The organism is Streptomyces sp. NPDC093064 (assembly GCF_044754605.1).
Lineage (GTDB): Bacteria > Actinomycetota > Actinomycetes > Streptomycetales > Streptomycetaceae > Streptomyces.
This window is the reverse complement of record NZ_JBIVPK010000024.1, coordinates 40,854-93,077: the sequence shown is the minus strand read 5'-3', so window position 1 is coordinate 93,077 and position 52,224 is coordinate 40,854. Positions and strand designations below refer to the sequence as shown.

The window sequence follows — 52,224 nt, the reverse complement described above, 5'->3', positions numbered from 1 at the left end:
GGGGGGCCCGCGCGGGGCCGCCGCGGGCGCGTGTTTTATTTTTCGCCGGGGTGGCGGGGGGGGGGGGGGGGGGGGCGGGGGGGGGGGGGCGGGCCCCCCCCCCCCCCCCGCCCCCCCCCCCCCCCCACGACCTGCCGCCCTCGCGAGGCGGGTACGCGTGTTCGCCCGTGGGGCTGCGGGACGGTCAGACGGTGAAGTGGTGTGTACCGGAGCCGACCTGATAGACCGTGCAGCCGTCCTGCCGGCGCAGGAACGTCCCGTGCGTGTGGGCGACCGCCTCCGGAGTGGATGCGGGGATCCACACCTCGGCAGCCGTGTTGGGCGGCACCGTGCAGGTCAGATTGAAGCGGCCGCCCTGCTGCCGCCATTGTGTGGAGACGGGCCCGTAGACCGAGGTGAACGTGGCGCGGGAGGAGGTGACGGCTCCGCCCGGACGGGGGCGGATGACGATCTCGCGATAGCCGGGCCGGCCCGCCGAGATGCCGGCGATGTTCGCGTACATCCACTCTCCCACCGAGCCGTAGGCGTAGTGGTTGAAGGAGTTCATGCCCGGGTCCTGGAAACTGCCGTCGGGCCGTATGGAGTCCCAGCGTTCCCACATCGTCGTGGAGCCCTTGTCGATCTGGTAGCCCCAACTGGGGAAGGAGCGCTGCTGCAGCAGGCGATAGGCGACGTCGGTGTGCCCCGTGTCGGTCAGGACGGGCAGCAGCCGGGGCGTGCCGAGGAAACCTGTCGAGAGGTGCCAGTCCCTGGCCTCGATCAGGGCGACGAGCCGGTCGGCCGCGGCCTTCCGCAATCCGTCCGGCATCAGGTCCATCGACAGTGCGAGGACATAAGCCGTCTGTGTATCACCCTTGACCCTGCCGTCGGAGGTGACATAAGCGTTCCGGAACGCCTCTCGTACTCGTTCGAAGAGATCGAGGGAGGAGGCAGGATCCTTGCCGAGTTCTGCGGCCATCCGGGCCGCGAGGTCGGCGCTGTGCGCGAAGTACGCGGTGGCGATGACGTCCTTGGGGGTCTCGTCGGCGACGTTCAGCCAGTCGCCGTATCCCTGAGCCGGGCGCAGCAGTCGGTTGCTGTTCTTTTCCAGGTACGTCAGCCAGGCCTGGACGGACGGCCAGGCGTCCGCCAGGACCTGGCGGTCGCCGTATGCCTGGTAGAGCGACCAGGGGACGGTGACGCCCGCGTCGCCCCAGCCGGCGGTGCCGCTGCCGAGTCCGCCGACCGCCGGCGCCACGTCCGTGAACGCGCCCTGCGCGGTCTGGGAGTCCCGGAGGTCGACGAGCCACTTGGACAGGAAGCGAGCCGACTCCATCGTGTAAGCGGCCGTGGGCGCGAAGACGTTGATGTCTCCGGTCCACCCCAGGCGCTCGTCGCGCGCGGGCGTGTCCGTCGGAACGGAGAGGAAGTTCCCGCGCTGCCCCCATGTGATGTTGCGGTGCAGTTGGTTGAGCATCGGTACGTCGGTCTCGAAGTCGAGCGTGAACGGCGCTGACGTATTCATGACACGTCCGGTGACGGCTCTCACCGAGGGAGTGCCGGGGAATCCGGTCACCTCGACATAGCGGAAACCGTGGACGGTGAAGCGGGGCTCGTAGCTCTCCTCCCCGCGGCCCTTGAGGGTGTACGAGTCGGTCGCCGACGCGCTCCGCAGGTTCGCCGTGTAGACGGTGCCGTCGGGGTTGAGCACCTCGGCGTGTCTGAGCCGGACGGTCGTTCCCGCGGCTCCCGACACGCGCAGGCGTACCGAACCGACCATGTTCTGGCCCAGGTCGAACACGAAGACGCCGGGCCTGGGTTCGGTCACCTTCTTCGGCGTCAGTTCCTCGGTCACACGTACCGGACCGGCCTCCTGCGCGACGATCAGGCGGGGGCCGACGTCGCCGGCGCCGCGTACGCCGAGCCAACTCCCGTCGTCGAAGCCGGGTGAGGTCCAGCCGGGGGTCTCCTTGCGCGCGTCGTACGTCTCGCCACCATGGAGGTCGGCGGCGACGATCGCCCCGGAGGCGGCCCGCCAGCCGGCGCCCGATGTGATGCGCTCGCTCGTCCCGTCCGCGTACTCCACCTCCAACTGCGCCAGCAGCGCCGGGTGATCGCCATACTGGTGAGGACCGAACATGCCGACGTCGCCCGCGTACCACCCGGGCGCGATATACACACCGATGGCGTTGGCGCCGGGCCGCAGAAGCGCGGTGACGTCGTACGTCTGGTACGGGAGGCGGGTGCGGTAGTCCGTCCAGCCGGGAGCGAGCTGGTCGCGGCCCACGCGGCTGCCGTTGAGATGGGCCTCGTAGAGACCGAGCGCCGTGGCGTACAGCCGCGCCCGGGACACCTTCCGGCTCCGGAGCTGGAACTCGTGGCGCACCTGGGTGACGGCGTACGTCACGGGGACGATCCTTCCCCAGGGCCCGCCGCCCCACGGTGCCGCCACCCTCGCCGCCGGCCAGCCGGCGTCGTCGAAGCCGAGCCCGCGCCAGCCGGCGGGAGGTTCTGCGTTCGTGGCCTTCCAGGAGGCGTCGGTGACCGTCCTCTGCTCGCCGGAAGCGGTGCGGACCGTGAGAACGGCGATGAGCCCCGCCGGGCCCGGGGACGCGTTGGTGGCGGAGACGGCGATGACGTTGTCGCCGGCGCGCACCCGGTCCAGTACGTCGATCACGGCCGGGCGGCGCCAGCCCTCGTTGTCGGTCTCCAGGTCGGTACGGGCCACCTCGACCCCGTTCACGGAGACGGTGTACACGTTGTCCGCGCTGATGGCGAGCGTCGCCGAGGTGATCCCGTCGAGCAGTTCCGCGATGCCGCGGAACCAACGGGTGACCGCCGGAACACTGCTCGTCGGATCACCCTCGGGGAACCAGATCCAGGAACTGCCCTCGAGAGACGGCACGTCCGTGAGGCTCGCCGGAGCCGAGATCCAGTCGGCCGTCCACTCCCCGGCATCCATGAGGCCGGTCTCCCACCACGAGGGCTCGCTCCAGCCGGAAGTCCGGCCATCGGTGTCCCACACGCGTACGGACCAGAAGTAGCGTGTCCGGGGTTCGAGCCCAGGACCCCCGTAGGGTACGAGGACGGACTCGCCGGACGTGACCTTCCCGCTGTCCCAGACGTCCGGACGGGACAGGCCCTTTGCGGTGGTGGCGACGCGGATCTGATAGGCGCTCTGCCGCATACCCGGCTTGTCGGAAGCCAACGGCCAGCTCAGCCGGGGGCGTTGTGCATCGAGTCCGAGGGGGTGCTGGACGTACTCCACGCTCGGCGCCGTGACGCGCAGGCCGTCGTGCCCTGCGGGCGTCTGCGCCTGGACAGGTTCGGATGCTGGTAAGGCCGCCGCTGGTCCCGCGTCCAAAGCCGCCGCCGCGACTGTGGCGGCCGCTCCCGCCAGAACACTCCTCCTACTGATCACTACGACTCCTCGCCCAGGATTGGATGAATCGATTCAGTGTCGGTGAGTGTGGGTAACGTAAGGGCGAGCGAGGCGAAGGTCAATCAGTGTGCAGGTACTTTCGCAAGCGCCCCATTTCCGCCGCCACTCCGACCGGAGCCGGCGCGCGAAGCGGGCGCGAGGTGATTGAACGGTTTCAATCAGGACCCCGAAAGTCCGAGGACGCTCAGGTCACCCGACCCGCCAAGAGCGCAGACGCTCGGCGATGTCGTACGAGTGCACTCGCAGGGCGCGGATGTCGGCGATCAGCTCACGCCAGACCTCGAACTTCGTGTCCACCCGGGTGGTGCTGGTCGTGGCGGGGCGGATCGACCTTGTGTCGGGCCGCAAAGCCAACGAACACGGAGTAGTCGTTGACCGCGAGGTACGGCGGACCCGCACAGGAGGTCAGGGGTTAAGGCGGCAGAGCTGGGTGCCCGGTGGCCGCCGGGTCCTTTGCCGCGGACGGAAGGGCATGCTCGGCCGGGCGGGCAAGCCCGGTCCGGATTACGCCGGAGCGGCCGGGCCCGTGCCGGCGGGCGTGAAACCGGGCGTGAACCTGACGGGCAGGCGTTCGGGGCCGCGCAGACCGCCTGGACTCCACCGCAGCTCGCCCGGCGGCACGGTCAAGGCGAGGCCGGGGAGGCGACGCAGGGCAGTCCCGATGGCGATCTGACCCTCCAACCGGGCCAGCGGGGCGCCCAGGCAGTAGTGGATTCCGTGCCCGAACGCTAGGTGGGCGTTGTCCTCACGGGTGATGTCCAGACGATCGGGGTCCGGGAACCGCGCCGGATCCCGGTCGGCGATGGCGGAGGCCACCAGAACGGTGGCGCCACGCGGGATCCTCACGCCCGCGATCTCGACGTTCTCCCGCGCGAAGCGGGCGATGCCGGGGTTCACCGGTCCGTCGTAGCGAAGGAACTCCTCGATCGCGTCCGGCAGCAGCGCCGGATCGTCCCGCAGTAGCCGAAGCTGGTCGGGATGGGCGAGCAGTGCGGCGATGCCGCCGCTGATCAGATTGACGGTGGTGATGTATCCGGCCACCAGCAGCAGGAACGTCATGGCGATCAGCTCGTCCTCGTCCAGCCGCTTCTCCTCGTCCCGAGCGATGATCAAAGCGCTGAGCAGGTCGTCTCCGGCGTCGGCTCGTTTGGCTTCCAGAAGCCTGATCAGGTACGCGCGCATGTGCTGCCAGGCACTGTCGATCACGGCCGGGTCCGGCGGCTCGGGTCCCCGGAGGATCATGTCGTCGGTCCACCGCTGGAAGTCGTACCGGTCCGTAGTGGGCACCCCGAGCAGCTCGCTGATCACGGCGACCGGAAGCGGCAGCGCGAAGTCGGCGACGAGGTCCGCGCAGCCGGCCCGCACGATCGCGTCGAGCAGTTCGTCGGTGATGGCCTGGACACGGGGCCGCAGCTCGGCCACCCGGCGCGCGGTGAACGCCTTCGAGACCAGGCGGCGCAGGCGGGCGTGGTCGGGCGGGTCCGCCCGGAGCATGGTGCTCAGCATGGACTCGCGCTCCGTCGCGGGCAGCTGTCGGAGGAGTCGGGGGTCCGACGCGTCGCGGACGTCGCTGCTCAGGCGCGGGTCGCGCAGCGCGGCGAGGCCGTCCTCGTAACGCGTGACCAGCCAGGCCTCCAGGCCGCCGACGATGACCGCGCGCCGCACCGGGCCCTCCTCGCACAGCTGTCGGTAGAACGGGAACGGGTTCGCCACGAAGGCCGGATCGGCATAGGGAAGCAAGAGCGGCTGCTCGCTCATCGTCGTCTCCCGAAGTACGTCGAAGTGCTTCACGGATCGTCTGGGTTCGCCAGGGATTGCGCGGCGAATTCAGCAGATCTTGAGTACATATATCCCAGTATGGAGACTCCGTGATTCGCGCTGAAAGGGCCTGATGGGGTGGACCGCGTGCGGTGTGATGGGCGGCGGCCCCGCCGGAATGGGCCTCGCCCTGCTGCTGGCCCGGTCCGGAGTGGAGGTCACTGTCCTGGCCCTGAACCGGTGGCTTGTATGGCGGCGGTGGTGCGTGACCGGTTCACCGTGACCGCGCACGCTGGACATCTGGCGCAGGCGATCGCGGCCGGCAGGGGGCGCGTCCCGGATGGCCTCGCCTGGAAACGCGGTCGACGGACGCCTCGCGTGTCCATTACCGTCCGTGGCTGTGAGCAGCAGACTCCGTGAGGTCGCGGCGCGCAACGCGCGCATCGTCGAAGAAGGTTCCTACCAGCTGGAGGATGGCCGCAGGGTCGAGGTGCGTGAGACGCTCGCCGCGGCCCGCTCCGGGACCGTCAGCTACGCCCCCGCCGCCTTGCGGGACCTCGCCGCCGAGCGCTTTCCGCTGACGCACGGCACCGCCTTCACGGTCACGGCGGAGAGCAGCCTGCAGGCGGCACGCCGACTGCATCTGGCCGGGGCCGGACACATCGCGGTGCTCAACTTCGCCTCCGCCCGCAACCCCGGAGGCGGTTACCTCGGCGGCGCCCGCGCGCAGGAGGAGGACCTGTGCCGCACCTCTCTGCTGTATCCGTGCCTGCTCGAGGCTCCGGACTACTACGCGGCACACCGGGCGTCCGCGGACCTGCTCTACAGCCACCGCGTGATCTGGTCGCCCGCGGTCCCCGTGCACCGCGGCGACCGCGGTGAGTTGCTGACCGAGCCCTATCCCGTGTCGTTCTTGACCTGCCCGGCGCCCAACGCAGGGCAGGCACTGCGGCGCGACCTGGGAGCGAGCGAGGAGATCGCCAGGGTGCTGCGCGAGCGTGCCGGGCTGGTACTCGCGGTCGCCGCCCACCACGGGGTGTGCGAGTTGGTGCTGGGTGCGTGGGGCTGCGGCGTGTTCCGCAACGACCCGGAACAGGTCGCCGATGCCTTCCACGCGCACCTGGCGGCCGACACGGGCGCGTACCGGGACGTGTTCGCGAAGGTTGTGTTCGCGGTGTGGGACCGCACGCCGCGGTCGCCGAACCGGGCCGCCTTCGCCGCCCGGTTCGGCGGATAGCCGGGCCGGGCGGTCCGTTCGCCGCGGCGGCACAGGCCGGTCCCGCGTCGGCTGCTGCGACTGCCGTGTCGGGCACGCGCTGGCCGTGTTGTGGGGGAGGGTGCGCCGGACGGCTGAACGCCGGTCGGGCGAGGATCCTGCCCTCTGGTACGTCCGGGCTACGTCGCTTTACGCGCTCCCCTGAGACGCCGTGACCAGCCCCGGTCGGGACATCTGCGGCCACACCAGCAACACATAGCCCACGCCGCACTGTTGACGCGTGTCAATGATGATCATAGGCTCCCTCGCCGTCGGCTCCGGCGCGTACTCGGAATCCAGATTCCGTCCGTCTGCGCGCGGTCGCCCCTCGTCGACCCGTCGACGACGGGCCCGGGGCCGCTGCCCGACAGCGCCACCTGCACCGCCCCGTACCGACAACTCCGGGAGCAGCAAGTGAGAAGACGACGCACGGCCCCCTGGGCCGCCTCAGTCGCCATCACCACCCTCGCATTGACCGGCACGCTCGCCGGACCCGCCACCGCAGCACCCGACACCACATCCGAGTCCGCCACCGCAGGGCAGGCCCGGTCGGAGGTGGCCACCGCGACCGACCCCGTCACGCACGAGGAGAACGATCGCGTCCCGGAGGGCTCGCTCTGGACTCAGCACTACTTCCCCTCCTCGGACGACAGCGGGGTCGAGCTGCACGCCGACGTGCTGCGCCCGGCAGGCCTGCCGGCGGATGCGAAGACGCCGGTGATCCTGTCGGTGGGCCCGTACTTCTCCCACGCGGGAGAGAGCTCCCCCGCGGGGTGGAACCAGGTCGGGCCATCGGCACGCTTCCAGGACTTCATCGACGGTGCGCGCCTCATGGAACGCGGATACACCTTCGTGATGGTCGACCTTCGCGGCTTCGGCGGCAGCACCGGCTGCCTGGACTTCCTCGGCCCGGGGGAGCAGGCCGACATCAAGGCGGCCGTCGAGTGGTCAGCCAGCCAGCCGTGGTCGACCGGCAAGGTCGGCATGTACGGCAAGTCGTACGACGCCAACACCGGGCTGGCGGCCAATACCCTCAAGCTGAAGCCTCTGCGGGCGATCGTTTCCCAAGAACCGACCTGGAACAGGTACAACTACCTGTACAGCAACGGGGTGCCGCGTTCCAACGTGACCAGCACCCCGCGGGGTTACTACTCGATCGCGACGATGGCGCCGCTGGCCGACGACAGCGACCACTACAAGGCGAACGCGGGGTACGAGAAGAACCACCCCGAGTGCGAGAGCGACAACCTCACCAACACCCAGAACCCCGACCCGAAGTCGCCGTTCTGGCGTGCCCGTGATTTTGCCTCCCGCGCCGCCGGAACCCAGACGCCGCTGTTCGTCACGTCGGGCTTCATCGAGGACAACACCAAGCCCGAGCAGATGCAGAAGTACCTGGCCAACCATCAGGGCCCGCAACGCGGTTGGATCGGCCAGTGGGAGCATGTGCGCGGTAACGAGACCAATGCCAAGGGCCAGCTCAAGATGGGCCGGGCGGGCTGGTTCGACGAGGTGATGCGGTTCTACGACCAGTACCTCCGCGGCATCGAACCGTCGGTGACCGACCCGGCGTTCTCCCTCGAGGACAGCCTCGGCCACTGGCGTGCCCAGCCGACCTGGCCGGTGACCAATGACTCGTACAAGGTGCGGTTGGCGCCCGGGCAGTACGTCGACGACGGCGGCAAGGCACAGAAGGCCGGCCTGTCGATGACGGCGCCGGACTCTCAGGGCTGGGACATCGAGGACGCGCCGGGGGTCGGCTCGCCGACGACTGACCGGACGAGTGCGCTCAGCGCCGACGCCCCCGCCAACAGCTACTGGACCTGGTCCACGCCCGCCGCTGAGCAGGTGCGGATCACGGGCAGCCCGGAGATCACGCTGAAGACCAGGGGTCAGGGCAACGTCTGGGCGCGGCTGTGGGACATCGCTCCGGACGGCAAGGCGACGATGTTCAACGAGAACGTCGCACTGCTGGAAAGCAGCGGATCGACCTCCTTCGCCCTGAAGGCGACGGACTGGACCTTCGAGCAAGGGCACCGGCTGGGGGTCCAGATCGGAACCATCACCTCAAACGGCTGGCGGAGCGTTCCCTCGGGGGAGACGATCACGGTCTCCGACGCGCGGCTCGCCCTCGAGGTGCAGGACCCGCGGTTCGACTCGCCGACCCAGGGTGACCGCTCGCCGTACCTGGACACGTACGTACGGGCGAACACCACCACGCTGAACAACGTCGGCACCCCCACCTTCCCGCTGAGCATCTCAAAGAACGGATGACCCAGCGGCTGCCCGGCACCCGCCCGTGCGGGTGCCGGGCAGCGTGGTCGCCGGGTATCGGGCGCCGCCGCGCCACCAAGCAGGGTGTCGAGGGACGTCGGCTGTCGCCGGCGTCCCTCGTCCGCGCCTCAGTGGGTGCCCGGGGCCGCCTCCGCGGGGGCGAGTCCTCGAGGGCCCGCGGTGCCGAACGCCTGCCGGTCCGGCGCCGGTCCGGCGACCGGCACCTCGATCTCGACGACCGGCTGTTCCGGGGCGCCCACCTGAGGCACCGTGCTGGACGCGGTGCCCGTCGTGGCCGCGACCACCGCGGCCGGGGCGCCGCCCCGGCGCCGGACCGCACCGGGGACGAGCGGCCGGCCGCCGGCGTGCAGGGCGACCGCCGTCAGCGGCAGCGCCAGCAGGAGCAGTCCGGCGCCCAGTACCAGGCCCATCGCCGGGTAGCCGGCGCCCGCGGACAGCAGACTTCCGACGAGCGGGCCGCATGCGGTGCCCAGCGAGGACGCGGATCCGGCCAGCACCGCCCAGCGGCCGCGCGGGTCGAGCGAGGCCGCCAGTCCGATGAGGTAGGAGAGGACGATCGGGTAGACGGTGTTCCAGGCGATCTCGCCGGTCGCGAACGACGGCAGGTCGTCCGCCGAGGCGCTGACCGCGATGCAGCAGGCGATCAGTGCGGTGCCCGCTCCGATCGGTAGTGCCCGTCCGAGCCGCGCGCCGAGCGCGCTCGCGCCGATGACGCCGAGCAGCCCGGTGCCCAGGGCTGTGGCGAAGACCGCGCCGACGGTGACCTCGCTCAGCCCTGCCTGGTGCAGGCCGATGCGGCCGCTCACGCCCCACAGCGAGTTCTGCGCCATGGACCAGAACAGCATCGAGCCCGCGAGGACGAGCCCCGAGCGGAGGTAGGGGAGCGGGCCGCGCGGCGCCGCCGTGTGACCAGGCGCCACTGCACCGGCGAGTCGGCCCGTCGCGGGCCACACCAGCAGCGCGGTCAGCGCGATCGCAGCGAACGGCAGCCCGTGTCCGGGCCCGAGGTGAGGGATCGTCAGGTACACGGCGCCGGCGAGCGCGGAGACGCTCAGCAGTCCGAAGGTCGAGGTGCGGTGCGGGTCGCGCTGGGCCGCGATGCCCGACGCGGCGACCGTCGTCGCCGTGCCCGAGCCGAAACCGCCCGCCATCGCCCCGGCGACCACCACCGGCACACTGTCCGACAGGGCCGCGCAGCCGTAGCCGAGCGCCGCGAGCAGCAGTCCGGAGCGGGCCAGACGCCGTGGCCCGAACCGCTCGACGCGCGCCGCGAGCGTGAAGCCCGCCGCCGCGGAACTCAGCAGCAACGCACTGCCGACGAGCCCCGCTTGCGCGGGCCCGAGGCCCAGCCGGTCGTCGAGGCGGCCGACGATGGTGGGCAGCAGATAGGGCGCGAGGTAGCCCGCCATGAAAAGGGCGACGAGGGGCCAGGAGGAACCGCGCGAGAGCGCGGGCGCGGGGGAGGACACGGGCGTTCCCAGGGCATGCGAAAGCGACAGGGGGGGGAGGGGTGGAGAAAGAAAAAGAGGGGGGTGGGCGACCGTCGACGGACAGGAACGCGAGGCAATTTGTATCAAGCGCGGGCATGCCCAAAAAAGCCGGGGAGATGTGATCTGCATCACATGGCGTTTGGTGTCCAGGACCCTGGGCAGAAGTGACGCCCCGTCTGGTTCGACGGGGAGCGTCTGTGCAGGTCAGCGGCGGTTTGGAGGCGAAGTGGGCAGAGGACTGGAGAAGTCCGGCATCACCGCCGCCACCGCTGAGGCAAGGAGGAGAAGCAGGCGTCGTAACCTCCTCGGGTGAACGACTCCTCTTGCTTCTGCCTCCTGTGCGTCCCCCCTCCGGACGGTCCGGCCTGGGAGGAACGTGATAGCCGCATAGCCGCAAGCGTTTCCGAGTTCGGCTGGCACGTGATGGGCGTCGGCGCAGGGGGCGATGCGCCGGCGGACTGGGCCTACTCGATCGGCCTGTGGCACACCCTGCGCAGCCCTGAGGTCTGCGTCTTCGGCCTGCGGATCGAGACGATGATGCCCATCCTCAACGTCGCGGGCGGAGAGATCCGTAACGGTCACCCGCTGGAAGCCGACCAGGTGCGCGACGACATCCTGAACGGCTACCCGGTGACCGTCCGGCCGGTGCACCCAAGCTGGTACCGGGACTTCTTCGGTGCCGGGATCGACTACTACCAGGCCCCTCCGCCTCCGGTCATGCAGTTGTTCTGGCCGGACAAGGAAGGCCGCTTCCCCTGGGACGACCAGGCCGAAGAGTACTGCCGCGCGAGCCAGCCTCTTCTGTGGATCTCGAAGGAGGAAACCAGCGGACCGTGGGCCGATCTCGACTGAGGCCGACGCTCGGTCCTGGGCGGCGTGGCCTGGTGGGGGCCAACGGCCGCTCAGCCCGCTTCCACCAGAAGTGCTGGTTCGAGCAGCCCCGGACGACCATGAGGCTGAGGGTCAGGGGCGGTTCAGGCCCCACGTCTGCAGGGCGTAGGGCCGTCCCTTCTCCTCACCCCTGATCAGCGGCACGTCGAGCAGCCTGAAGCCGGCCTTGGTGGCCACGGCGACACTCGCGGCGTTCTCGGCCTCCAGCTCCAGGATCACCTGCCCCGCGCTCAGCTGCTCGAAGGCGTACGCGGCCATCACCCGCACCGCACGCGCCGCAAGCCCCCGGCCGCGGTGCGCCGGGCCGACCGCGTAGCCGAGCTCTGCGCCCTCGGGCGCACGCCGCAGCATCACCTCGCCGAGCGGTGCGCCGCCGTCGACGGTGATGGCGAGCAGGATGGTCGTGCCCTCCGCCCGCAGCTGCCGGTCCCGGTCCAGCCGTGCGCGGGCGGCCGCTTCGTCGAAGGGGGAGACGATCGGTGTCCAGTACGCGATGTCGGGGTGGTCGAACAGCTCCGGCATCGCGGCCAGGTCCGCCTCCGTCCAGTCGCGGAGGACGAGCCCCTCTCCCGTGAGCTCGATCCGCTCGGGAAAGGACGACGTGGTGCCGCTCATGCTGGGGGACCTCCCTTGCCTGTTCAGGACAAGGCAGGATAACTGGGCGCAGGCAAGTGATTGCGCCAGGACGCGGAGCGCCGGTCTGTGCGCGCTTCGCCCACGCGACCGCTGATGCGGACACTCCGCGCCGAATCTAGACTGAGCGAGGCGTAGAAAGTCCTGGATTAGGGAGATGTGCACCGTGGCCAAACGAGGGAACAAGCGACGCGGACGTAAGAAGAAGAAGGCCAATCACGGCAAGCGTCCCAACGCCTGAGCCGACCTGAGCCCGTCAAGCCGTCACTGTCTCGCCGTCCGGGAACGTGACGCTCACCCGCCCGTCGTCCCCGCGCGTGCACGTGATCGACTCGCGCAGGGCCCAAGGGTGGACGACGTCGCGGGTGAGCACCACCAAGGTGACGTGGACACTCTCACCGCCCGGATGGCGCACGGCTCGCAGGTACGGGGTCGCCGAGTGCGGGCCGTAGGCGTTCGCCTCGACCTCGCGCGCGACGCCCGTCTCCTCGTCCCATCCGTACAGCGCGGCCACGGCGCTGGTCAGCCCCGACTCCGTACGGGTCAGCGCCCAGCCGGGCCCCTGTTCCGAGTGCGGGCGCACCATGTCGGCGACCGCGTACCCGCCCTCGCGCACGGTCACGCCCTCAGGCGCCCGCACCCGATGCACGCGCAGCTCCCACGGCCCGTGCAGCACACTCGTCGACTCGATGGGGAACTCGTCTTTCATGGCCGGGAGCTGCACGTCGTGACGGGACGACGCGCGGCGCCCCTGGCAGCCGAGGGGGTGGATGCGGCGGCGGCGCGACGGGGTGCCGTCTGCGGCGAGCAGCGCGATGTGGTTGTCGACTGCGCGGGCCCAGGCGTGCGGCGCGGATTCCGGGGCGGTGGCCGTGGAGTAGGCGAACTTGGCGTAGTGCGGGTCGTCGCTCGCCGGGCCGTCCGGCGGGTTGTGGTCGCTGCCGTGGTTGACCAGGCGGACGACACCGTCGTGCGGGGTGCCGTGCAGTAGCCAGCCGGGCGCGGGAAGCGCCGTGTACTGCGTGGACTGCTCGACGGGCAGCGGGAGTTCCCGGTCCGTCCACACCGGGTGGTCGGCGGGAAGCAGCAGACCGAGGAACCCCTTGCTCGCCCAGTACGGCGACGCGGGCCCCGAGTACGGCTGTGTCGCGGGCAGGAACGTGTCGTACCAGCCCATCGGCAGCAGTCCCCGCTCGTCCGGCACCCCGTGCTCGGCGAAGTGCCGGGCCGCGCCGGAGGCGAGGCGCCGGGTCAGGCCCGGCGCGAGCGGGGTGCAGTCGGCGAGCGCGCCCAGCCACACCGGAGCCGTCGCCGCGATGCGGTACGTCAGCGACCGGCCCTGGTGCACCGGCGCGCCGTCCGCGCCGAAGAACTGCGGGTATGTGGTGAGGAACTGGGACAGCCGCTCCCGGTAGACGGCGCCCCGCCCGCCGTCCCCGTCCGGCCCCGCCATGCGGGCCCACAGCAGCGGGTACAGGTGCATGGCCCAGCCGATGTAGTAGTCGAAGTTGCGGCCGTCGCCGTCCGTGTACCAGCCGTCGCCGACGTACCAGTCCTCGATCCGGTCGAGGCCGGCGTCGATGTCGCCCTGGTCGAACGGTGCGCCGACCGAGGCGAGGAACTGCTCGGACACCACTTGGAACAGGCGCCAGTTGTTGTCCCAGGTCTTCGCGCCGACGAACCCGGAGAACCAGTCGACGACCCGCTCCTGGACCCGGGTGTCGAGCCGGTCCCAGATCCAGGGGCGGGTCTCGTGCAGGCCGAGCGCGATCGAGGCGGCCTCGACCATCTGCTGGGAGCAGTCGGTGAGTTCCGGCCAGGCTTCGCCGCTGTCACGGTCCGTGCCCGTTGTCAGACCCTGCGTGTACCTTTCGATCAGGTGGGAGACGGCCGTGGAATCTGTGCTGTCGCTGCCGCCCGCGCCCGCGATCCGGAAGGAGGCCAGCAGGAATGTCCGAGCGAACCCTTCGAGCCCGTCCGAGACGACCCCGGACCAGCTGGCCCGCCCCGGCAGCCGGTACTGCGCGAAGCCCGGTGTGGCGTAGGGCATCAGGGCCGACAGTTGCCGGTCGGCCAGGGCCTCCCAGTGCGCCCGGGTCCAGCCGGTCAGGGGGGAGCGGACGCGGTCGGTGGGCGGCAGGGGGAAGTGGGGGGCGGGCATGGTGGTTCGCTGGCTCCTTCGTCGGGCGGCGGGCGGCACGGGTGGGGCGGTGGCGGCGGGCTCAGCGCAGCCGGGCGGTGTGCGTATGACCCCGGGAGCCGCCCACGCGGACGGTGAGCAGGGGCTGTCGGCCCGGCACGACGGACACCGTGTCGTCGGCGCTGACCACCCGGCTCACGGGGAAGGGGAGCCGGACGGTCAGGGTCGTCGCCGTACGGCCCGGATCCGCCACCGCCACCGTTATGCCCTCGTCGCGGCGGCACACCAGGACGGTTCCGGGGCCGTCCGCGCTCAGCCCGTCGACCGAGCCCGCCGCCCAGAAGTGTGCCGCGAGCAGGCCGAGACGGGGTGAGGCGACGGCCTGGACGGTGGCGTCGTTGGCGAGTACGCGCGCCGGGAGGGAGCGGGACCAGGCCAGGGTCGCGGCAGGGGTCGCGCCCGGCAGCAGGACGTAGGCGTAGGAGGCGGACGTGGGGGAGGGGCCGTGGTCGAACCAGAGGGTGGCGTAGCGGCGGCTCACCGGGGTGGTGCTGCCGCCGGTGTCCGCACCGGTGTTGAGGGCGCTCCACGTGCCGGTCCGCTCCTCGCGCAGGGCGCGCAGCGGTCCGCCGGAGGGGAAGACATAGCCGCCCGTGCCCTCCAGGTGGGCCCAGCGTGCGTCGTCCAGTGCGGCCGACCAGCCCTGCTCCGTGGGCTGCCGATGCCCGTCGACGATGAGCAGCGGCGCCCCTTCGGCGTGCAGGTTCCGGTTCTCCACCACCGTCTCGATCGTCCTGCCGTCACTCGCCGTGATCCCGGCGCCGAGCGCGAGGACCGCGTTGTCCAGGAAGAACCACGCCTTCTTGGCCCGCAGCGTCGACCCGTCCGCGATCAGCTCCATCGCGGCGGCACCGAAGCGGGCGTCGAGCACGGCGCCGCCCGCGACCGCGTTCTTCGGGCGGAAGGTGCCGGTCCCGCCGCCGGTCCCGAGATCGGCCCGCGCGCGGGTGTCCACCGTCGTGCCCGGCAGCCGGTAGGGGTCGACGGTCGGCCAGAAGGAGTCACCGAAGGCGTCCGGGTCGTCGCCGTCGTACAGGTACGTCATGCCGTCGCCGGTGTACCAGCCGTGCAGATTCTCGCCGTTGCCCATCTCGTAGGCGGCGATGCGCTTCGACGACAGTGACAGCGCACACGCCCAGGACGGGCGCCGATGCACCACGCGGTCCATGTCTGCGAGGACCAGGTGCCCGGTGAGGCGGTCCGCGGGCCGCACCGCCGGATCGTCGAGGAGGGCCTTCGCGCGGGCCAGGGCGGGGATCCCGATGAGTTCCTTGTACGGCGTCCTCGTGTTGCGCAGGATCCAGCCCTTGGCCGCCGCGCGCCAGCGGTCCGCGTACGCCTGCGGTGCCCCGTCGGCGAGTTGGAGGATGTGCGAGACCGCGGCTGCACCGTCGTTGTGGTCGCGGGCGGACTCGCGGGAGATGGCACGGCCGCGCACCGCGTCCATCATCAGACCGTCGAACAGGAAGGGCTCGAAGCTCCGCTCGACAGCCTCGTACAGCACCTCGACCGAGGGGTCGGTGACGGCCCAGTCGGAGCCGGCGAGCAGCGCGATCAGCTGGCCGGCGCCGCCCAGCAGGACGCTGCCGTACGTGCCCGTGTACGCGACGTTGGAGTGCTGTACGAACGAGCCGTCGCGGTAGAACCCATCACCCGAAGTGACGTACTGGAACAGGCTGTTCTTCCCGTTGTCGCGGACGTCGGACAGGGCGTCGCGGGCCAGGGCGAGCGCGGCGGGGTCGCGCGCGAGCAGCCCGCGCAGGGCGACGATGACGGCCTTGTCGGAGCGGTTCGCGCCGGTCTCTGCGAGGGTCGGGGAGTTGGTGCGGCGATCCGCATTGGGGACGAACCTGGCCACCGTCTTCACATAGGCGTCGCGGTCCTCCGCGGGGAGATCGGCGCGCAGCAGCACGCAGACGTCCATCAGCGCGCGCGGCGCGCCGATCTCCCAGAACCACCAGTTGCCGGTCTCGGAACGGGAGGCGTTGTAGCCCACGGTGTGCAGGAAGCGCAGCGCGTCGAGGATCCCGTCGCGCACGGCCGCCTGCCCGGTGAGGGAGGTGCCGGGGGTGGCCCACGCGGTCGCGAGCGTGCGCAGCCGCGGATAACTCTGGCCGAACATGCCGGGATCGGAGGCCGGGGACAGATCGGCCCACAGTGCCTTGCGGCCGGCGGAGGTGTCGATCTGCCGCCACCAGGCGGAGGCCTGTGTGTCCAGGGCGGTGAGCGCGGCGGCGAAGTCCGGGTCCTCGGGGTCGAAGGCGCCGCCGGTCAGCTGTTGCGCGGCGCGGGCGAGCAGGGGCTCGTACGGGTCGTCGGCGGAACCGGTGGCGGCACTCGCGACGCCCGGGCGGGCGACGAGGGTGGCGACCGCGCCCGCTCCGGCGAGCGCGAGGGTCTGGCGTCTGCTCAGGTCCATGGTGGGTCTCGTCCTCCGGGTCAGTCGGTCAGCGTGGCGGGGTCGGTCGTCGGCTTCGGAAGATGGAGTGCGGCCAGTTCGGCCCGTCCCTCGGCGTCGACGGGGAACGCCCAGGTGGTGACGAAGAAGTCGGTGAGGTCGCGCTCCGCGACACGGCTCGCGTACGTGGCCAGCGCGCGGTACCGCTTGGCCGTCTCGGTGTAGTCCGACTGGGGGTTCTCCTCGCGCACCAGCTTGTGCATCCTGGGCCAGAAGTCGTCACCGAAGGCCAGCTCCAGCTGCCGCAGCGGCACGAGCTTCTCGTACGCGCTGAAGGACTTCTCGTACGTCAGCCCCGCCGTGCCGAACTTGGCCCGGGCGGACTGGAAGTAGTTCAGGCCCGTCTTCGGGTCGACGGTGAGCAGGTTGGAGGGCTGGCCGAGGGCGCGCTGCACGGCCAGCGAGTAGATGTTCACCGTGACCTCGGTCAGCCCCGACGGCTTGTACGCCATCTGTTGGTGCAGATGGCCGAGTTCGTGGTACAGCCCCCAGCCGCGGGTGCGCAGCCCCTCCACCGTGGTGGCCCGGTCGAGATAGGCGCGCGGGAACCCGTTGTAGCCGTGCGTCGCGTATGCGCCGACGCCGGACGGCACCACCGACACCTCGGTGAAGTGGTAGCCGCCGGCCTTGGGCCGGTGTACCGGCTTCGAACCGTCCAGGCCGCTGATGTCGGATTCGGCCTCGATGATCTGCTCCAGAAGGCGCAGCAGTGCGGCGTGGTCCTCCTCCCGGTACAGCAGCGCGCCGTCCCGGGTGAGCGTCACGATGGAGCGCGGCCCGTGCAGCTCGACGACCGGGACATCGGTGTACGTGTCCAACTGGCCCTGGTAGTCGGCCTCGGTGGTGCGTCCGAGCGTGAAGACCGGCATCGGTACGGAGCCGCTCTTGAACCGGACCGCGGCGCGCTGCCCGTGGCCCTCCAGGGTGAAGTAGACGGGTCCGCCGTACGGATCGGTCACGGTGTTCGCGCCGGGCTTCAGCTGATGGCTGCGTGGTTCGGTGACGGTGCCGTAGTAGTCCCACTGCCCGATCCAGAGGGTCGGCACCACGCCGTCGTAGGGCAGCACGTCGAAGCGGAGGGGGGTGGCCGGCGGGACGTAGCGGCCGGTCGTCTGGAACTCGGAGCCGCGCAGGGCCTGGCCGAGGCGGAGCCGCTCCGCCTCGGCGGAGGGGCGGGCGACGAGCGGCACGGTGAGGTCGCCGGCGGCCCGCGCGGTGCCGGCGCCGAGGGCGACGGCCGCACCGGCACCTGCCAGTGCGGCGAGCACGGTGCGACGGCCGGGGCCGGACGGCTCGGCGGGGTCATGGAGAGGCTTGTGGGCATGGCGCATCCAGGGACTCCCATGGGGACGGACGACGTCGGAGCGATGGGCGGGACGAGCGGTGGGACTGCGCCAGCATGTAAGCGTTTGCTATCCGCCCGCAAGAGGGTTCGCCGAGTTTCTGTTCGTTACTATGCGGATCGGGGCTCTTGCGAGCAGAATCAAGCAAGCCGTGCCCGGTGTCAGCTCCGGCGCGGCTTGCCGTTCCCCGAGGGCGTGTTCATCGGTGCCGCCACCGACTCCCGCACGACGATGTGCGTGCCGAGGCGCAGCGTCCCGGTCGTCGGGGCGCGCCAGTCGTCCTCGTCGCCGCCGTTGAGTGCGACCCGCACCGCCTGCCGACCCATCTCCTCCAGCGGGATCCGCACGGTCGTCAGCCGGGGCCGCAGCTCCTGGGCCACCGGGATGTCGTCGTACCCGACCAGCGACATGTCCTGCGGGATGCGCAGCCCGGCCTCTTCCAGAGCCTGCGCCGCGCCCGCCGCCACGATGTCGTTCGCGGCGAACACGGCGGTGAACTCCGGGTCGCCGCTCAGCAGTTCGGCCATGCGCCGGTACCCGAAGGCGCGGCTGAAGGCGCCGGGCTGTTCCAGCTCCGGGGCCCGCGCGATGCCGCGCAGTTCGAGCGCGCGCCGGTGTCCGGCGAGCCGGTCCCGCGCCGTGGAGAGGCCGGGCGGCCCGCCCAGGTAGAGGATCCGCTCATGGCCCTGCGTGATCAGGTGGTCGGTGATGGCGAAGGCGCCACCCTCGTTGTCGTACTCGACCCCGACCGTCGGTACGCCGTCGCCGAGCGAGGGCCGCCCGCACAGCACGAGCTTCGACCCGCCCGCGTCCAGCTCCCGGGCCCGGCGCGCCAGTTCGGCCTTGTAGGCGCGGTCCTCGACGCTGCCGCCGACCAGCACCACGGCGTCCGCTCGCCGCTCGTGCATCAGCTCGATGAAGGCGAGCTCGCGCTGCGGGTCGCCCTGGGTGCAGCACACCAGGCAGAGCCGGTCGCCGTCGGTGGCCTCGCGTTCGACGCCGCGCGCGATGTACGCGTAGAACGGATCGATCAGCTCGCTGACGATGATGCCGACGGTGCGGCCGGAGGCGCCGGCCAGCGCTCGGGCATGCGCGTTGACCACATAACCGAGGTCGCGCATGGCCGCCTCGACGCGCTCGCGCGTGGCGGTGGAGACCGGATAGTTGCGGTTCATCACACGGGAGACGGTCGCCGTGGACACCCCGGCGCGCTTCGCGACGTCGACGACCGTCGCGCGGCGCTGCCCGTTCCGGTCGCCCTGCCGCTCGCCGTACCCATCCGGCCCGGGTGCCGTGGCACTCTGCTGGGACATCCGGCCCACCCCCTGATGGTCGTGCTGGTCTGCATGTGGTCGGTCCGCCCCAGAGCCTATGGCGTGCGGCGGTGGTTTGGTCATGCGATCCGCTCCAGGTCCTCCAGGAGTACGGCGTGGGCCAGCGGCACCCCGCGCGCGTACCGGGCCAGTTCGTCGACGGCGAGCGCGCCGAGCCTGCCCACCTCGTTGCCCTGGGCACCCGCCATGTGCGGGGTGATGAAGACGTTGGGCAGGTCCCACAGCGGGTGTCCCGCGGGCAGCGGCTCCGGGTCCGTGACGTCGAGCACGGCGTCGATCCGGCCGCTGACCAGGTGTTCCGTGAGGGCTTCCGTGTCCACGAGCGGACCGCGCGCGGTGTTCACCAGCAGCGTGCCCGGGCGCATCAGGCCGAACCGGCGGGCATCGAGCAGATGGTGGGTCTCCGCGGTGTCCGGCGCGTGCAGGGTCACCACGTCGCTGGTCGCCACCAGGGTGTCCAGGTCGGTGCGGGTGGCGCCGAGCAGCTCCGCCTCGGCGTCCCCGATGTACGGGTCGTACAGGAGCACCTCGGCGTCGAGGGCGCGCAGCAGTTCCGCGACGCGACGGCCGATGCGCGAGGCGCCGACCACGCCGACCGTGATACCGCGGGTGCCGAGCCAGTGGTGGCGCTCCAGATCGGCGTCGGTGCGGTGGGTGCGCCGGCCGCGGAAGAGATGGGCGAGCGGGAAGGCCCGCTTGGCGCCCAGGATGATCGCCGCGAGCGTGAACTCGGCGACCGGCACGGCGTTGGCCGCGGCCGCCGAGGAGACCGCGATACCGCGCTCGTAGGCCTCCCGGCTCAGGAACGTCTTCACGGTGCCGGCCGCGTGGATCACCGCGCGCAGCCGGGGCGCCCGGTCGAGCGCGGCCCTGTCGACCGGTGGGCAGCCCCAGCCGGTGAGCAGGACCTCGCACTCGGCGAGGGCCGCCTGCGCCTGCGGGCTGGTGAACTCCCGTACGACACGCGGAGGCCGGATGTCCGCGGTCTCCTCCAGGCGCGCCCGCACGGCGGGCGGGAAGACGTCGTCCACGACCGAGGAGTCCATCGCGAGGACCGTACGGGGCCGCCGCGGGGGCGGTGTGGCGTCGGTGGCCTCGGCCTCGACCGGCGCCTCGTCAGTGGTACGCACCCTGCCTCCGGACAGTAAACGTGTTCTATGGCGGAACCGAACGCTAGGGAGCACGTCGCTCGACCGTCAAGGTCAGAAAGAAAGTATGGCGGTCAAGTTGCCCTGGTACAGCAGGAAATGACGGCCTGAAGTGGCTGGTTCGCAGCGCTTCCCCGCCCGGTCAAATCTCCGGATCTATTGACGATGGGGTTAACCGCTTACTAACTTGCCGCCGCAGAAACGCAGTTCCTGCGCCAACCGGCCGAACAGGACCGCTCCATGACTGTCTCCGCACCACCGAACGCCGTCGACCGCGTTCCCCGCAAGACCCTTTGGCAGCGTCTCAAGCGCGACAAAGTGATGCTGCTGCTGTGCCTGCCCGGCTTCCTGTACTTTGTGGTGTTCCACTACGTACCGCTGCTGGGCTACATGGTGGCCTTCCAGGACTACCAGCCCTACCTGGGCTACATGCACAGTGCCTGGACCGGCTTCACCAACTTCACGACGGCCTTTGCCGACCCCGACTTCTGGTCGGCGACCGGCAACACCCTGGAGATCGCGCTCGTCCAGCTCGTCCTGTTCTTCCCCGTGCCGATCGCGCTCGCACTGCTGCTCAACAGCATCGTCAGCGACAAGCTACGCCGCTTCGTGCAGAGCGTCGTCTACCTGCCCCACTTCATCGGCTGGGTCATCATCGTCTCGATCTTCCAGCAGATCCTGGGCGGCGCCGGCGTCGTACCCGACCTGCTCGCATCCCTCGGCCTGCCCCGCTACGACATGACGACCGACCCGAACGCCTTCCCCTGGCTGCTCGCGCTCCAGGTCATGTGGAAGGACGCCGGCTGGGGCACCATCATCATCCTCGCCGCACTGCTCTCCATCGACCGCGGCCTGTACGAGGCGGCGGCCATGGACGGCGCGGCCAGGTGGCGCCGCTTCTGGCACGTCACCCTGCCCGGCCTGTCCCCGGTGCTCGTCCTGCTGCTGATCCTCAACCTCGGCAACATCCTCACCGTCGGCTTCGAGCAGATCCTGCTCCAGCGCGACGCCGTCGGCCCCGACGCCGGTGAAGTCCTCGACACATACGTCTACTTCCACGGCATCAAGGACAACCAATGGGGCTCGGCGGCCGCCGTGGGCCTGGTGAAGGCGGTGATCGGCACCGTCCTCGTCATCGGCGCCAACAAGTTCGCCCACCGGCTCGGACATGAAGGGGTGTATCGCGGTGCTGACCGTTGAGACGTCCGCTGTGAAGACGCGCCGCGGGAGCGCAACCCGCCCCGCACCCACGGCGGGAGAACTGCGCCCCTCCGGCGCCCGGCCCCCGTGGATGGAGAAACCCACCCGGCTCGGCCTCGTGCTCAAGGGCCTCGCCCTCGTGATCGTCGTGGGTCTGGTGGCATACCCGCTGATCGGCGTGATCGGCACGAGCTTCGCCTCGCAGACCGACATCATCCAGTCCAACGGGCTCGTCCTGTGGCCCGACCACCCCAACTTCGACGCCTATCGCACCGCGTTCACCGGCGGGCGCGTGACCCGCGCCCTGTTCGTGAGCATCGGTGTCACCGTCATCGGCACCGCCTGCAGCCTCCTCGCCACCATCGGCATGGCGTACGGGCTGTCGCGGCGCGGCATCGTCGGCGGCCGGTTCATCCTCATGACCTCCCTGTTCACGATGCTCTTCAACGCGGGTGTCATCCCCAACTTCCTCCTGGTGAAGGAGCTCGGTCTCTACAACACCTTCGCCGCGCTCGTCCTGCCCACCATGGTCAGCGCCTTCAACCTCGTCGTGATGCGGGCCTTCTTCATGAACCTGCCGGAGGAGCTGTACGACGCCGCGAAGATGGACGGCGCGGGCGACTTCCGGACCCTGATCCGGGTCGTACTGCCGCTGTCCAAGGCGGTCATCGCCGTCGTCGGCCTGTTCTACGCCGTCGCGTACTGGAACGCGTACTTCAACGCGCTGCTCTACCTCGGCGACAACGACAAGTGGCCGCTGCCCATGGTCCTGCGCACCTTCATCCTCCAGGGCCAGAACCTCGACACCGCGGCAGCCGGCGAGGTGGTCGCCCCGCAGCAGGCCGTGCAGATGGCCGTCCTCGTCATCGCCGTCGTGCCGATCCTGCTCGTCTACCCCTTCCTCCAGCGGTTCTTCACCAAGGGCGTCCTCACCGGCGCCGTCAAGGGCTGACCCGCTCCCCGATCTGCCGCACCCGCACCCCCCAACCCTCCCCGTATCCCCTCGTGTTGAGGAGTCCCCCCATGTCCGGCACCACATCCGTCAACCGCCGCACCCTGCTCCGCTGGGGTGCGGGCGCCGGTCTCGCCGTCGCCGCGGCGCCGCTGCTCGCCGCGTGCGGCGACGGCGGCACCGGCGCCAAGGCCGAGGCCAAGAACGCCAAGCTGCTGCCGACCACCACCGTGCGCAACATCGGCATCAAGGCCGACCTGCCCGGCACCTCGGCGGGCGTCCCGAACGCCTTCCTGAAGTTCCCGGGCGAACTGGCACGCGCCACCGAAGGCACCCCCCTCAAGGGCGCCAAGAAGATCACCGCGGTCACCGAGACGTTCGCGCCGCTGCCGCCCGGCCGGGGCAAGAACGCCGCCTGGCGGGAGATCGAGAAGCTGCTCGGCACCCAGGTCGACTTCACGGCCGTGCCCGCGGACGACTACCCGGCGAAGTTCTCGACGATGGTCGCCGGTGACCAGTTGCCCGACATCTTCATGTACCCGGAGACGGGAGGTGTCGACAACATGGGCTCGTTCCTCGCCGCCAAGTGCGCCGAGCTGGGCCCCCACCTTTCCGGCGACAAGGTCAAGGACTATCCCAACCTCGCGGCCATCCCCCAGTACGCCTGGCGCGACGCCATCAAGGGCGGCAAGCTCTACGGCATCCCGATCGCCCGCTCGGGCAGCGCCGGCGTCGGCTTCTACCGGGCCGACCTGTTCAAGCAGGCGGGTGTCACCAGCCTCGACCAGATCGACAGCATCGAGCGGCTCGTCGAGCTGGCCAAGGACCTCACGGACGCCGGGAAGAAGCAGTACTTCTTCTCCGGCGGCGCCACCACCCTGCTCGCCATGTCGGCCGGGGCCCAGCACTTCTGGAAGTTCGACCGCAAGTCCGGCAAGTGGACGTACCAGCTGGAGGACGACAAGTTCCGGTACGCGGTCGAGACCGCCGCCAAGCTCTACAAGGCGGGCTGCTACTACCCGGGCACCGTGCAGATGTCCGGAGCCCAGAAGGCCCAGTACACGGATCTCTTCAAGAACGGCAAGGCCGCCTACGTCTTCGACGGCATGCCGGCGTACCTGACCACGGCCACCGGCTACGTCGACGCCATGGCGGCCATCGACAAGTCGTTCGACGTACGGCCCATGGTCCCGGTCGGCAAGGACGCGGTGACCTGGACCGACAACGTCGCGCTGCAGAACTGCTACATCCGCGAGGCAGGCGAGGAGCGGGTCAGGGAGCTGCTGCGGCTCGCCGACTTCGCCGCCTCGCCCTTCGGGTCGCTCGAATACACGCTCATCAACTACGGCGTCGAGAACGTCGACTACCAGCGGGACGAGAACGGCACGCCCGTCCTCACCAAGCAGGGCACCCAGGACGTGACCGTGCCGTGGGGCAAGCTCGCCTCCGCGACACCCGCGTTCTTCAGCGCCACGCACCCGGAGTCCGCCCGCTACGTGCACGAGGCGTACTCCGTACTGATCCCGAAGCTCATCGAGGACCCGACCCTCAGCTACTCCTCGCCGACCTGGGACTCCAAGGGGCTCGGCAGCCTCTACACCATCCACCTCGACGGTCTGAAGGACCTGGTCACCGGACGCAAGCCGTTGTCCGCGTACGACTCGGTCGTCAAGCAGTGGCGCAACGCCGGGGGCGACAAGTGTCGCGCCGAGTTCGAGCAGGCCTCGCAGAAGGGGAAGAAGTGACCACCAGCAGACGCGCGTTCCTCACGAAGGCGGCGGTCGCCGCCGCGATCACCGTACCGGTCCTGGGCTCGCCCGCCGGTGCCGCGGGGTTCGACCCGCGCCCCGGCTCCGACGGGGTCGGCGACCCGCTGTTCCCGACCCTCGGCAACGGCGGCTACCAGGTCGTCCACTACGACCTGACCTTCGACTTCACACCGGTGACGTACGACTTCACGGCCGTGGTGAAGCTGAACGCACAGGCCACGCAGGACCTTTCAGCGTTCAACCTGGACACCGACGGTCACACCATCGACTCGATCACGGTCAACGGCCGCGCCGCGTCCCACGCCCTGTCCCTGGGTCAGTCCGGCCAGGAGCTGACGGTCACCCCGGAGGCACCGCTCCACAAGGGCACCCCGTTCGACGTCACCGTCGCCTACCGCGGCAACGGCAAGGCGCCGCGGGCCGGACTGACCGGCTGGAGGTTCGGCTCGGACGGCGGCTTCGCCTCCGCCGTGCAGTCGTCACGGGCCGACACGTTCCTGCCGTGCAACGACACACCGTCCGACAAGGCCACCTGGACCTTCCACATCTCCGCGCCCGAAGGCTATGTCGCTGCCGCCAACGGTGAGTTGACCGGCCAGGACAAGCGCGCCGACGGCTCGACGGTCTGGCACTTCGCGCTGCGCGAGCGCATGCCGACGGAGCTGCTCGGCATCGCCGTCGTCAAGGGCACCTACCTGTACGGCACTTCGCACGCCGGGCTGCCGCTGCGGCACATCGTCCCGCAGGGCCAGGAGGACAAGTACGCCCCGATCGTCGCGCGCACGCCCGATCATCTCGCCTGGCTAGAGGCGAAGTTCGGCCGCTATCCGTTCTCCCTCTACGGCGTCCACATCTACGACGGGTACACCGACGCCCTCGAGAACACGACGCTCACCCTGATGGGCACCAACTGGTTCAAGCTCAGCACCGACGGCAACCCGACGTACGAGAACACCATGGTGCACGAGCTGACCCACCAGTGGTTCGGCGACAGCGTCACGCCGAACGACTGGCAGCAGGCCTGGCTCAACGAGGGCCCCGCCGTGTACTACGCCGCGCTCTACAGCGAGGAGCGCGGCTGGTCCGTCATGGCCGACAAGATGAAGGCGACGTACGCCAAGCTCGACGCGATCCGCGCGACCGACGGGCCGCCCGGGCTGCCCAAGGCCCTCGGCGGCACCAACATCTACGACGGCGGCGCGCTGGTGCTCTACGCACTCCAACTCCACGTTGGCCAAAAGAAGTTCGACCGGATCATGGGCCTATGGCCGCGCAGCTTCAAGGACCGCACGGTCACCAGCGAGGACTTCATCACCCACGCCGTCACCGTGGCGGGCGACCGCTCGCTGGACCCGTTCCTGCGGGACTGGCTGTTCGGCGCGAAAAACCCGCCGATGCCGGACCACCCGGACTGGACGGCCACGGCTTGACCGGGGGGCGGCCGGACCACGGCCGCCCCGCACGCATCGGCCCCGCACCTGAGCCGCACCCCCAATCCCCGGCCCGCCCCGAGCGGCGGGCCGTTCGAGCGGAAGGTCATTGCATGAGACCGCGCACCCGCACAACTCGCACCGCCGGAGCCGCGTTCCTCGTCGGCGCGGCGCTGCTTCTCAGCCCGCTGCCCGCCGCCGAGGCGGCCCCGGCCCCCAAGGTCCTGTACGCCGCACCGCACGGATCCGGGTCCCACTGCACCCTCGGGCGTCCCTGCTCGCTGGAGGACGCGCGGGACGCCGCCCGAGCCGTCACCGGACGCGAGATTCGCGTCGAACTCACCGATGGAACATACGAGTTGAGCGCGCCATTGCAACTTGACGCGAAGGACTCCGGAGTCACCTGGGCCGCCGCCCGCGGCGCGCGGCCCGTGCTCTCCGGCGGCCGGGCCCTGACCGACTGGACCGTGAACGGCGACGGAACCTGGACCGCGAAGGTTCCCGAGGGCATCACCCCACGCCAGCTGTTCGTCGACGGGCAACGGGCCGTGCGCGCCCGGGGCGGGTCCTGCGCCGCCACCGTGTGCGACGCCACCAAGACCGGCATGACCGGCGCCGAGAAGACCGGCATCGCCGACTGGACCAGGCCCACCGACGCCGAGGCCGTCATCAGCGTCCGCTGGCGCAACTACCATTGCCGGATCGCCGCCGTCACCGGCGACGTCATGACCTTCGCCCAGCCCTGCTGGACCAACTCGGCCTCCGGGACCAACCGCACCGGCCCCGCCTGGGACACGACGACCGTCGACTCGTCCCGCTACTCCAAGGTCGCCTTCTTCGAAAACGCCCCCGAACTCCTCGACACGCCCGGCGAGTTCGTCTGGGACTCGGCCGCACGCACCGTCACCTACCTGCCCCGCAAGGGCGAGAACCCGCGCAGCTCCAAGGCCGTCACCCCGGTCACGGAAGAGCTGCTCGTGCTCGACGGCGCCCACGACGTCCGCGTCACCGGCATCGGCTTCGCCTACGCCGCCTACCAGCAGCCGAACACCGACGAGGGCTACGCGGGCATGCAGGCCGGCCTGACCCTCACCGGCGCCACCGGTCCCGTCGACCACGCGGGCCGCTACTACACCAAGCCCGCTGCCGCCCTCAGCGTCCGCGGCGGCCGCCACGTCGTGGTCGACCACAGCACCTTCACCCACCTCGGCGGCGCGGGCGTGATCTTCGAACAGGGCACCCAGGACTCCACGCTCACCGGCTCGCGCTTCACCGACCTCTCCTCCGGAGCCGCGTACATCGGCGACACGGAACCCATGCCGGCCCCCGAACTCGTCGGGGCCCGCAACACGGTCTCGTACAACACCATCCGCCACACGGGCGTCGAGTACACGGACGCCGTCGGCATCTGGGCGGGCTACGAAGCCGGAACCGCCATCGACCACAACACCCTCGACGACCTGCCGTACTCCGGCATCTCCGTCGGCTGGGGCTGGAACCAGCCCGAGGCCCGGCGCTCCGTGCTCCGCGACAACCGCATCACGAACAACCGGATCACCGACGTCATGCGGATCGAGCACGAGCAGCACGACGGCGCCGCCATCTACACCCAGGGCGCCCAGCCCGGCACCGTGATCTCCGGCAACTACATCAACCGCAGCGCGTACGGGAACACCGAACGCGACGGCAACGGCATCTACCTCGACGAACAGTCCAGCCACATCGCCGTCACCAAGAACGTGGTCACGCGCATCGGCTACAAGTGGGTCTCCAACTGGGCCGACTACGGCATCGACAACCACGCCACCGGCAACTGGACCGACACCGACGCCCCGGCCCTCGCGGGCACCGGCTCGATCATGGCCGACAACCACACGAAGCTGGACCGGCTCCCGGCCGAGGCCGTCAAGGTCGCCGAGGCCGCCGGCGCGAACGGCCGCGGCAGCGTCGAGCAGCTCCGCCCCGACCTGGCCCGTACCGGCACCGCCAGCCAGTCCTCCACGGACGGCACGGCCACGGCGGCCAAGGCCACCGACGGTGACACCTCCACCGACACCCGCACACTCTCCGAGGCGGGCGCCTGGTGGCAGGTGGACCTCGGCGCCGCCCAGCACGTCGGACAGGTCGAGGTCTGGAACGACACCTCCATGACCACCGCCGACTTCGACGTGCAGCTCGCCACCTCGGCCGACTTCTCCGACGCCACCACCGTGCACGTCACCGGCAAGGCACTGCGCCCCACCCTCCTCGACACCGACACCGAGGCCCGCTACGTCCGCATCCGGCTCACCGGCACCGGGCGGGTGGCTCTCGCCCACGTCCTGGTGCACCCGTAGCCCGGAGCACCGGAGGGGACGCCGCGGACCAGTCAACGGGTCCGCGGCGGCCCCGTGCTTCCATGCTTCCGCGCGCCGCACCAACACCACCACGTAAAGGAAAGGCGGTTACGCCATGACCGACGCCACCCGCGACCTGCGCCTCGGCGTCATCGGTTACGGACTGCGCGGCTCCCTCGCGCGCACCGCGCACCGTCCGGGGGCCGGCTCCCGGGTCACCGCCCTCGCGGACCACGACGCCGCCGCGCGGGCGGAGGCGGCCCTGGCGTTCCCCGGCGCGGTGATCTCCGGCGATCACAAGAAGGTGATCGGGGACCCGGACGTCGACGCGATCCTCGTCCTCACCCCCGATCACACGCACGCCGACGTCGCCCGAGAGGCGCTCGAGGCGGGCAAGCCCGTCTTCGTCGAGAAGCCGCTCGACATCACGATCGAGCGCTGCGACGACCTCCTGCGCACCGCCTACGAGACCGGCAGCCGCCTCTACGTCGGCCACAACATGCGCCACATGCCCGTCGTCCGGCTGATGCGCGACATCATCGCGCGCGGCGAGATCGGCGAGGTCAAGACCGTGTGGGTGCGGCACTTCGTCGGCTATGGCGGCGACTGGTACTTCAAGGACTGGCACGCCGAACGGCAGTACACCACCGGTCTGTTGCTGCAGAAGGCCGCCCACGACATCGATGTGCTGCACTGGCTCGCGAGCGGCTACACCCGGCAGGTCCAGGCCCTCGGAGACCTCATGGTCTACGGCGACAATCCGCACCGGCGCGCACCCGGCGAGCCCAAGCACGAGGACTGGTACACGAAGGACGGTCACTGGCCGCCGCACACGCAGCGCGCTCTCAACCCCGTCATTGACGTCGAGGACGTGTCGCTCGTCAACATGCGCCTCGACAACGGGGTGCTCGCGGCCTACCAGCAGTGCCACTTCACGCCGGACTACTGGCGCAACTACACCGTCATCGGGGACGCCGGCCGGCTGGAGAACTTCGGAGACGGGCCCGGGGGAGTGGTCAAGGTGTGGAACTCCCGCCGCTCCACCCACCGGGCCGAGGCCGACGCCGAGTACCCCGTCCCGGACGCCGAGGACAACGCCGGGCACGGCGGCGCCGACCCGCTCCTGATCGACGAGTTCGTGCGGTTCGTGCGCGAGGGCGGCATCACGGACACCTCACCGGTCGCCGCGCGCATGGCCGTCGCGGCCGGGGTGCGGGCCACCGAGTCGCTGCGCGCCGGCGGCACGCCCCTCGAGATCCCGGAACTCGCCCCCGAGCTGATCGCGTACTTCGAGCGCGGGCAGACCCGTCCGGCATAGGCCTGCAGGAAGGTTGCGGCGACGCTCGAGAAATCCCGGATGGCCCCGGGCCCCCTCGCAGGGAAGAGCCCGGGGCGGCGGCTTCCTCACGGCCACCTCCACTCACACGCAGATTCACATCAGCCAGGCCACCGCGCATCCGCTCCCGACCCGCTGGACCGACCGTGATGACCTGCGGGCTGCCCTGACTTCTCGCGCACCTCACAGGACCTGGATGAGCCGCGAGCGGTGCTGCGCGGACGGCTCGCTGTGCTCGGCGCCGCCTTGTCGTAGAGCTGCCTGAGCGTCAGCGCACGGTCTCGTCGCGGCGGCAGTGCAGGAAGAGGTGGGGCTCGGGCCCGGCGCCGGGGTGGTCCGGGGTGAAGGCGGTGCTGTGCCGGGACAGCACCGTCAGCCCTGCCGCCTGCACCATGCCGGTGACGTCCTCCTCCGCGAAGCTCGTCGCGCGGACCGGCCGGCCCATGAAGACCACCTCGACGTCCTGCACGTCCGCGGGCACGGTGGCCAGCACCAGATGCCCGCCGGTCCTCAGGGCCAGGGCCAGCCGCCGCGTCAGAGCCGCCTGCTCGGCGCGGGTCATCTGCAGCAGCGAGAAGAACACGCACACGCCGTCGAACGAGTCCGCCTCGATCGGGAGATCACGGATGTCGCCGCAGCGGAACTCGGCCTCGGGGACCTGACGGGCGGCGAGTTCGACCATGACGGGAGAGACGTCGACGCCCAGCACCGAGTGCCCTGCCGCGATGAGCGCGGCCGCGGTGGGCCGCCCGGTGCCGCTGCCCACGTCCAGTGTCCGCGCAGCCGGCGGCAGCCGCTCGATCAGCCACTTCAGCGCGGACAGGTGCGCGGGGTCATGGGCGAACGCCTTCTCGTACGCGGGGCCCAGCGCGTCGAACAGCACGGCGGCAGGCGGCCGCTGGTCTTCGTGCGTCACGTCGGTGTCCCTTCGCTCGCCGGCCTGCATCGTCGCACCCGCCCAATGCGTGCCACAACAGCAGCGGTTGCCACCAGCAGGGGAGCGGGGAAATGCAGGACGCGCGAGCGGGGCAGGTCGCGGGGCCCGAGAACCTCGTCGATGTGGCCCGCCTGGTCACGGCGCACCACGCGCCCCGTGCATTAATCAAGTTTGACTAATGGGCCTGATGGCGCTTACCTTCGAAGACCTGTAGTCAAGTTTGACCAGTGAGGGGGATTCAGTGGCCGACGCGGCGATCATCGTCGAGGAAGCACGCAAGACGTACGGCGGGAAGAACACGAAGAACGGCAGGCCCGCGCTGGACGGGCTCGACCTCACGGTCGCTCGCGGCACGGTGCACGGAGTGCTCGGCCCGAACGGTGCGGGCAAGACGACCCTGGTCCGGATCCTGGCCACCCTGCTCCGGCCCGACGCGGGCCGGATCGAGGTGGCGGGCCACGACGTGGTGCGCGAGGCGTACGCGGTACGTCTGCGCATCGGCCTGCTCGGCCAGCACGCGGCACTCGACCAGGAACTCGGCGGACGGCAGAACCTCGAACTGTTCGGCCGCCTGCATCACCTGGGTGCGCGACGCGCACGCGCGCGTGCCGACGAACTCCTGGCGCGCTTCGACCTCGCCGAAACCGGCGGCAAGGCGGTACGGCAGTACAGCGGAGGCATGCGGCGCCGCCTGGACCTCGCCGCCTCGCTGATCACGGAACCGGAGGTGCTCTTCCTGGACGAACCGACCACCGGTCTCGACCCGCGCGGCCGCGCGGAGGTGTGGGACTCGGTCCGTTCCCTGGTCGACGGCGGTACCACCGTCCTGCTCACCACCCAGTACCTGGAGGAGGCCGACCAGCTCGCCGACCGCATCTCGGTCGTGGACGCCGGCCGTGTCATCGCCGACGGCACGGCGGACGAGCTCAAGGCGGCCATCGGCGGCGACCGCGTCGACGTCGTCCTGCGCGACGCCGGACAGTTGAGCGCGGCCGTCGCACTGCTGCCCGTACCGAAGGACCGAATCACCGTGGACACCGACCGCCGACTGTTCAGCGCCCCGGTCGCCGACCGCATGGCGGCCCTGGCCGGGATCGTCCGCGCTCTGGAGGAGGCGGGCATCCAGGCCGAGGACATCGCGCTCAGGCGTCCGACGCTCGACGAGGTGTTCCTGCGGCTCACCGGACACGACGACCGAGTGAAGGAGACCGCGTGACCACCTACGCACTGACCGACTCCTGGACCATGACCCGCCGCGAACTCGCCCGCTGGAGGCGTCAGCCGGTGGCGGTGGTGGTGAACCTGGTCTTCCCCGTGATGCTGCTGCTGATGTTCGGCTACCTGGTCGGCGGCGGCCGGGGCGTGAGCGGCGACTACCTCGACTACCTGGTCCCCGGCATGCTCGCGCTCACCATGGCCTTCGGTCTGGAGGGCACGATGGTCGCCGTCACCCAGGACCTGAACAAGGGCGTCGTCGACCGCTTCCGCTCGATGCCCATGGCCGACGGTGCGGTCCTGGTGGGCCGTTCCGCCGCCGACATGCTGCAGTCGGCGATCGGCCTGGCGGTGCTCCTGGCCGTCGCCGCCGCGCTCGGCTGGCGCAGCGGCGGCGGGCCGGCCGGATTCCTGGGCGCCGTGGGACTGCTCCTGCTGTTCCGGTTCGCGATGCTGTGGATCGGCATCCACCTGGCGCTGGTGGCGGGGAAGCCCGAGCTGGTGCAGGCGGTGCAGATCCTGGTCTGGCCGGTCGGCTTCCTGTCCAACGCCTTCGCGGCGCCCGAGTCAATGCCAGGCTGGCTCGGCACGGTCGTCCAGTGGAACCCGATGTCCCACACGGCCACGGCCGTACGCGACCTGTTCGGCAGCCCCGGCGGCGAGCCGGGCCACGTGTGGGCGGCCGTGGCCTGGCCTCTGGCACTGCTCGCCGTGTTCTTCCCGCTGGCGCTACGGAGATTCGCACGGCTGAGCGAATAGTAGTGCTTCGTCGCGTTGGGTGATCTCGCCTGGTGGCGGGAACCGTGGTGACGTGGCGTCAGTGGGTCGTGCTGCCCGCGACCCACTGGCTCCACGGCATGTTCCAGTCGCTGAGGCCGTTGTCCGGGGCCAGCACGGTGTTGTCCTCGGAGTTCTTGACGATCACGACGTCACCGATCATCGAGTTGTCGAAGAACCACGCGGCGGGCTGCTTGCCGTCGTCGCCGCCCTTGACGTCCTTCAGGCCCACGCAGCCGTGGCTGGTGTTGACCTTGCCGAAGATCGAGTCGGCACCCCAGTAGTTGCCGTGGATGAACGTGCCCGAGGCGGACAGGCGCATGGCGTGCGGTACGTCCTCGATGTCGTACGCGGGCTTGCCGTCCTTCTTCGTGAGGCCGACGGTCGCACCGTTCATGCGGATCTGCTTGAACTTCTCGGAGATGACCATCTGACCGTTGTACGTCGGGTGCTCGGGGCTGCCGGACGAGATCGGGATGGTCTTGATCGTCTTGCCGTCCCGTACGACGGTCATCTGCTTCGTCTTGGCGTCGACGGTGCTGATCTGGCTCCGGCCGATCTTGAACGTGATCGTCTTCTGGACGCCGTGGACGTTGAGCTTGACGGTGACGGTGGATCCGGGCTTCCAGTAGCTCTTGGGGCGGAAGTCCAGGCGGTTGTCGTTGAACCAGTGACCGACGACTTGCTGGCCGCTGCTGGAGCTGATCTGGATCTTCGACTGTATGGCGGCCTTGTTGCTGATCGCCTTGTCGAAGTTGACCGTCACCGGCATGCCCACGCCGACGGTCGAGCCGTCCTCGGGGGAGAGGTGCCCGATGAAGCCCTTGGCCGGGGAGGCCGTGGTGATCGTGGCGTTCCCGGTGACGGGGCGGCTCTTGGCGTCCTCGGCCTCTGCCGTGACCTGATACTTGGTGGCCCGCGCCAGCTGGCCGTTCGGCTTCCAGGACGTGCCGTCCGCGGACAGGGTGCCCGGAATATCGGCACCGGTCGCGACGGCGGTCATGGTCACCTTGGTGAGCCTGCCGTTGCTGACGGTGACCTTGACGGGGTTGCTGCCCCCGACGCTGTCGACCCCTCGTGCGGACGTGATCTTTACTCGGGCTTCGGAAGCCTCCTGGGCGGCCGCCTGACCCTCCCGCGCCTGCGATGTCGGGTGGTTCCCGGCAGCGTTGCCGCTGGTGGCAGCGTTGCTGGTGCCGCCGAGGGCCGTGAGTGCGAGTACGCCGCCGAGTACGCCGGCCGTGGCGACCAGCCTGGTGCGTCGTTTACGTACCGTGATCAAACGCTTCTCCCATGCCACTGCTTTTGAATCCCTGGAGATGGTTGTCCGCAGGAGTGCAACTTGCCGTAGAACCACTTATACGCATTCATCCATCCTGAAATGGGCATTTTGTGGCGAAGGCCACGCACTGTCGAGCGCGTCGCCGAGGCCCTGCTCGACGGCCGGATGGCGCGTAGTCGCTCTGCCCTCGCTGCCCTGTGCCGACCATGACGGGGACGCTCCTCGAGCACGAGGTGCTTGAACCTCGGAAGCGCGGCCGCCTCTGGGTCGGACAGCGTCGACGCGGTCGATGACCGAGACGGCCAGGACACCCGATCCCACTCCCGAGCCGGTCGAGCCCATCACCCCGTCCGAACGGGGCCCCTCGCTGCGAACACGGCGACCTCCCCTCCGACCACCTGCCGGTGTTCCTGCGGGACTGGTCTCGGCCGGTCCACACGGTGGAGGTGTTTTTGTCTGCTGCGGGGAGCGCTCCGGTGATGGTCCGCTGGGACTTCGACGGATGGCCGGCGGCGCCGGAAATCGGCCTCGGCCCGGGCGGGACCCGTGGCGCGTACGTCACTGGCTGCGCAGGTCGGTCTTCGGGTCATCGGTGAGCTGGTCATGGCGCTGCTCTGAGGGTGAGTTGCCATCAGAAGCCGTGCGTTGACCGGTCCACACGGTCAGTACCTCGACTGGCTATGACCGAAGGCCAGTTGCCTGGTCTGGGTGTGCTCGCCGTACGCAGTGATTCCATCACGCGGGGTAAGTCTTGCTGGGACAAGGCCATCGCGCCACCTCGCCTTTCAACCGGCGTCGCATCTCAGAGAGTTGCGCGATGGCTCCCTCTTGACCAGGGGCTATGCGGAGCGCCCGCTCCCTTCTCAGGAAACCCCCAGCACCCCAGCTCCAGCCACCCCACCACATCAACTACGGACCCCGGAATCACATCGGATGCGCGACGTTCCGGTCGGCCCGGGCCGGCTCGAGGCGTCTGGCGGGAAGACGTCGGGGCGCATTCCCGCCATCGGTGGTCAACGCCTGTACCCCAAAAGTCCCTTCAGACTCTTCGCAACATCCGGGCGTCCGGCCCCACCCCCCACCGGCGCCCGGGGTCCGTAGAGGAGAGGCAACCATGACAAGAGGTACCGCGCGACGCGGCGCGGCCCTGCTGTCGGCCGGTCTCGCGTTCGCGCTGCTGCCCACGGCTGGTGCGGGCGCCGCACCGGCCGCGCAGGACGTCGTGCCCGCGCAGACCACCAAGGCCGCCCGCGCCACCCACACGGTGACGCTGGTGACCGGAGACAAGGTGACCGTCACGGAGATCGGCGGCGGCCGCAAGACCGTCGACGTCAAGCGTCCCCAAGGCGCCACCGGCGCGGTGCGCACCCAGGTGACCGACGGGCGGATCACCGTCATACCGGAGGAGGCGCAGCAGTACCTCGCCTCCGGCACCCTGGACCCCCGGCTCTTCGACGTCAGCACCCTGATCGAGCAGGGCCTCGCGGACAGCCAGGCCGACGCGACCCCGCTCATCGTGACGTACAAGGGCCGGAGCGCGCGCTCCGCGGCCGCCACCCCGAAGGGCGCCAAGCGCACGCGCAAGCTGAACAGTGTCGGTGGCGCCGCACTCGCCGCCGACAAGGGCCGTACGTTCTGGAACGCGGCCACGGAGAAGGGCCAGTTCGCCGACGGTATCGGCAAGGTGTGGCTGGACGGCCGGGTCAAGGCCGACATGGAGCAGTCGAACGCGCAGATCGGTTCGCCGAAGGCGTGGGAGGCGGGGCTCACCGGCAAGGGTGTGAAGGTCGCGGTGCTGGACACCGGTTACGACGCGACGCATCCCGATCTCGCCTCGCGGGTGAGTGAGTCGAAGTCGTTCATCGCCGGGCAGGAGGTCGCGGACCGGCAAGGGCACGGCACGCATGTGACGTCCACGGTCGGCGGTTCGGGTGCCGCGTCCGACGGCAAGGAGAAGGGCGTCGCCCCCGACGCGACCCTCGCCGTCGGCAAGGTGCTCAGCAACGAGGGCTTCGGTACCGAGTCCGAGATCATCGCCGGTATGGAGTGGGCCGCCAAGGACATCAAGGCCAAGGTCATCTCCATGTCCCTCGGCTCGCAGGAGGGCAGCGACGGCACCGACCCGATGGCCGCCGCCGTCAACTCCCTCTCTGCGGAGACCGGCGCCCTGTTCGTGATCGCGGCCGGCAACTCCTACAGCCCCGGCACCATCGGCTCGCCCGGTGCCGCCGACGCCGCCCTCACTGTCGGCGCGGTCGACGGCCAGGACGAGCGCGCCTACTTCTCCAGCCAGGGCCCGCGTCTCGGCGACAACGCCCTCAAGCCGGACGTCTCCGCCCCCGGCGTCAACATCCTCGCCGCCCGCTCCTCCCTCGTGAACGGCTCGGGCTCGTACACGACGATGAACGGTACGTCGATGGCGACGCCGCACGTCGCCGGTGTCGCCGCGCTGCTCGCCCAGGCCCACCCGGACTGGACGGGCGCCCAGCTCAAGGACGCCCTGATGTCGTCCTCGAAGCGGCTCGACGACACGACGTACGCGGTCGGCTCGGGCCGCGTCTCCGTGCCCGACGCCATCGCCGCGAAGATCACCGCGACCGGCAGCGCAGACCTCGGCTTCTTCAAGTGGCCCTACGAGAGCAACAAGCCGGTCACCAAGACCGTCACCTACTCCAACTCCTCTGACTCCCCCGTGGAATTGAAGCTGACGTCCGAGGGCGCGCCCGACGGGATCGTCAGCCTCGCCGACAGCACGCTGACCGTGCCCGCGCACGGCACCGCCTCCACCACCGTCACCGGTGACGGCAGCAAGGCCGCCGTCGGCACCGTGAGCGGGCAGATCGTGGCCAGCGCCGCCGGGACCCCGGTTGCGCACACCGCGTTCGGCCTGGTCAAGGAGGAGGAGCGGTACACGCTCACCGTCCACGTCAAGGACCGCGACGGCAAGCCGACCCCCGCGAACATCGTCTTCCAGCAGCTCGCCCAGCGCACCAACCCGGGCGTCGTCACGGTCGGCGACTCCGGCACCGTCAAGCTGCGCCTGAAGCCCGGCACGTACACCGCCGACACCTTCCTCGACGTGCGCGGCTCCAGCGGCCCGGACTCGCTCGGCCTCGCCTACCTCTCCGACCCGGAGATCAAGCTCGACCAGGACCGCGAGATCACCCTCGACGGGCGCACGCTGCGCGAGGCCGCGATCCGGCTGCCCAAGGACACCGAGCCGCGCCAGCGCCTCATGGAGTACGACCGCAAGGCGGGCGGCGCCGACGTGCTCGGCATCGTCCAGGTCCCGATCAAGTACGACTCGCTGTTCGCCGCGCCGACGAAGAAGGTCACGGACGGCAGCTACGAGTACCGCACCGTCTGGCGCCAGGGCCAGCCGCGGGTCGCCGTCGACGGCATCGACGAGACCTACGAACAGCCCGGCTCCACGCTGATCGAGGGCCACAGCCGGCTCGGCGTCGTCGACGCCGGGAACGGCGCGCCCGCCGGCTACGCGGGCAAGGACGCCAAGGGCAAGGCCGTCCTCGTGCACGCCGACGGCACCCTGAGCGAGGCCCAGATCGCGCAGGCCGCCCAGGACGCGGGCGCGAAGGCGCTGTTCGTCACCGACGACGCGCCCGGCCGCCTCAACACCCTCTTCTACGACAACCACGAGAACCGCCCGCTGCAGATCGCGAGCGTCACCCAGGCCGACTTCGCCCGCCTCCAGGCCCGCGCCCGCAGCGGCGGCGTCATCGACATGACCGGCACGAACGACGCCTCGTACCTGTACGACGTGTCGAAGGGCTACACGGGCGCCATCCCCGACCGCAGCCTCGTCTACGCCCCGGCCGGCCGGGACCTCGCCACCGTCGACACCACGTACTACGGCGACAAGAAGACCGAGGGCGGCGAGTTCCGCTTCTCGCTCACCGACACCTTCAAGGTCGGCGTCGGCTTCCAGGAGCGCCACACGTTCCCGGGCAAGCGCACCGACTACGTGTCGATGGAGCCGGGCCAGAAGTGGCACGAGTCCGTCAACCTCCCGAGCCTGGAGGAGCGTTCGGGCCTGGTCACCTACCAGCCCGGCAAGCGCACCGAGCTGAACTGGTTCAAGCCGGTCTGGCACCCGTGGCTGGGCTCCGGGCTCGGCTGGGGGCAGCAGCGCTGGGCCGACCAGATCAAGTTCAACACCCCGGGCTGGGGCGACTCCGGGCCCGACCACACCGGCTTCGGTGACCCGTACGACCCCGAGAGCGGCATGAAGCAGTACACCGAGGTCTTCGCCGACGGGGTCAGCCAGGGCCGCAGGGTCAGCTCCGCCGGCTACGTCTGGGAGGCCGACCCGGCCGAGAAGACGTACAAGGTCGTCACCGACACGGCGCTCGACCCCGCCAAGTGGAGCCTCGGCACCACGGGGCACACCGAGTGGACCGTGCGTTCGGCGCGGCCCGCGACCGACGCGCAGATCTTCCTGCCGATGATCAACCTCGGCTTCGACGTCGACACCGACCTCGCCGGGAAGGTCGGCGTGGGCACGAAGCTGCCCGTCGGGCTCTACGCCGAGTACGTCAAGGGCGCGATCGGCACCGGCACCATCGGCGGCGGCAAGCTGGAGGTCTCCTACGACGACGGCAAGACCTGGTCGTCCGTCGGCCTCGCCGGCAGCGGCGCCTCCTGGAAGGGCGAGCTGCAGGTGCCCGAGAACGCGACGTCCGTCTCGTTGCGGGCCTTTGCGAGCGACGACAAGGGCGCGACCGTCTCGCAGGAGATCGTCCGGGCGGTCGGCGTGAAGTGACCTGCTGAGAGCGGGAGTTCGGGCCGGGGCCCGGCGCGGAGCACCATCGCGCCGGGCCCCGGCTGTTTCGCAGTCCGCGAGACGAATGTTGCTCGGGATGTGGACCGGCCTTGTGGCGGCGTCACGTCCGTGCAAACCAGGAGTGGTGCCGCGACCCGGCGGCGGGCCGACATCGGCTATCTCGCGCAGGTGGCGCGCGCCGCCGAGCAGGCCCGGCAGTACCACGCCCGCGAAGGCCACCTGACCGTGCCGCGCAAGCACGTCGAACAGGTAGACGGGACCGCGATCCCCTCCGCAGCAGGGAGCTCAGGGTGTCCCAGGCTTTGCCGATGTCGAGGCGGCGCAGCTGGGAAACGCGTGCGCTCTCGGCCAGTTCGGCGTCGATCAGATCGTCGACGATGCTTGAGGCTGGGGCCGACAGGAGGCCTTGAGCGTGAACAGCTCGACATCACGAGTTCGAATTCGGCAGCTACATCGCGTTGTTCTCCGCCCTCGTGCCGCTGAAAGCTGAAACTGTACTCGCCACGGAGAGTGGTGATCCGAGATGCGGCGGTCGTATCCGGATGCAAGCCTGGGCTCAATCACCCCCGCGCAAGGCGTGAAGCCCAGGCGCTATTCAGGCGACGCGCCACGCGGCCTGCCGACGCCGTTCCAGGCAACGCGGATCCGCGTAGGCCCCGCCACCGCGGCCGGCTCGCCTGACAAGCGATCTTCACCGACGGGAGCACGATGACCGACCAGGACAAAGGCATGGTGATCGTCACCGGCGCCAGCCGGGGCATCGGCCGCGGCGATCGCCGAGCGGCTGGCCCATGACGGCTATGGCGTAGTCGTCAACTACGAGGCCGACGCCGAAGGAGCCGAGTCGGTGGTATCCGCCATCCATGCCAAGGGCGGTCGGGCCGCGGCCGTGCGCGCCGATGTCGTCTCGGAGCATGAGGTGTCGGACCTGTTCGATCGGGCGCGCCAAATGGGGCCGCTGACCGCGCTGGTCAACAACGCCGGCACAGCCGGCCAGCGGGTTCGCCTCGACGAGCAGCAGGCGGACAAGCTGACGTGGCTGACGCAGGTCAACGTTGTAGGGCCCATGCTGTGCGCCAAACACGCCGTCCGGGCGATGTCGACCACTCATGGCGGTAACGGAGGATGCATCGTCAACATCGCCTCGATTGCCTCTAAAGCGCCCACTGAATTTACCGGGATGGTTTCGTACGCGGCTACCAAGGGCGCCATGGTGACGTTGGCCCGCGCTCTGTCCAATGAGGTTGCGTCAGAGGGGATCCGGGTCAACAACGTCTCACCAGGGGTCGTCGAAACGGGGATGGTGACTGCGGAGGATCAGGAGTTGGGCGCGCACAGCCCGCTCGGTCGGACGGGTCGGCCCGAGGAGATCGCGGCTGCTGTGTCGTGGCTGATCTCGTCGGAGGCGGCGTATGTCACCGGCAGCGACATCGTCGTCTCGGGTGGGCGCTGACTGCTGAGGTTGTCGGCGCGAATGGCGCGGGATGAGGCGGCCCTGACGTAGTCGTAGTTTCTAGTAGCCGGCATTGCTGCCGCCGTGCCCGCCACCTCAAACTGATCCCAGCAAGGCAACGCGCGCGTCGGCATGACCGGCTGCCGCCGCGATGGGCGACTGGAGCCGCCGCACTGCCTCCAGATGGTCGCCGGTCCAGATGATGCGGATGCCGGTCCCCGTCGCCCGCCCGTCCGCATCACGCAGGTCCCGGCGGACCGCCTCGACCAGCCGGGCGTTGTGCTCCCGGTCGGACTCCAGCGGCTTCGGCACCTGCCCTTTGCTCTCCAGCCCCTCGGCCAGACTCTCGTACCATCGGAAGACCCGTTCCGCCATGACCAGCAGCTCCCTCTGCGCGGCGGCGCGGTCTTCGAGTGGCCGGTCGCCCGGGGCCCGTCGCCACAGCTCCAGGACCGCGTCGGCGGCCAGACGGAGCCCTACGACACCCGTGATCAGTGTCGTCGTCTCGCACAACGAGACGTCCTTAGCTCCGCGCTCGGCCAGGTAGGTCCTGAAGGCGTCGTCCAGTCGGCGTGCCGCGGCCGCCGCCCGGCGGCCCTCCTGCGGGTGCTCGATGGTTTCGGGCCTGAAAGTGCAGCAGGACACCGCATAGCCCACTGCCCCGAGCACGTAGCGCGCGCTGTCGACGTACGCCTCCGCCAACGCCCTGGCGAGGGCGGCGGACGCGCCGCGCGGCCAGAAGAGCAGGCCGACGACCAGGCTCACCGCACAGCCGAGCGCGATGTCCTCGATACGGAACAGGATGACCGACAGGTCCGTTGGCTGGGCGATGTCGAACAGGATGACCAGGGTAAGCGTGAAGGCCGCCTGCCCGGCGGCGAACGAGATCGCGGCCGGGACGACGCCCGCGGCCATCACGGCGACGGGCAGCAGGATCCACAGCACGGTCGTGTCGTGTCCGATGAGCTGGAGCAGACCGGCGCCCAGGATCGAGCCGGCCAGAGTGCCGCCGAGTGCACGGAAGACGTTCTGCCCGGTGCTGAGAGCGTTGGAACGCAGCACGGCCAGGGTGCCCAGCGTGATCCAGAAGCCGTGCTGGATGCCGGTCGCGTCGGCAAGCGCGATGCCGATGCCCAGGCCGATGGCGCCGCGGATGCTGTTGTGCAGCCATACGGAGTGCGGCTCGACATGTGCGGCGGCGCGTTCCGTGGCACTGGTCAGGCGACCGGCTGGGGAGCTGGGCTCGCGGCCGAGCAGGCGGTCCGGCCAGCTGCGGTGATCGGCGGTCCGGGCGATGTCGACGTTCTGGGCGATCTGCAGGACGACGAAGGCCACCTCCTGAGCCCGGAAGGTGACGTCGAGACTGTCGACCAAGGAGTCGAGGCCATGCCTGTCACCGGAGCCGCCGTCCGGCATCGGCAGCCGGTTGGCCGCCCCGTCCTCCAGCGCGGTCAACGCATGACGGAGCTCCTCCACCCCGGCGCGCAGGCGGTCCGGCGTCATGTGCGGGTCATCGAGTATCTCCGCCGCCAGATCCAGTACGGCGGCAGCGGCCCTGCGCACTGTTGCGGACTGCCGAGTGCCCGTCGAACCGTCCTCGACGGCGGGGGCGGCCTCGGCGAGGATTGCGCTCAGCCAGGTCAACTCGTCGATCAGGCGGACCAGCGCCCGGGACCCGGTGGACAGGCTGGTGGGCCGGTAGGGGGTGGCGGTGAATGCCTGCCGCAGCTTCTGTGTGCTCGACCTGGTCTCTTGGGCGCAGGCACGGCATTTCCCGAAGGCGGGGCCGACGGCACGGCCCGTGAAGTAGTCCGCATCGGTGCGCAACTGCACCGCCGCAGCTCGGCAGACCCGAGCCGCCGGCGCGCTGAGCGGATCGGTCTGCGTCCCCGCCCACAACAGCCAGACCGCCATCACGGACGTCCCGGCCGCCAGCACCACGCCGATCAGCCGGTCGGGCAGCTGGGCCAGGGGAGCGGGCGCGGATACCGGCAGGACGAACGCCAACAGCAGCGACGTCGAGGCGCCGGCCAGGACCGAGCTGACCACGCCCGAGAAGAGCACGACGAAGCCCACCACCAGCGTCGCGGCAATCGCGATCCAGACCGACTGCGACGCGAGGGTGCCCAGTGAGACCAGCACCAGCCAGGCCGCGCCGAGCGCCGCATGCGCGCGCAGCCGCTGCACCACGGGGCCGGAGTATTCGACCAGCAAGAGCATCGCGAACGCGCCGAGCGCGGCGTAGGTGCCCGTCACCGGCGCGTGGAAGACCTGGGTGCACAGCGCGAAGAGGGACGGCATCACCACCGCGGTCCTGGCCGCCCGCCGCATGGCGGCGAGACCCGGATCCCGGCGGCGCAACCATGCGGTGAACTGAAGCATCTGAATCATCGCAATCCGCCTCGGTGAGGTGGTGGCACGGCAACCGAACAGTGTCTTCCACCCATCCTGAGCCGAGATGCGTCGCAGTAGGGCGAGAACCTCGGGGGCGACGCCACAGGCGGCGGCCACGGAGTGCCCGTCTTGACAGCCGGATAGGGCACCGGCCTGGCCGGCGCTACTACCCGGCCGGTGACGCCACCGCAATCCGCACCGAGACCAGCTTGTCCTGGATGGTCGACGACCACCACAGCATCGCCGCGATGACGATGGACGCCACCACCCAGGTCGTCACCCTCCGCCACACCAAGCCCGTCGGCGAGACCCGCGGCGCGACACCGCCAGCCCGGCCCGACGACACCATGAACCGGTGCGGGAGCGTACCTGCGGGCCGCGACCGGACCCGTGATGTCAGTGGCCGGGGACGGGCAGAGCTCCCTCGGTGTACTGGGCGCGCCCGAAGCCGAAGGACCAGTCCTGAGGGCCGTTCTCCACGATGGAGACGAAAACGTCCTCGCCGCCGATGCCAAGGTGTTCCAACTGCTCGGCGACGGCTCGGAAGACGCGTTGCTTGACCTCGGTCGTGCGTCCTGCCTGGGTGAAGATCTGGATCAACACGAGCCGGTCGGTACGTGTGAAGCCGAGGCCGGCGTCGAGGGCGATGACGTGGTCGGCGTCGTGCTCGGTGATGAGCTGGAATCTGTCCCGCTCGGGGATGCCCAGCACGTCCACCAGCGCGCGGTGCGTCGCCTCGGCGATTGCCCTCAGCTCGTCGGGACGACGGCCGCGGATGAGATCGATCCGGACCAAAGGCATGTCGGTCGCTCCTTGTCGGTCTGTCGCGGACGGGCTGTCGGCGCGGGCGGATCAGCGGGGCAGCCGCACCCACGTCGCGTGGGCCGCGATCACCGGCGACGCCGACAGGCTGGGACGGCCGCCGATCCCGCAGCGCGGCCGCAGTCGTCGAAGGCCGGATAGCCGCCGATGCCCAGGTAGCCGATGTCGACGACGGCTGTCGGGCCGCCCAGGACGGTGATCGCGCATCCCTGCCGGGACATTCTCGTCGTGCTCATCGTGGCCCTCGACGCATGGTCCGGTCACCGTCGACGCTCATGACCGCCCAGCCTTGTCTGAAATGCCTGGGCCGACGCATGTGTGCATATCAGGCATGGATGCAGCTCAAAGGCAGGACGCCACGTGTGTCACTGCGTCTTCGCCCGGAGGGCTGTGTCCAGGAACCGGCGGATCAGCGTGCGCTGGGCGTCGGGCAAGTAGACAAGGCTGACCGGGCTCGGCGGGGCGTCGGTGAGGGGCACGAAGCGGAGGGCGGGGTGCTGGGTGCGGCGCTGCGCGACCTCGGGGACGATGCCGATCCCGCGGTTGGCGGCCACCGTCTCCAGCCACTCGTCGTAGTTCGACGTCTCGATGATCTGGGCCGGGCGCTGGTCCACCGGCCACGACCAGGGGCCGGTGGTGCCGCTGACCGTGTTCACGACCAACGGCCAGTGCTGTACGTCCGACCAGTCCAGATGACCGATGCGGGCCAGATCGCAGTGCTCGGAGCACACCGCGACGCGCAGCTCGTCGTACAGGTGCACGGTGCGCGCCCCTCTGGGTACGTCGACGTCACCCCGGATCAGCGCGATGTCGACGGTGCGCTGGCGCAGCGCCTGGAGAGGATCGTCGGTCCGCGACAGGACGACCGACGCCCCCGTGCTCTCCTCGAAGCGGCTGACGGCCTGCTGAGCCCAGGGGTCGGGCAGCAGCCAACTGAAACCGAGCCGCAGCATGACATGGCGGCTCGCCACGGCGAGGGCCTCGTCCAGCGTCGCGAGCACCCGCTCGGCGTGGACGAGGAACTCCGCGCCGGTGTCCGTCAGTTCGACGTGGCGCGAGGAGCGGTCGAGCAGGCGGACGCTCAGATTCCCCTCCAGCTGCGCGATCGTACGACTCAGAGCCGGCTGCGTGATCAGCAGTTCCTCGGCGGCACGGGAGAACGAGCGGTGACGAGCCACGGACGTGAAGGCCCGCAGGTGACGGAATTCGACATCCATGTCCCAGGCACCCCTCTCGCGCATCCATGCCTGCGGCGCATAGCAGCAGCGTATCCGGCATTTCACAGTGGTGCGTGCGCTGCCTAGCGTGGAAGTCGGCCCGTGAACGCCGCTCAGGAAGGCGCCCAAGCCGTGAAGGCATCAGCAGCCGTGAAGACATCGGCCCCGCCCCGTCCCCGAACGCAGTCGCCCTGGACGATCGTCGTCCAGGCGGCGGCCGCCCTCGCCGCGGCAATGGGAGTCGGCAGGTTCGTCTACACCCCCATCCTTCCCCTCATGCACGAGCGGGCCGGCCTTTCCCCGGCACTCGGGGCGAACCTGGCCACGGCGAACTTCATCGGCTACCTCGCAGGCGCCCTGGCCGGCATCGCCGCCCCCGCCGTCGTGCGGTCGGCCGCGGCACTGCGGGGTTCGCTCGTCGTGCTGGTGCTGACGCTGGCGCTCATGCCGGTCACGCACGACGGCACCGCCTGGTTCGGCTTGCGTCTCATCGCCGGTGCCGCCAGCGCGCTGGTCTTCGTGATCGCCGTCAGCGCGATGCTCTCCCGTCTTCGCGCACACGCCCACCACCTGGTCGGCTGGGCCTTCGGCGGCGTCGGTGCCGGAATCGCCCTGTCCGGCCTGTTGGTCGTCGCCGTGCAGGCCGCGTCCACCTGGCAGGCCGCCTGGTGGACCTGCGCCGCGCTCGCGGCCGTGCTCACCGCACTCGCCTGGCCCCTGGCCCCGCCGCCGGAAACCGTCAGTTCCGCAACAGCCGCGCAGGCCGAACGGCCGCGCACCCACCGCTGGTTCCTCGCGCTGCTCGCCAGCTACACCTTCGAGGGCATCGGCTACATCATCGCCGGTACCTTTCTGGTCGCCGCGATCCAACAGGGTGACAAAGGCTGGCTCGGCGGCGGCGCCTGGATCGTGGTCGGCCTCGCCGCCCTTCCCTCCTGCGCCCTGTGGACCCGGCTGGCCCGCCGCTGGTCCAGGCCGGCCCTCCTGCTGGCCGCGCTGACCATCCAGGCCATCGGTATCGCCCTGCCGGCGCTGCTCGGCGGCACCACGCCCGCGCTCGTGTCCGCCGTACTGTTCGGCGCCACATTCATGGGCGTCAGCACGATCGCCCTGTCCATCGGAAGCCATCTTCAAGTGCCCCGGGCCGTGGCCCTGCTGACCGCCGGATACAGCGTCGGCCAGATCCTCGGCCCGCTGCTCGCCGCCCCCCTGCTCCGCCACGGCTACCACCAGGTCCTCCTGCTCGGCAGCGCGATGGTCGTCGCCGCCGCAGTCGCGTCCACCGCCGTCTGCATCCGCTTCCCGCACCACCCCGGCCCCGTGACCGCGGCGGCCTGACACCCCTGCCGCTGCCTTACCTCCAGAAGGAGTTGTCGTGAGCACCCTGCTCTCCGACCTCGGAGTAGACCTCCCTCTCGTCGCAGCGCCGATGGCCGGCGGACCGAGCACCCTCGCACTGGTCACCGCCGCCGCCCGCGCAGGCGGGCTGGGGTTCCTCGCCGGCGGATACAAGACCGCACAGGCACTCGCCGGGCAGATCCACACCACGCGCGCCCAAGACGTCGCTTTCGGCGTCAACCTGTTCGCCCCCAACCCGGTCCCCGTCTCCCACGAGGCATACCGGTGCTACGCACGGGCGGTGCAGATGGAGGCCAACCGCTACGGCCTCACGCTGCCCGAGGAGCCGATCGAGGACGACGACGACTGGACGGACAAGATCGACCTGCTCACCTCCGCACCCGTCCCCTGGGTGTCCTTCACTTTCGGCATCCCGGACCGCGCCGTCGTCCGCGCTCTCCGCACCGCCGGGAGCACCGTTCTGCAGACCGTCACCTCGGCCGATGAAGCGCGCCTGGCCGCTGAATCCGGCATCGACGCGCTGATCGTCCAGTCAGCGGCCGCCGGCGGTCACTCGGCCACGCTCACTCCGGCACGATCGCCCCAGCCCATCCGGCTCACCGACCTGATCACCGCAGTGCGCCACGCCGTCGCCCTGCCCATCATCGCCACCGGCGGAATCACCACCGCCGCCGACGTGGCCGCCACTCTGGCCGCAGGCGCCGAAGCCGCCATGATCGGCACCGTCCTGCTGCGTACGCACGAGAGCGGAGCATCCGCACCGCACAAGGCGGCCCTGGTCGACCCCGCCTTCGCCACCACCACGATCACCCGCGCTTTTACAGGACGGCCCGCACGCGCCCTGCGCAACCACTTCATTGATCAGTACGACCCCATCGCCCCCGAGGGCTACCCCGCCCTCCACCACCTCACCGGCCCACTCCGCAAAGCGGCCACCGCTGCCGGTGACACACGCCTGATCAATCTGTGGGCAGGGACGGGGCATCGCCACGCGAAGGCGGAACGCGCCGTCGACACCTACGCCCGTCTCGCGGACCAGCTATGAGTCGGCTGCGACCATCGCACCCATGGGCACGCACCGTCGACCCGGGCCCCGAACCAGCCATCCCGAACTGTCCCACGTCATCCCAGGTCGAAGGTGTTGGGCAGGCCGAGTCGGTAGCGGATCTTGTCGATGCGTTTGAGGGGTTCCAGTTCCTGGGGGCGGTACAGCTCCCAGATCCGGCAGCGTTCGGCGTTCGAGCCGTCCTGGTCGAGCAGCGCGTTGACGGCCCGTCGTGCCGATTCGTTGGCACCTTCCATCGTGGCCAGGTCTACGTCGGTGCGGACGTAGTCGCCGGCGAGGAAGAGGTTCGGTACGGCGGTCTTCGCCGACGGGCGGTTGTAGAGCGTGCCGGCGGGGTGGATGAGGAGCGGCTCGCGATTGTGCGGGTCGGGGCTGCCGAGGTCTGTCACGGCCGGGTCCATGAACCAGCCGACCCGGTCGGTGTCGGTGAGTGTCGTCTTGCCGGAGTCGTTCAGGGCGTCCTTCAGCTGCGCCCAGCACTCCTCGACGATCTCCTCACGTGTGCAGTCACGGGCTTTCTTGCCGTACAGGATTCCCGGCTTGTCCCACTCCGAGACGATGACGGACAGGCAGTCGTGGGCGCGTCCGTCGCCGTAGTCCTGCGAGAAGTTCCGTACGTCCCAGAACTGCGCCTGTCCGACCCCTGTCACGGACCACGGTGAGTCGAGGCAGTTGATGTGTCCGTGGACGACGGGTGTGGGGGTGCGCAGGTAGAACTGGACACCGGTCATCCAGTCCGTCTGCAGTGCGTCGCACCGGGCGAGTTGCGGGTCGGCCGCGCGCAGGGCGGTACCCCAGGTGCGCCGGGCGTGCTCGACGGGCATGGCGCAGACGTAGTGGTCGGCGGTGATGGTGCGTTCGCTGCTGCCGTCACGGGCCGAGACCCTCACACCGGTGACGCGTCCGCCCTCGAACAGCACCTCCTGCACCTGGGCGCCGAGAACGAAGCGAACGCCCAGCGAGCGCAGGTGTGCTGACCAGGGGTCGATCCACGCCTCGCTGGTCGGAGCGTTGAGGACTCGGTCGATGTCCGCGTCGCCGTCCATGCCGCGGCCCAGCAGGCCCCACAGCAGCAGCGCCTCGATGATGACGCGGCCGACGGTGCGGGTGGAGGCTACCTGGGCGCGGGTGGCGACGAGGTTGCGGGTCTGTCCGATGCCGAGGAGCGTGCGGTACTCCTCGCTCATCCGTTCCGCCCGGATGAAGTCCCACCAGGAGGTCTTCTCCCACTGGTCCTCGCGGCGCGCGTCGCAACTGGTGAGGTGGACGAGGACACGGTCGGCGAAGTAGGCGGCCTCGTTGGCGGGGAGCCGGCTGCCCAGGTCGAGGACGGAGAGGATCTGGTCGCGGATCCACGAGGGGGTGATGTCGCCGGGCGCGGGCGGGGTGGTGACCCGTCGTAGGGGCAAGTGAAGGTCGGGGCGGCCCGCCTCGCGGGCGAAGAGTGCCTCGGTGCTGCCGCGGAGGTTGTCGTGGACGCCGTTTGCGTTGCCGGGGAAAGGGATGCGTCGCATGCTGTCGGGCAGGTTCCGGTAGAAGCCCGGGAAGAAGCGGAAGCCGTGTTCGCCGGGCAGGGGTCTACGGCCGCCCGTGCCGGTTCCGGGGACGTTCATCGAGCGCGCCTTGCCGCCGAGCACGTCGTAGTACTCGTAGACGGTGACCGTGTAGCCGCGTTCGGCGAGTTCATGGGCAGCGCTGAGTCCGGAGACGCCGCCGCCGAGGACGGCGACGTGTTTGCCGGTGGAGGCTGCTGCGGCGGCGTCCGGCCATAAGGCGAGGGCGCCCACCGTGCCCCCAGCACTCGTGAGGAATCGTCTGCGGGTTGTTTTCCGGTGTTCTGTTGTCATGGATACGGGAGGGTAGGGAGAGCGGGGACTCCGCGACAGGTCGTGGGCCGGTCACCCACTGCATCCTCACAATGGTGCAGGAATCGTCCGAAAGGAAACACAACGGTGACGACGGTGTCGTGCCGGGTGGTGGCCGCGGCGTGGAGGATGTCGGCTTGTTGAGCTGCCAGATCATGCGTCAGGGCAAGCGCCGTTGCGGCACTATTCGTCCGAGCCTGCAGCCGACGGCGGTACCTCGACGACGAAGAACAGGAAGTTGGTTTTGGTCGAAAGGTCATGGAAGCCGTCGGGGAACAGTTCACGGGCGGCCGGGTCGGGCTGCGGCTCGCTGATGACGGCAAGGCGGAAGCCGGCGGTGGTGAAGGCCTCGGTCATCGCGTGCAACGGCCTGCGCCAGAACCTCATCGGGACGGATTGCCCGTTGAACGTCCAGTCGAAGGTATAGCTGGTGGTCGCGAAGTAATCGGGCCGAGGATCCTGGATCGTGTAGGCCACGAAAGGGTGGTCCACCGACGCGATCAGTCGGCCGCCGGGCCTGAGCACTCGCCGTATCTCGGCCAGCGTCGGCCCCCAGTCCTCCAGGTAGTGCAGCACCAGCGACGCGACCACGTCGTCGAACGCGCCGTCGTCGAACGGCAGGGGGCTGCTCAGGTCGGCCAGGTGCAGGGCTACGTCGTTGCCGAGCCGCCGCCTGGCCAACGCCAGCATCGCCGCACTGGCGTCCACGCCGGTGACGACGGCACCGCGGTCGCGTAGTGCAGCGGACAGGGGGCCGGAGCCGCAGCCGGCGTCCAGGATCCGGCGGCCGGCCACGTCTCCGGCAAGGGCCAACATCGCGGGACGCGCGTAGTACGCGTTCACGAGGTTGCTCTCGGTTTCCGCCGAGTACGCCTCGGCGAAGCTGTCGTAGTCATTCGCCTGGGCCGGATCTGCAGGCAGGGCGACACTCTCGGCCACGTCGGTTTCGCGTTCCATCGGCGCAGCCTAGTACTGCAACGGTGCCTTCCCCCGGGGGTCCGCAGGAGCATCGACGGTTGCCCCGGTCGTGGAGGAGGAGCTTGCCTCCACGACCGGGACGACTGAGGCGGGGGCGGCCTGGCCGGCGCCCGCGGGTGCGTGACGTGCTGAGAAGACCTCACTGAGTGGGGCGGGAGTGGGCTGAGCGGACACAGGTTTCGTGAGGTTGCGGGCCGCGCTGCTGATGGTGGGCGCAGGGGGTGTGAGCTTCGGTCACACTGCCCGGCTGAGGTCTCTGTCGAAGTCGTGGTGGTTGGGTGAGGCGATGTTGTCGCTGGTGGTGGTCCATCTGTGGCTGAAGGCGACGGGGATGTCCAGGGCGAGGAAGTTCTTTCCGTCTGCTGTGTGGGCGCGTAGGTGGAGTCGGTGTCTGGCCACGGGCACGGTCTGGGGGATGTGGAGGTTCCAGGTCTGTTTCCACGGTCCGGCGGGTGGTTGGGCGTCACCCGACAGGCTTGTGCCCATGCTTGCCAGCAGGTCGGGCAGTTTGTAGCTTTTGTCGAGTATTTTCATGGGGCCGATCTTCATGATGACCCTGCAGGTGACCTGGGTCAGGTCGACCGTCTCTTTGAGGTAGCACTCCATGTCCCAGCGGACTTGGTGTCCGAGGCGCGGCAGCGCGGGGGTGCAGGTGATGTCGAGGATGTCCATGACGTAGTTGTCGTCGCTTGCGTCCTCCACCAGGCGGTTGTTCATAGGAGTCTTCCCGAGGTGTCTTGGGTGGGGATTGTGTCCTGTGGTCGCGTGCCTTGCCGCTGTGTCCTGGGTCCGTGTGCTTTGCTTGCGGTCACAGACCGGGTGAGGGGAGCCGCACCAGAGGTGCGCTTTTCGCTTTCGTCACCCGTTCGGGCGCACCCGACTGCTGCGAAGGAGACCGGTGGCCGTTGCTGGGTAACGCCGCCAAGTGGGGTGTTCCAGCGGGAATTCCCTTGGGGGTGAATCGGTGAAACGGGAGGACGTCGGCGTGGGCGGCCTCGCAGCGCCTTCTGGCGGGTTTTAGGATGGCGTGCATGGTGCGTGGACCATTTGGGCAAGGGGCGGGTGTGGGCACCATGTGTCGGGTGCCCCAGGGGGTCTGAGGCCAGAACCCCGGCCCGATTACGGCGGGCCGGGGTTCTATGTGGTTCGCATGGTGCGGTTGGGTTTAGAAGTCGAAGTCTTCGCCGTGGTGGCGCTTGACCACCCGGAAGCTACCTACGACTCCGTCCTTGACGCGGACGCCTTCGGTGTGGTGCACCTTGACGCCGTTGGCTTCGCTGTGAGGGCCGACGGTGGCGACGGGGGCGCCGTTGTCGCAGGTCGCCCCGCGGAAGAACTCGACCGTCCGCTTGCTGTCGTTGCGGATGTTGAAGCTCTTGGAGCCCAGTCCGCTTACGACGGTGATGCAGCCGTCGGGGTGGGCGGAGAACGACCGCTCGTTGATGAAGATCCGGCCGATCTCGTGGTGGCGCTTGCCCTTGAAGCCTTCGCCGCCTTCGCCGCCGCCGCCGCGGCCGCCGCCCTCGTTGCCCTTGCCCTGTCCGCCCTGTCCGCCCTCGCCGCCCATCGGGGCGTAGGCCGGAGCGGGGGCCTGCTTGACGACGGCCGGGGCCGCCTCGGGTGCGGGGGCGGCGGTGGCGTAGGTGATGCCGGTCACGGCGAGTACGGCAGCGGCGGAGACGCCCGCGGTGACGACCTTGGAACGGGTCATGATCATGATGTCTTGCTCCTTCTCAGAGAGGCCGGCTTTGGAAGCCGGTGTGTGATTGAACGTACTAACCGCCCCTAAGGCTGTCATTTCGGAAATGCCGGAAGAGCTGGTGTGGGGGAGCCGAACGGGGTACCCAGAGCACCCGCGGACCCGTCTTCCCAACTGCTGACGACACGTCAATCAGTCGCAGTTCCTGGGCAGATTGATGAGGGATTAGGCCTTCAAGGTGATCTCTGATGCCTGATCACCCGTGCGGCAGCGGGTCGCCTGGAAATGCCGGTGCGAAGGGCTCACCGGATTTCGGGGCGGGCGGGGTCATAGGCCGGATCAAAGTAGGCCCTGCCCCGCGAGGGCCTTGTGCTCGTGCCGTCCGCCGCCCGGTGGGGGCCGGGGCATCGTGCCGTGGTCAAGGAGCTGAAGGCCCGAAGGACCCGAAGGCGGGACCTATGACGACCCCTCACCCGGCGGGCGTCGGCGTTCGGCAGGTCCGCCGAGGGGAGTGCGGCACTCCGCCATCGCCGCAGCGCAAGGGGGTGCGAGGCCTTCACCAGGCTGCCCGGTCAAGGGCCTCGAAGCCTTGAGCTCGACCGCACGAGTGGGCTGCCCTGCGCTGTGAGGCGACAGGCCGGATGCGGGAACACTGGCACGTTCATGGATCGGCGACCCCTACCGGCCGGGGGCGGCGTCGGGCCGGCGCCGGGGAACGTGTCCGGCTCGTCGATCTCATGACCGTGCAGCAGTCGGGCGGACGTGAGCGTGCTTGTCCGGGGGCGGGTCGTCAGCAGGTCGTCTGCAGAGCGGGTCCGGGCCGAGGAGTGTGGGCTTCGTTCAGCCACACCACGGTCTGTGGTGCCATGTCCGCGATGGTGGCCAGGACCGCGTCGGGGCGGCTGGGGCTGATGGGATGCCACATCTGCCAGGAGGTCAAAAGCTCCCACGTCGCCTCCCGGCAAGGGTGTGGGTCTTGTCGGTGGAGGAGCCGCTGAATGAGGATCGCGCTGCCGCTGCCGCTGCCGCTGCCGCTGCCGCTGCCGCTGCCGCTGCCGCTGCCGCTGCCGCTGCCGCTGCCGCTGCCGCTGCCGCTGCCGCTGCCGCTGC

Annotated in this window: 36 protein-coding genes; 17 read left to right on the top strand and 19 right to left on the bottom strand. The window is 70.1% G+C overall.

From position 1 onward, the window contains the following. Positions 1-184: 184 nt before the first annotated feature. Together ACIQFZ_RS26110 and ACIQFZ_RS26105 are read right to left on the bottom strand one after the other, a co-directional pair. The gene (locus ACIQFZ_RS26110; RefSeq protein ID WP_402692277.1) at positions 185-3,400 is read right to left on the bottom strand and encodes an alpha-L-rhamnosidase; all 3,216 of its coding nucleotides are present in this window, start codon (positions 3,398-3,400) and stop codon (positions 185-187) included. A 525-nt stretch (positions 3,401-3,925) separates the two neighbouring features. Further along, positions 3,926-5,179 (bottom strand): cytochrome P450, encoded by a 1,254-nt coding sequence (locus tag ACIQFZ_RS26105; RefSeq protein WP_402692276.1) that lies wholly within the window; start codon positions 5,177-5,179, stop codon positions 3,926-3,928. Between the two features lie 133 nt (positions 5,180-5,312). On the opposite strand from ACIQFZ_RS26105, the gene ACIQFZ_RS26100 reads away from it, so the two are divergent. The 3 genes from ACIQFZ_RS26100 to ACIQFZ_RS26090 all read left to right on the top strand — a co-directional run bounded on the left by ACIQFZ_RS26100 (position 5,313) and on the right by ACIQFZ_RS26090 (position 8,708). Beyond that, a complete protein-coding gene (locus tag ACIQFZ_RS26100) occupies positions 5,313-5,462 on the top strand; it encodes an FAD-dependent monooxygenase (protein ID WP_402692275.1) in 150 nt (49 codons plus the stop codon). 117 nt (positions 5,463-5,579) lie between these two features. After that, complete coding sequence (locus ACIQFZ_RS26095; protein WP_402692274.1) at positions 5,580-6,416, top strand: TIGR02452 family protein; 837 nt, start codon at positions 5,580-5,582, stop codon at positions 6,414-6,416. Positions 6,417-6,848: 432 nt separating this feature from the next. Then, positions 6,849-8,708: a CocE/NonD family hydrolase gene (locus tag ACIQFZ_RS26090; protein WP_402692273.1), complete on the top strand. Its 1,860-nt coding sequence runs from the start codon at positions 6,849-6,851 to the stop codon at positions 8,706-8,708. Between the two features lie 128 nt (positions 8,709-8,836). Here ACIQFZ_RS26090 and ACIQFZ_RS26085 read toward each other — a convergent pair whose 3' ends face one another. Next, positions 8,837-10,138 carry an MFS transporter gene (locus ACIQFZ_RS26085; RefSeq protein WP_365775330.1) on the bottom strand — a complete coding sequence of 434 codons (1,302 nt, stop codon included), beginning with the start codon at positions 10,136-10,138 and terminating at the stop codon, positions 8,837-8,839. A 390-nt stretch (positions 10,139-10,528) separates the two neighbouring features. Between ACIQFZ_RS26085 and ACIQFZ_RS26080 the strand changes: the two genes are divergently transcribed. After that, a complete protein-coding gene (locus ACIQFZ_RS26080) occupies positions 10,529-11,071 on the top strand; it encodes a DUF4262 domain-containing protein (RefSeq protein WP_402692272.1) in 543 nt (180 codons plus the stop codon). Between the two features lie 111 nt (positions 11,072-11,182). On the opposite strand, the gene ACIQFZ_RS26075 is transcribed toward ACIQFZ_RS26080, so the two are convergent. After that, a complete protein-coding gene (locus tag ACIQFZ_RS26075; RefSeq protein ID WP_365422422.1) occupies positions 11,183-11,725 on the bottom strand; it encodes a GNAT family N-acetyltransferase in 543 nt (180 codons plus the stop codon). A gap of 175 nt (positions 11,726-11,900) precedes the next feature. On the opposite strand from ACIQFZ_RS26075, the gene ACIQFZ_RS26070 reads away from it, so the two are divergent. Further along, positions 11,901-11,984, top strand: a complete 84-nt coding sequence (locus ACIQFZ_RS26070; protein WP_372496954.1) for a 50S ribosomal protein bL37 — start codon at positions 11,901-11,903, stop codon at positions 11,982-11,984. Between the two features lie 15 nt (positions 11,985-11,999). Here the strand turns inward: ACIQFZ_RS26070 and ACIQFZ_RS26065 are convergent, their stop codons facing one another. The 5 genes from ACIQFZ_RS26065 to ACIQFZ_RS26045 form a co-directional block, all read right to left on the bottom strand. Further along, complete coding sequence (locus tag ACIQFZ_RS26065) at positions 12,000-13,904, bottom strand: DUF2264 domain-containing protein (protein ID WP_365422425.1); 1,905 nt, start codon at positions 13,902-13,904, stop codon at positions 12,000-12,002. 61 nt (positions 13,905-13,965) lie between these two features. Then, positions 13,966-16,362 (bottom strand): polysaccharide lyase 8 family protein, encoded by a 2,397-nt coding sequence (locus ACIQFZ_RS26060; protein WP_402692271.1) that lies wholly within the window; start codon positions 16,360-16,362, stop codon positions 13,966-13,968. A gap of 20 nt (positions 16,363-16,382) precedes the next feature. Beyond that, positions 16,383-17,732: a M60 family metallopeptidase gene (locus ACIQFZ_RS26055; protein ID WP_383059244.1), complete on the bottom strand. Its 1,350-nt coding sequence runs from the start codon at positions 17,730-17,732 to the stop codon at positions 16,383-16,385. Positions 17,733-17,905: 173 nt separating this feature from the next. Further along, the gene (locus tag ACIQFZ_RS26050; RefSeq protein ID WP_402692270.1) at positions 17,906-19,066 is read right to left on the bottom strand and encodes a LacI family DNA-binding transcriptional regulator; all 1,161 of its coding nucleotides are present in this window, start codon (positions 19,064-19,066) and stop codon (positions 17,906-17,908) included. A 71-nt stretch (positions 19,067-19,137) separates the two neighbouring features. Continuing rightward, positions 19,138-20,208: a hydroxyacid dehydrogenase gene (locus tag ACIQFZ_RS26045; RefSeq protein WP_376652497.1), complete on the bottom strand. Its 1,071-nt coding sequence runs from the start codon at positions 20,206-20,208 to the stop codon at positions 19,138-19,140. Positions 20,209-20,466: 258 nt separating this feature from the next. Here ACIQFZ_RS26045 and ACIQFZ_RS26040 point away from each other — a divergent pair, with 258 nt between their 5' ends. From ACIQFZ_RS26040 to ACIQFZ_RS26015, 6 genes are all read left to right on the top strand, one after another. Next, entirely contained in the window at positions 20,467-21,426 is a 960-nt protein-coding gene (locus tag ACIQFZ_RS26040) for an ABC transporter permease subunit (RefSeq protein ID WP_365422433.1), read from the top strand. Between the two features lie 91 nt (positions 21,427-21,517). Continuing rightward, positions 21,518-22,378 (top strand): carbohydrate ABC transporter permease, encoded by an 861-nt coding sequence (locus ACIQFZ_RS26035; protein ID WP_365422459.1) that lies wholly within the window; start codon positions 21,518-21,520, stop codon positions 22,376-22,378. Between the two features lie 71 nt (positions 22,379-22,449). Beyond that, complete coding sequence (locus ACIQFZ_RS26030) at positions 22,450-24,123, top strand: hypothetical protein (RefSeq protein ID WP_402692269.1); 1,674 nt, start codon at positions 22,450-22,452, stop codon at positions 24,121-24,123. Then, on the top strand, positions 24,120-25,577 hold the full coding sequence (locus ACIQFZ_RS26025; protein WP_402692268.1) for a M1 family metallopeptidase: 1,458 nt from the start codon (positions 24,120-24,122) through the stop codon (positions 25,575-25,577). Before ACIQFZ_RS26030 ends, ACIQFZ_RS26025 begins: the two co-directional genes overlap by 4 nt. 113 nt (positions 25,578-25,690) lie before the next feature. Further along, a complete protein-coding gene (locus ACIQFZ_RS26020) occupies positions 25,691-27,913 on the top strand; it encodes a right-handed parallel beta-helix repeat-containing protein (RefSeq protein ID WP_402692267.1) in 2,223 nt (740 codons plus the stop codon). Between the two features lie 115 nt (positions 27,914-28,028). Further along, positions 28,029-29,231, top strand: a complete 1,203-nt coding sequence (locus tag ACIQFZ_RS26015; protein ID WP_402692266.1) for a Gfo/Idh/MocA family protein — start codon at positions 28,029-28,031, stop codon at positions 29,229-29,231. Positions 29,232-29,517: 286 nt separating this feature from the next. On the opposite strand, the gene ACIQFZ_RS26010 is transcribed toward ACIQFZ_RS26015, so the two are convergent. Continuing rightward, complete coding sequence (locus ACIQFZ_RS26010) at positions 29,518-30,165, bottom strand: class I SAM-dependent methyltransferase (RefSeq protein ID WP_402692265.1); 648 nt, start codon at positions 30,163-30,165, stop codon at positions 29,518-29,520. A 262-nt stretch (positions 30,166-30,427) separates the two neighbouring features. On the opposite strand from ACIQFZ_RS26010, the gene ACIQFZ_RS26005 reads away from it, so the two are divergent. Continuing rightward, positions 30,428-31,402: an ATP-binding cassette domain-containing protein gene (locus ACIQFZ_RS26005; RefSeq protein ID WP_402692264.1), complete on the top strand. Its 975-nt coding sequence runs from the start codon at positions 30,428-30,430 to the stop codon at positions 31,400-31,402. After that, on the top strand, positions 31,399-32,160 hold the full coding sequence (locus ACIQFZ_RS26000) for an ABC transporter permease (RefSeq protein ID WP_402692263.1): 762 nt from the start codon (positions 31,399-31,401) through the stop codon (positions 32,158-32,160). The genes ACIQFZ_RS26005 and ACIQFZ_RS26000 overlap by 4 nt, the downstream gene beginning before the upstream one ends. A gap of 58 nt (positions 32,161-32,218) precedes the next feature. Here the strand turns inward: ACIQFZ_RS26000 and ACIQFZ_RS25995 are convergent, their stop codons facing one another. After that, a complete protein-coding gene (locus ACIQFZ_RS25995) occupies positions 32,219-33,460 on the bottom strand; it encodes an Ig-like domain-containing protein (RefSeq protein ID WP_402692262.1) in 1,242 nt (413 codons plus the stop codon). A 1,114-nt stretch (positions 33,461-34,574) separates the two neighbouring features. Here ACIQFZ_RS25995 and ACIQFZ_RS25990 point away from each other — a divergent pair. Then, a complete protein-coding gene (locus ACIQFZ_RS25990) occupies positions 34,575-38,240 on the top strand; it encodes a S8 family serine peptidase (RefSeq protein WP_402692261.1) in 3,666 nt (1,221 codons plus the stop codon). Between the two features lie 793 nt (positions 38,241-39,033). Continuing rightward, positions 39,034-39,714, top strand: a complete 681-nt coding sequence (locus ACIQFZ_RS25985) for an SDR family NAD(P)-dependent oxidoreductase (RefSeq protein WP_402692288.1) — start codon at positions 39,034-39,036, stop codon at positions 39,712-39,714. Between the two features lie 96 nt (positions 39,715-39,810). On the opposite strand, the gene ACIQFZ_RS25980 is transcribed toward ACIQFZ_RS25985, so the two are convergent. The 4 genes from ACIQFZ_RS25980 to ACIQFZ_RS25965 all read right to left on the bottom strand — a co-directional run bounded on the left by ACIQFZ_RS25980 (position 39,811) and on the right by ACIQFZ_RS25965 (position 44,147). After that, entirely contained in the window at positions 39,811-42,105 is a 2,295-nt protein-coding gene (locus tag ACIQFZ_RS25980) for an FUSC family protein (protein WP_402692260.1), read from the bottom strand. 399 nt (positions 42,106-42,504) lie between these two features. After that, entirely contained in the window at positions 42,505-42,909 is a 405-nt protein-coding gene (locus ACIQFZ_RS25975) for a tautomerase family protein (protein ID WP_365775305.1), read from the bottom strand. A gap of 89 nt (positions 42,910-42,998) precedes the next feature. After that, positions 42,999-43,166, bottom strand: a complete 168-nt coding sequence (locus ACIQFZ_RS25970; protein WP_402692259.1) for a hypothetical protein — start codon at positions 43,164-43,166, stop codon at positions 42,999-43,001. 129 nt (positions 43,167-43,295) lie between these two features. Then, positions 43,296-44,147, bottom strand: coding sequence for a LysR family transcriptional regulator (locus tag ACIQFZ_RS25965; protein WP_365775306.1), 852 nt, complete (start codon positions 44,145-44,147; stop codon positions 43,296-43,298). A gap of 150 nt (positions 44,148-44,297) precedes the next feature. Between ACIQFZ_RS25965 and ACIQFZ_RS25960 the strand changes: the two genes are divergently transcribed. Both ACIQFZ_RS25960 and ACIQFZ_RS25955 read left to right on the top strand, forming a co-directional pair. Next, complete coding sequence (locus tag ACIQFZ_RS25960; RefSeq protein WP_365425615.1) at positions 44,298-45,485, top strand: YbfB/YjiJ family MFS transporter; 1,188 nt, start codon at positions 44,298-44,300, stop codon at positions 45,483-45,485. A gap of 37 nt (positions 45,486-45,522) precedes the next feature. Beyond that, positions 45,523-46,551, top strand: coding sequence for a nitronate monooxygenase (locus tag ACIQFZ_RS25955; protein WP_402692258.1), 1,029 nt, complete (start codon positions 45,523-45,525; stop codon positions 46,549-46,551). 77 nt (positions 46,552-46,628) lie between these two features. Here ACIQFZ_RS25955 and ACIQFZ_RS25950 read toward each other — a convergent pair whose 3' ends face one another. From ACIQFZ_RS25950 to ACIQFZ_RS25935, 4 genes are all read right to left on the bottom strand, one after another. Further along, positions 46,629-48,419, bottom strand: a complete 1,791-nt coding sequence (locus tag ACIQFZ_RS25950) for an FAD-dependent oxidoreductase (RefSeq protein WP_402692257.1) — start codon at positions 48,417-48,419, stop codon at positions 46,629-46,631. A gap of 201 nt (positions 48,420-48,620) precedes the next feature. Continuing rightward, entirely contained in the window at positions 48,621-49,394 is a 774-nt protein-coding gene (locus ACIQFZ_RS25945; protein ID WP_402692256.1) for a class I SAM-dependent methyltransferase, read from the bottom strand. Positions 49,395-49,649: 255 nt separating this feature from the next. Further along, positions 49,650-50,132, bottom strand: a complete 483-nt coding sequence (locus tag ACIQFZ_RS25940) for a hypothetical protein (protein ID WP_365425613.1) — start codon at positions 50,130-50,132, stop codon at positions 49,650-49,652. A gap of 448 nt (positions 50,133-50,580) precedes the next feature. Then, the gene (locus ACIQFZ_RS25935) at positions 50,581-51,132 is read right to left on the bottom strand and encodes a hypothetical protein (RefSeq protein WP_402692255.1); all 552 of its coding nucleotides are present in this window, start codon (positions 51,130-51,132) and stop codon (positions 50,581-50,583) included. Between the last annotated feature and the right edge of the window lie 1,092 nt (positions 51,133-52,224).

Bases quoted from the DNA above. Each gene is read 5' to 3' on its own strand.
- ACIQFZ_RS26070 (WP_372496954.1), top strand. From the start codon at position 11,901: ATGTGCACCGTGGCCAAACGAGGGAACAAGCGACGCGGACGTAAGAAG.
- ACIQFZ_RS25970 (WP_402692259.1), bottom strand. From the start codon at position 43,166: ATGAGCACGACGAGAATGTCCCGGCAGGGATGCGCGATCACCGTCCTG.
- ACIQFZ_RS25935 (WP_402692255.1), bottom strand. From the start codon at position 51,132: ATGATCATGACCCGTTCCAAGGTCGTCACCGCGGGCGTCTCCGCCGCT.
- ACIQFZ_RS26075 (WP_365422422.1), bottom strand. From the start codon at position 11,725: ATGAGCGGCACCACGTCGTCCTTTCCCGAGCGGATCGAGCTCACGGGA.
- ACIQFZ_RS26055 (WP_383059244.1), bottom strand. From the start codon at position 17,732: ATGCGCCATGCCCACAAGCCTCTCCATGACCCCGCCGAGCCGTCCGGC.
- ACIQFZ_RS26030 (WP_402692269.1), top strand. From the start codon at position 22,450: ATGTCCGGCACCACATCCGTCAACCGCCGCACCCTGCTCCGCTGGGGT.
- ACIQFZ_RS26015 (WP_402692266.1), top strand. From the start codon at position 28,029: ATGACCGACGCCACCCGCGACCTGCGCCTCGGCGTCATCGGTTACGGA.
- ACIQFZ_RS25980 (WP_402692260.1), bottom strand. From the start codon at position 42,105: ATGATTCAGATGCTTCAGTTCACCGCATGGTTGCGCCGCCGGGATCCG.
- ACIQFZ_RS26085 (WP_365775330.1), bottom strand. From the start codon at position 10,138: ATGGCGGGCTACCTCGCGCCCTATCTGCTGCCCACCATCGTCGGCCGC.
- ACIQFZ_RS26035 (WP_365422459.1), top strand. From the start codon at position 21,518: ATGGAGAAACCCACCCGGCTCGGCCTCGTGCTCAAGGGCCTCGCCCTC.
- ACIQFZ_RS25950 (WP_402692257.1), bottom strand. From the start codon at position 48,419: ATGACAACAGAACACCGGAAAACAACCCGCAGACGATTCCTCACGAGT.
- ACIQFZ_RS25945 (WP_402692256.1), bottom strand. From the start codon at position 49,394: ATGGAACGCGAAACCGACGTGGCCGAGAGTGTCGCCCTGCCTGCAGAT.
- ACIQFZ_RS25940 (WP_365425613.1), bottom strand. From the start codon at position 50,132: ATGAACAACCGCCTGGTGGAGGACGCAAGCGACGACAACTACGTCATG.
- ACIQFZ_RS26060 (WP_402692271.1), bottom strand. From the start codon at position 16,362: ATGGACCTGAGCAGACGCCAGACCCTCGCGCTCGCCGGAGCGGGCGCG.
- ACIQFZ_RS26105 (WP_402692276.1), bottom strand. From the start codon at position 5,179: ATGAGCGAGCAGCCGCTCTTGCTTCCCTATGCCGATCCGGCCTTCGTG.
- ACIQFZ_RS26020 (WP_402692267.1), top strand. From the start codon at position 25,691: ATGAGACCGCGCACCCGCACAACTCGCACCGCCGGAGCCGCGTTCCTC.
- ACIQFZ_RS25975 (WP_365775305.1), bottom strand. From the start codon at position 42,909: ATGCCTTTGGTCCGGATCGATCTCATCCGCGGCCGTCGTCCCGACGAG.
- ACIQFZ_RS25990 (WP_402692261.1), top strand. From the start codon at position 34,575: ATGACAAGAGGTACCGCGCGACGCGGCGCGGCCCTGCTGTCGGCCGGT.
- ACIQFZ_RS26040 (WP_365422433.1), top strand. From the start codon at position 20,467: ATGACTGTCTCCGCACCACCGAACGCCGTCGACCGCGTTCCCCGCAAG.
- ACIQFZ_RS26100 (WP_402692275.1), top strand. From the start codon at position 5,313: ATGGGGTGGACCGCGTGCGGTGTGATGGGCGGCGGCCCCGCCGGAATG.
- ACIQFZ_RS26065 (WP_365422425.1), bottom strand. From the start codon at position 13,904: ATGCCCGCCCCCCACTTCCCCCTGCCGCCCACCGACCGCGTCCGCTCC.
- ACIQFZ_RS25965 (WP_365775306.1), bottom strand. From the start codon at position 44,147: ATGGATGTCGAATTCCGTCACCTGCGGGCCTTCACGTCCGTGGCTCGT.